The 45,416-nt window shown below is 64.1% G+C and carries 40 protein-coding genes and 5 tRNA genes; 41 read left to right on the top strand and 4 right to left on the bottom strand.

Features of this window, described 5'->3' with window-relative positions:
* A partial coding sequence (gene gltX / locus Q6E04_RS06485) for a glutamate--tRNA ligase (protein WP_303249980.1) occupies positions 1-1,422 on the bottom strand: 1,422 nt, incomplete at its 3' end.
* Positions 1,423-1,530: 108 nt separating this feature from the next.
* Positions 1,531-2,262, bottom strand: a complete 732-nt coding sequence (locus Q6E04_RS06480) for a DUF1461 domain-containing protein (protein WP_303249979.1) — start codon at positions 2,260-2,262, stop codon at positions 1,531-1,533.
* Positions 2,263-2,697: 435 nt separating this feature from the next.
* On the opposite strand from Q6E04_RS06480, the gene metK reads away from it, so the two are divergent.
* From metK to Q6E04_RS06455, 5 genes are all read left to right on the top strand, one after another.
* Entirely contained in the window at positions 2,698-3,963 is a 1,266-nt protein-coding gene (gene metK / locus Q6E04_RS06475) for a methionine adenosyltransferase (protein ID WP_303249978.1), read from the top strand.
* A 312-nt stretch (positions 3,964-4,275) separates the two neighbouring features.
* Entirely contained in the window at positions 4,276-6,459 is a 2,184-nt protein-coding gene (priA, locus tag Q6E04_RS06470; protein ID WP_303249977.1) for a primosomal protein N', read from the top strand.
* 205 nt (positions 6,460-6,664) lie between these two features.
* On the top strand, positions 6,665-7,204 hold the full coding sequence (gene def / locus Q6E04_RS06465) for a peptide deformylase (protein ID WP_303249976.1): 540 nt from the start codon (positions 6,665-6,667) through the stop codon (positions 7,202-7,204).
* A gap of 47 nt (positions 7,205-7,251) precedes the next feature.
* Positions 7,252-8,193 (top strand): methionyl-tRNA formyltransferase, encoded by a 942-nt coding sequence (gene fmt / locus Q6E04_RS06460; RefSeq protein WP_303249975.1) that lies wholly within the window; start codon positions 7,252-7,254, stop codon positions 8,191-8,193.
* A 1-nt stretch (position 8,194) separates the two neighbouring features.
* Positions 8,195-10,261 carry an RsmB/NOP family class I SAM-dependent RNA methyltransferase gene (locus Q6E04_RS06455; RefSeq protein ID WP_303249974.1) on the top strand — a complete coding sequence of 689 codons (2,067 nt, stop codon included), beginning with the start codon at positions 8,195-8,197 and terminating at the stop codon, positions 10,259-10,261.
* A 77-nt stretch (positions 10,262-10,338) separates the two neighbouring features.
* On the opposite strand, the gene Q6E04_RS06450 is transcribed toward Q6E04_RS06455, so the two are convergent.
* Positions 10,339-10,809 (bottom strand): methylated-DNA--[protein]-cysteine S-methyltransferase, encoded by a 471-nt coding sequence (locus Q6E04_RS06450; protein WP_303249973.1) that lies wholly within the window; start codon positions 10,807-10,809, stop codon positions 10,339-10,341.
* A gap of 232 nt (positions 10,810-11,041) precedes the next feature.
* Between Q6E04_RS06450 and rpe the strand changes: the two genes are divergently transcribed.
* The 32 genes from rpe (at position 11,042) to Q6E04_RS06290 (ending at position 43,564) form a co-directional block, all read left to right on the top strand.
* The gene (gene rpe / locus Q6E04_RS06445) at positions 11,042-11,743 is read left to right on the top strand and encodes a ribulose-phosphate 3-epimerase (RefSeq protein ID WP_303249972.1); all 702 of its coding nucleotides are present in this window, start codon (positions 11,042-11,044) and stop codon (positions 11,741-11,743) included.
* 4 nt (positions 11,744-11,747) lie between these two features.
* Positions 11,748-12,920: a cysteine desulfurase family protein gene (locus tag Q6E04_RS06440; RefSeq protein WP_303249971.1), complete on the top strand. Its 1,173-nt coding sequence runs from the start codon at positions 11,748-11,750 to the stop codon at positions 12,918-12,920.
* Positions 12,917-13,726 (top strand): histidinol-phosphatase HisJ family protein, encoded by an 810-nt coding sequence (locus tag Q6E04_RS06435; RefSeq protein WP_303249970.1) that lies wholly within the window; start codon positions 12,917-12,919, stop codon positions 13,724-13,726. Before Q6E04_RS06440 ends, Q6E04_RS06435 begins: the two co-directional genes overlap by 4 nt.
* Before the next feature lie 53 nt (positions 13,727-13,779).
* The gene (locus Q6E04_RS06430; RefSeq protein WP_303249969.1) at positions 13,780-14,691 is read left to right on the top strand and encodes a Nif3-like dinuclear metal center hexameric protein; all 912 of its coding nucleotides are present in this window, start codon (positions 13,780-13,782) and stop codon (positions 14,689-14,691) included.
* A gap of 1 nt (position 14,692) precedes the next feature.
* On the top strand, positions 14,693-15,427 hold the full coding sequence (locus Q6E04_RS06425; protein ID WP_303249968.1) for a zinc ribbon domain-containing protein: 735 nt from the start codon (positions 14,693-14,695) through the stop codon (positions 15,425-15,427).
* 94 nt (positions 15,428-15,521) lie between these two features.
* Positions 15,522-15,713: a 50S ribosomal protein L28 gene (gene rpmB / locus Q6E04_RS06420; protein ID WP_303249967.1), complete on the top strand. Its 192-nt coding sequence runs from the start codon at positions 15,522-15,524 to the stop codon at positions 15,711-15,713.
* A 155-nt stretch (positions 15,714-15,868) separates the two neighbouring features.
* Positions 15,869-16,216 carry an Asp23/Gls24 family envelope stress response protein gene (locus tag Q6E04_RS06415; protein ID WP_123197439.1) on the top strand — a complete coding sequence of 116 codons (348 nt, stop codon included), beginning with the start codon at positions 15,869-15,871 and terminating at the stop codon, positions 16,214-16,216.
* Between the two features lie 28 nt (positions 16,217-16,244).
* Positions 16,245-17,873, top strand: a complete 1,629-nt coding sequence (locus tag Q6E04_RS06410) for a DAK2 domain-containing protein (protein WP_303249966.1) — start codon at positions 16,245-16,247, stop codon at positions 17,871-17,873.
* Between the two features lie 17 nt (positions 17,874-17,890).
* Positions 17,891-20,107 carry an ATP-dependent DNA helicase RecG gene (locus tag Q6E04_RS06405; RefSeq protein ID WP_303249965.1) on the top strand — a complete coding sequence of 739 codons (2,217 nt, stop codon included), beginning with the start codon at positions 17,891-17,893 and terminating at the stop codon, positions 20,105-20,107.
* Between the two features lie 11 nt (positions 20,108-20,118).
* Positions 20,119-20,694 carry a 16S rRNA (guanine(966)-N(2))-methyltransferase RsmD gene (gene rsmD / locus Q6E04_RS06400; protein WP_303249964.1) on the top strand — a complete coding sequence of 192 codons (576 nt, stop codon included), beginning with the start codon at positions 20,119-20,121 and terminating at the stop codon, positions 20,692-20,694.
* Between the two features lie 30 nt (positions 20,695-20,724).
* Positions 20,725-21,204 carry a pantetheine-phosphate adenylyltransferase gene (gene coaD, locus Q6E04_RS06395; protein ID WP_303249963.1) on the top strand — a complete coding sequence of 160 codons (480 nt, stop codon included), beginning with the start codon at positions 20,725-20,727 and terminating at the stop codon, positions 21,202-21,204.
* Between the two features lie 230 nt (positions 21,205-21,434).
* Positions 21,435-21,902 (top strand): hypothetical protein, encoded by a 468-nt coding sequence (locus Q6E04_RS06390; RefSeq protein ID WP_009138920.1) that lies wholly within the window; start codon positions 21,435-21,437, stop codon positions 21,900-21,902.
* Positions 21,902-22,450: a DUF177 domain-containing protein gene (locus Q6E04_RS06385; RefSeq protein ID WP_303249962.1), complete on the top strand. Its 549-nt coding sequence runs from the start codon at positions 21,902-21,904 to the stop codon at positions 22,448-22,450. The genes Q6E04_RS06390 and Q6E04_RS06385 overlap by 1 nt, the downstream gene beginning before the upstream one ends.
* 150 nt (positions 22,451-22,600) lie before the next feature.
* Positions 22,601-22,780 carry a 50S ribosomal protein L32 gene (gene rpmF / locus Q6E04_RS06380; RefSeq protein ID WP_123197433.1) on the top strand — a complete coding sequence of 60 codons (180 nt, stop codon included), beginning with the start codon at positions 22,601-22,603 and terminating at the stop codon, positions 22,778-22,780.
* Between the two features lie 122 nt (positions 22,781-22,902).
* The gene (plsX, locus tag Q6E04_RS06375) at positions 22,903-23,898 is read left to right on the top strand and encodes a phosphate acyltransferase PlsX (RefSeq protein WP_303249961.1); all 996 of its coding nucleotides are present in this window, start codon (positions 22,903-22,905) and stop codon (positions 23,896-23,898) included.
* The gene (gene rnc / locus Q6E04_RS06370) at positions 23,899-24,675 is read left to right on the top strand and encodes a ribonuclease III (RefSeq protein ID WP_303249960.1); all 777 of its coding nucleotides are present in this window, start codon (positions 23,899-23,901) and stop codon (positions 24,673-24,675) included. It abuts the gene before it with no gap.
* 2 nt (positions 24,676-24,677) lie between these two features.
* Complete coding sequence (gene smc / locus Q6E04_RS06365; protein ID WP_303249959.1) at positions 24,678-28,208, top strand: chromosome segregation protein SMC; 3,531 nt, start codon at positions 24,678-24,680, stop codon at positions 28,206-28,208.
* A gap of 51 nt (positions 28,209-28,259) precedes the next feature.
* Positions 28,260-29,180 carry a signal recognition particle-docking protein FtsY gene (gene ftsY / locus Q6E04_RS06360; RefSeq protein WP_123197429.1) on the top strand — a complete coding sequence of 307 codons (921 nt, stop codon included), beginning with the start codon at positions 28,260-28,262 and terminating at the stop codon, positions 29,178-29,180.
* A 152-nt stretch (positions 29,181-29,332) separates the two neighbouring features.
* Positions 29,333-30,763: a signal recognition particle protein gene (gene ffh / locus Q6E04_RS06355; RefSeq protein ID WP_303249958.1), complete on the top strand. Its 1,431-nt coding sequence runs from the start codon at positions 29,333-29,335 to the stop codon at positions 30,761-30,763.
* 172 nt (positions 30,764-30,935) lie between these two features.
* Positions 30,936-31,937, top strand: coding sequence for a type I glyceraldehyde-3-phosphate dehydrogenase (gene gap, locus Q6E04_RS06350; RefSeq protein ID WP_303249957.1), 1,002 nt, complete (start codon positions 30,936-30,938; stop codon positions 31,935-31,937).
* A 147-nt stretch (positions 31,938-32,084) separates the two neighbouring features.
* On the top strand, positions 32,085-33,269 hold the full coding sequence (gene pgk / locus Q6E04_RS06345; protein WP_303249956.1) for a phosphoglycerate kinase: 1,185 nt from the start codon (positions 32,085-32,087) through the stop codon (positions 33,267-33,269).
* Positions 33,270-33,387: 118 nt separating this feature from the next.
* Positions 33,388-34,161, top strand: a complete 774-nt coding sequence (gene tpiA, locus Q6E04_RS06340) for a triose-phosphate isomerase (protein ID WP_303249955.1) — start codon at positions 33,388-33,390, stop codon at positions 34,159-34,161.
* Between the two features lie 112 nt (positions 34,162-34,273).
* A complete protein-coding gene (gpmI, locus tag Q6E04_RS06335; protein ID WP_303249954.1) occupies positions 34,274-35,821 on the top strand; it encodes a 2,3-bisphosphoglycerate-independent phosphoglycerate mutase in 1,548 nt (515 codons plus the stop codon).
* A gap of 145 nt (positions 35,822-35,966) precedes the next feature.
* The gene (gene aroF, locus Q6E04_RS06330; protein WP_303249953.1) at positions 35,967-36,986 is read left to right on the top strand and encodes a 3-deoxy-7-phosphoheptulonate synthase; all 1,020 of its coding nucleotides are present in this window, start codon (positions 35,967-35,969) and stop codon (positions 36,984-36,986) included.
* Position 36,987: 1 nt separating this feature from the next.
* A complete protein-coding gene (locus Q6E04_RS06325; protein WP_303249952.1) occupies positions 36,988-37,881 on the top strand; it encodes a prephenate dehydrogenase/arogenate dehydrogenase family protein in 894 nt (297 codons plus the stop codon).
* Positions 37,878-38,936 (top strand): 3-dehydroquinate synthase, encoded by a 1,059-nt coding sequence (gene aroB, locus Q6E04_RS06320; protein WP_303249951.1) that lies wholly within the window; start codon positions 37,878-37,880, stop codon positions 38,934-38,936. Before Q6E04_RS06325 ends, aroB begins: the two co-directional genes overlap by 4 nt.
* 57 nt (positions 38,937-38,993) lie before the next feature.
* A complete protein-coding gene (gene aroC / locus Q6E04_RS06315) occupies positions 38,994-40,085 on the top strand; it encodes a chorismate synthase (RefSeq protein WP_303249950.1) in 1,092 nt (363 codons plus the stop codon).
* The gene (locus tag Q6E04_RS06310; RefSeq protein WP_303249949.1) at positions 40,082-41,257 is read left to right on the top strand and encodes a bifunctional chorismate mutase/prephenate dehydratase; all 1,176 of its coding nucleotides are present in this window, start codon (positions 40,082-40,084) and stop codon (positions 41,255-41,257) included. The genes aroC and Q6E04_RS06310 overlap by 4 nt, the downstream gene beginning before the upstream one ends.
* Positions 41,258-41,308: 51 nt before the next feature.
* Entirely contained in the window at positions 41,309-42,616 is a 1,308-nt protein-coding gene (locus Q6E04_RS06305) for a shikimate kinase (RefSeq protein ID WP_303249948.1), read from the top strand.
* Entirely contained in the window at positions 42,606-43,097 is a 492-nt protein-coding gene (locus Q6E04_RS06300) for a type II 3-dehydroquinate dehydratase (RefSeq protein ID WP_303249947.1), read from the top strand. The genes Q6E04_RS06305 and Q6E04_RS06300 overlap by 11 nt, the downstream gene beginning before the upstream one ends.
* 47 nt (positions 43,098-43,144) lie before the next feature.
* Positions 43,145-43,399 (top strand): preprotein translocase subunit SecG, encoded by a 255-nt coding sequence (gene secG, locus Q6E04_RS06295; protein ID WP_123197418.1) that lies wholly within the window; start codon positions 43,145-43,147, stop codon positions 43,397-43,399.
* A 76-nt stretch (positions 43,400-43,475) separates the two neighbouring features.
* Positions 43,476-43,564 (top strand) — tRNA-Leu (locus tag Q6E04_RS06290).
* Here Q6E04_RS06290 and Q6E04_RS06285 read toward each other — a convergent pair.
* Positions 43,543-43,851, bottom strand: a complete 309-nt coding sequence (locus Q6E04_RS06285) for a hypothetical protein (protein ID WP_303249946.1) — start codon at positions 43,849-43,851, stop codon at positions 43,543-43,545. The genes Q6E04_RS06290 and Q6E04_RS06285 overlap by 22 nt on opposite strands.
* A 94-nt stretch (positions 43,852-43,945) precedes the next feature.
* Here Q6E04_RS06285 and Q6E04_RS06280 point away from each other — a divergent pair.
* From Q6E04_RS06280 to Q6E04_RS06265, 4 genes are all read left to right on the top strand, one after another.
* A tRNA-Leu gene (locus Q6E04_RS06280) sits at positions 43,946-44,034 on the top strand.
* A 472-nt stretch (positions 44,035-44,506) separates the two neighbouring features.
* Positions 44,507-44,581, top strand: a tRNA-Val gene (locus Q6E04_RS06275).
* Positions 44,582-44,584: 3 nt separating this feature from the next.
* Positions 44,585-44,660: transfer RNA gene (locus Q6E04_RS06270), tRNA-Gly, on the top strand.
* A gap of 624 nt (positions 44,661-45,284) precedes the next feature.
* Positions 45,285-45,359 (top strand) — tRNA-Val (locus Q6E04_RS06265).
* Positions 45,360-45,416 lie beyond the last annotated feature (57 nt).

Here is a 45,416-nt window from a genome sequence, read left to right as displayed (position 1 = left end):
AAGCTCGATGCTTTCGAACAGCGGCGGCGAAACCATGTTGCCGCACACGGCCACGCGCAGGGGCTGGAACATGTTCTTCGGCTTGATGTCCATGGGCTCGCACAGCGCACGGCAGGCTTCCTGCAGCGCGTCGCATTCCCAGGCGCGGCTCTCGTCGGCCAGGATGTCGCGGCATGCGCGCAGGGCCTCGTCGGCGCGGGCGCCTTCCTTCTTCAGGACCTTGTTGACGCTCTTCTCGTCGAGCGTGACGTTTGCGCCCCAGAACATGTAGGGCAGCTTTTCGGCGGCGTCGGTCAGGTGCGTCTCGCGCTCGGCCAGCAGCGGATGCAGCGCGGCGTACCACTCGGGGCGCGCGTCGATGTCCTCGGCGGTGGCGCCGGCTTCGATCAGCCACGGGCGGGAGGCCTCGACCCAGTCTTTCGCGTCCATGGCCTTGATGTACTGGCCGTTCATCCAGTCGAGCTTGGTCTCGTCGAACACGGCGTCTTTCTTGGTGATGCGGTCCAGACCGAACTTCTCGCACAGCGTGGCGCGGTCGATGATGGTGGTCTCGCCGTCCAGGCTCCAGCCCAGAAGCGCCAGGAAGTTCACCATGGTGTCGGACAGGTAGCCGCGCTCGGCGTATTCCTCGACGCTCGTGGCGCCGTGGCGCTTGGACAGCTTCTTGCCGTCGCCGCCCAAGATCATGGACAGGTGCGCGAAGGTGGGCGCGGGCAGGCCCAGCGCCTCGTAGATCAGGATCTGGCGCGGGGTGTTGGACAGGTGGTCGTCGCCGCGGACCACGTGGGTGATCTTCATGTTGGCGTCGTCGCACACCACGGCGAAGTTATAGGTGGGGGTGCCGTCGGTGCGCACCAAGATCATGTCGTCCATGACCTCGGCGGGGAAGCTCATATGGCCGTACACCGCGTCGTCGAATTCGATCGGGCCGTGGTTCTCGGGAACCTTCAGGCGCCACACGTGCGGCTCGCCGGCCTCGATGCGGGCCTGGGCCTCTTCGGCGGGCATGTTGCGGCAGGTGCGGTCATAGCCTGCGTAGCCGCCTTCGCTTTTCTCGGCGGCCTCGCGCTTGGCGTCGAGCTCTTCTTTCGTGCAGAAGCACGGGTACACGGCGCCGCGTTCCTTCAGCGTCTCGAGCGCGGCGGTGTAGGTGTCGAAGCGCTCGGTCTGCTTGTACGGGCCGAACTCGCCGCCGACCTCGGGACCTTCGTCCCAATCGAGGCCGAGCCAGCGCATGGCGCGCAAGATGATCTGCGTGTTCTCCTCGGTGGAACGCTCGGGGTCGGTGTCCTCGATGCGCAGGATGAACTTGCCGCCCATGGCGCGGGCGAACGCCCAGTTGTAGATGGCGGTGCGGGCGCCGCCGATATGCAGCTTGCCGGTGGGCGAAGGCGCGAAGCGGACGCGTACGGTGTCGGTCATGCCGAGTTCCTTTCTTCAGGTGCGAGAAGGTATGCGGTAGACGCGCGGGACGCTCGTCGGGAGCGCGTTTCCGCGCGGATGCGAAACGATGTTCGGTCGAGCGCGACGCTATGCGAAGCGTTTGCGCAGCAACCTCCCTATGATAAAACAAACAACGCAGGCCGCAACCGTGACGGCCAGCCACACGGCGCCCATTCCCAGCCAGAACGCAGGCGGATACATGCAGATGAGAAGCGAATCCCATGCGAAGGTCCAAGTTCCGTCGGCGAAGAACAGCGAATGGAACGCCGCGAAAAACCCGTCGAAATCCACGACGACCCAGGCGGCCAGCACGGCGAACACGGCGATCACCGCGATCGCGGCGCGGCTCAGCACCGCGCCGAATTCCTTCTTGCCGCAGCGCACGTACACGTGGGCGGCCGCCGCGATGCAGGCCGCGGCCACGGCCGCGAGCGCCCAGCGTATGCCGACCAGCACGTTGTAGACGTCGTCGAGGTGGTCGAGCGCGTCGTCGGTCAGGGTGTAGCGCTCGCCGAGCTTTTGAAGAGCCGTGGCTTTGTCGGCGCTTTGGGCCACGGCGGGCGAGACGTCGGATGCCGCCTGCGCGATCGTATCGAGCGTGGCGGCGCGGTCGGCTCCGTCCACCGTGTAGTCGCGCGTGAGCGCGGCCAGCCCCACGAGGGCCTCCTTGCCGTAGGGCGAGTCGGCGTCGTTGCTCGTGGCCTGCGCGAGGAAAAGGGTGGTGGGGCGTGCGCAGCAGGCGAAAAGCCCTGCCGTCGCCAGCAGCACGGCGAGCGTTGCCGTGGCGACGATACGGGCGATCATGTTCAATGTTTTCAAGGAATCCTCCTGTTCGGTTTCGTGCGCCTATTATGCCGCATGCGTGCCCGACGGCCGCGCCTTGCGTGCGATTCTCGCGAAAGGCGCTTGTTTTGCAGGGGTCTTCGTTTTGCGGTCGGCACGGCGCGGGCGCCGTCGTGCGCCGATGAGGGCGACCTGGGTTTTCGCGGTTTGCCGGGGGATTGAGCCGAGGACATGCGCAGTGCCGCATGACGGCGGGTGGCGATTTCATGGACGGCGTGTACCCGCTTGCCGCCGCTGCGCTTTCACGATATTATTTCGGAGTTTGAGGGCCGTGGCGAAAGCCGCGGTGCTTCATATGTAATATATGCAGCCGTTTATCCAGAGTCGGGGGAGAGGGTTGGCTTGCCGATCCCGACACCAACCTGGCGCGTCAGCCAAGGTGGTCCTGCCAACAACGATGAAGGAGGAATCGTGACCGATACCCATTCCAGCTACGTCTTCACGTCCGAGTCCGTGACCGAAGGCCATCCCGACAAGATCTGCGACCAGATTTCCGACGCCATCCTCGACGCCATCCTTTCCAAGGAAATCGCGTTGGCCGAAGAGGGCTACATCGCGCCGTCCGGCCAGCCGGCCGACCCGACCCAGCTGCGCTGCGCGTGCGAGACGCTCGTCACCACCGGCATGGTGGTCGTGGCGGGCGAGATCCGCACCCAGTCCTATGTGGACGTGCAGGAAATCGTGCGCGGCGTGCTCTCCGACATCGGATACGATCGCGCCAAGTACGGCTTCGACGCCAGCACCTGCGGCGTGATGAACGCCATCCACGAGCAGAGCTCCGACATCGCTCAGGGCGTCGACGAGTCCTGGGAGGCCCAGCACGGCGCCGACGTGGAGGCCGACCCCTACGAGAGCGTCGGCGCAGGCGACCAGGGCATGATGTTCGGATACGCGTGCAACGAGACGTCCACGCTCATGCCGATGCCGATCTATCTGGCGCATCGTCTGTCCGAGCGCCTGACCGAGGTTCGCAAGAACAAGACCCTTCCGTATCTGCGTCCCGACGGCAAGACGCAGGTGTCCGTGCGCTACGAGAACGGCGTCCCCGCCGCCGTCGAGACGGTGGTCGTTTCGACGCAGCACTCCGAAGACATCGACAACGACACGCTTCGCCGCGACGTCGTCGAACAGGTGATCAAGCCGGTCATGGAGGCCGAAGGCGTCGTGCTCGACGAAAACGCGGGCATCCACATCAATCCCACCGGCCGCTTCGTCGTGGGCGGCCCCATGGGCGACGCGGGCCTTACCGGCCGCAAGATCATCGTCGACACCTACGGCGGCATGGGCCGTCACGGCGGCGGCGCCTTCTCCGGCAAGGACTGCACGAAGGTCGACCGCTCCGGCGCCTACGCTGCGCGCTGGGTGGCCAAAAACGTCGTGGCCGCAGGCCTGGCCGACCGCTGCGAGGTTCAGATCGCCTACGCCATCGGCATGGCGCACCCCGTTTCGGTTCTGGTGGAGACCTTCGGCACCAACAAGGTGGCCATCGAAGACATCGAGCGCGCGGTCGAGGAAGTCTTCGACCTGCGTCCGGGCGCGATCATCGACGCGCTCGACCTGCGCCGCCCGATCTATCGCCTGACCAGCAATTACGGTCACTTCGGCCGCGAGCTCCCCGAATTCACGTGGGAGCGCACCGACCGTGCCGACGCCCTGCGCGCGGCCTGCGGCCTGTAAGAGGGCGAACCCCGCATTGCCGAAGCGGCGCGAACGGCCGCTTCTATGCAAGAGTATCGAGGCGTTCTTCGACGGCGACGTCGGAGGACGCCTTTATTTTGTACGTTTTTTGCAGTTGGCGGTCTTTTATGGGGCCGAAAACGGCGCATTGCGGCTCGGCGCGTCTATCGCAAATCGCGCGACCAGGCGTTTTGCTGAAGCATCGCGGACCGACGGCGCGAAATCGGCTGGAAAAAGACCGCCAACTGCAAATATCATGCAGATAATCGTTCGATCATGACGGCGGCGGCGAGGGAAGGAGCTGCAGGGCATATGCGGACCGTTGCGGTGGTGCTTGATATCCAGACCCAGGCGCTCGACACGACCTACACCTACGCCGTCCCCGACGATATGGACGGCGTGCAGGTGGGCTGCGCCGTGCTGGTCGAGTTCGGCCGCCGTCGCGCGGTGGGCTACGTCATGGCCGAAGAAGGCGACGCCGACTCCTTCTTCGACGAACCCGCCGACGCTGCCGTAAGCGTCCCCGGCCGCATGTGCTTCGTGGACGACATACGCGGCGAAGGAGCTCCTCGCGAAAAGAAACAGGAGCTCAAAGCCGTTTTGGCCGTGTTGTCCGCGCCGTATTTCGACGAAGACGGAGCGGCGCTTATCGAATACATCGCCCATGCCTATCTGGCGCCGCTGAGCTCGTGCGTGCATCTTCTGACGCCCGCGGGCCGCACGCCGAAGGTGGTCAAGCGCGAAGACGGCTGGGAGCTGCAAAAGCCGGCCCGCCGCCGCAAGGCGAAAAACGCCGATGCGGATGCGCCTCTTGCGACCGACGCCGAGCTTGCCCGCCGTGCGCACGCCCTCGAAACGTTCGAACTGACCGAAGGGCAGCGCCGCGCCTTCGATGCGGTGCGCGCCTGCGTCGAGCGCAGCTGCGGCGACGTCGTGGTGATCGACGGCGTGACGGGCTCGGGCAAGACCGAGGTGTATCTGCGCGCCATCCGGCGCAGTCTCGAACTGGGGCGCGGCGCCATCGTGCTCGTGCCCGAAATCGCGCTCACGCCGCAGACGGTTTCGCGCTTCGAAAGCCGCTTCGGCGCCACGGTCGCCGTCATGCATTCCCGTATGACGCAGGCCGAGCGCTTCGACCAGTGGGAGGCCGTGCGCCGCGGCGAGAAGCGCGTCGTGGTGGGCGCGCGCAGCGCCCTGTTCTGCCCGATGCCTTCGCTGGGCGTCGTCGTGATCGACGAGGAGCACGAAAGCACGTACAAGCAGGAAAGCGCCCCGCGCTACCATGCGCGCGATGTGGCCGCCTGGATGGCGAAGCGCCACGGCGCCGCGCTCGTGCTGGGCAGCGCGACCCCGTCGATCGAGACGCTGTGCCGCTGCAAGGCCGATCCGTCCTGGCATCGCGTGGCGCTTCCCGAACGCGCCAACGGCAAGCCCATGCCCGAGGTGCGCGTGATCGACATGGCGTGCGAATTCGGCAGCGGCTCGCGCTCGATGTTCGCGCGTGAGCTGGTGTCCGACCTGCACGCCGCGCTCGATGCGGGCCGCAAGGCGGTGCTGCTTTTGAACCAGCGCGGCTTCGCGAGCTTCGTGCTCTGCCGCGATTGCGGCTTCGTGCCCGAATGCCCCACCTGTTCGGTGTCTTTGACCTACCACGAGCGCGGCAACATGCTGGCGTGCCATCATTGCGGCCGCCGCATGCCCGCCCCGCCGGTGTGTCCCGCCTGCGGGAGCCCGTACCTGAAGAAGTTCGGCGCCGGCACCCAGCGCGTCGAAGCGGAGCTGCGCAATCTGCTGGCCGACCGCCCCGAGGTGAGGATCGTGCGCATGGACGCCGACACCACGTCGACGCGCGACGCCCATGCGCGCCTGCTCGACGAGTTCGCGCGCCCGGGCGCGGCGGTCCTGCTGGGCACGCAGATGATCGCGAAGGGCCTCGATTTCGACGACGTGGTGCTGGTGGGCGTGATCGATGCCGACACCCAGCTGCGCCTGCCCGACTTCCGCAGCGCCGAGCGCACGTTCGACCTGGTCGAACAGGTGGCGGGCCGCGCCGGACGCGGCGCGTTCGAAGGCCGCGTGCTCGTGCAGACCTACATGCCCGAAAGCTGCGCGATCCAGGCGGCGGCGGCATACGACCGCAGGCGCTTTCTCGCCGACGAGTTGCCCAAGCGCAAGCTGCTGGGCTATCCGCCCTACGTGCGTCTGGTCAACATCTTGGTCTGGGGCGATAAGGTCGAAGAGGTGCGCGAGGTCGCGATCGGGCTGTCCGAGCAGGTCGAGAAGATGATCCGCGACGTGGCGGGCGAGGGCTGGACGAGCCTCGGCGCCGCGCCCTGCGCGATCGACAAGCTGCGCGGCAGCCATCGCTGGCATATTCTGATCAAAGCGCCCGTCGACGCCGACATCGCCGCGGCCATCGCTCCGGCGATCAGGGGGAGGCGCGCGCACAAGCGCGTCAACGTGGCCTGCGACGTCGATCCCCTCAGTTTGCTGTAGAAGGGCTGCGGCCCGCGTTCGCGCGTCTGTTTTCGGGCGCATGCGGTGCGTCGCGTCCGTTCGGCGCCCCGTTGTGTGGAGCAATTTCGGTTTTGCGACCCGCGCGGCCCCTGATGGGGCCGCCGGCGGGCATGGGGCGGCATGCTTTCCGGTATACTCGCGGCTGAAAAATTGCGGTTTGACAATACGGATAGAGGTTTGAATCATGGCATTCGATACGCTCAAGGTGGTCACGTATCCCGACACCACGCTGCGCCAGGTGTGCGAGGTGTGCGACCCCAACGACAAAACGCTCAAAAAGCTTGCTCGCCAGATGGCGAAAACCATGTATAAGAACAACGGCTGCGGCCTCGCGGCTCCTCAGGTCGGCGTGCTCAAGCGCATTATCGTGGTCGATTGCGACCAGGAAGACGGCGAGCAGAATCCCATCGTCATGGTGAACCCGGTGCTGGTGGAGACTCGCGGCCGCGAAGTGGTCGACGAGGAAGGCTGCCTTTCGTGCCCCGGCATCTCGGTGCCTATCCGTCGCAAAGAATACGCGGTCGTGCGCTATCTCGACCTCGACGGCGAAGAATGGATGATCGAGGGCGACGGCCTTTTGGGTCGCTGCCTGCAGCATGAGATCGACCACCTCGACGGCAAGACCCTCTTCGAATCCTGCGACCTTTCCGCACGCATCCAGGCGCTGCACGATTACGAGGAGGCCAAGGCCGCGGGCGCCAAGCCGGGCGAGACCCGCATCTAGCAGTCGAGTCGGCGCTGATTTCGCATCAGGCCGGAAAGGTGATGCGCATGCGTATCGTTTTCATGGGAACGCCCGATTTCGCGGCGAATATCCTACGTGAATTGAAAGAACAGCACGACATCGCGGCCGTCTACACGCGTCCCGACGCCGTGCGCGGCCGCGGCAAGGCGCTCGAGCCTTCGCCCGTCAAGAAGGTCGCGCTCGAGGCGGGCATCCCCGTGTTCGAGCCGCGCACCCTGCGTGACGAAGACGAGCTTTCTCGCCTGCGCGACCTCGCCCCCGACGCGATCTGCGTCGCGGCGTACGGCAAGATTTTGCCTCAGGAGGTGCTCGACATTCCCGAGCATGGCTGCCTGAACGTGCACGCCTCGCTTCTGCCGAAGTATCGCGGCGCCGCTCCGATCGAGCGCGCGATCCTCGCAGGCGAGCGCGAAGCCGGCGTGTGCATCATGTGCATGGAGGCGGGCCTCGACACCGGCGACTACTGCGTCAGCAGGTCGTGCGAAATCGGCGACATGAACTGCGCGGCCTTGACCGCCGAGCTGGCCGATCTGGGCGCTCGCGCCCTGCTTTCGGCGCTTTATGCGATCGAGGAAGGCGCGGTGCGTTGGACGGTGCAAGACGACGCCGAGGCCACGTACGCCGAAAAGATCGGCAAGGGCGAACTCAACATCGACCCCGCCGACACGGTCGACGTCAACCTGCGTCGCGTGCGCGCGTCGAGCGCCGCGCATCCGTGCCGCTGCACGGTGGCGGGCAAAAACGTCACGGTTCTCGAGGCCGAGCGTCCCCAGGACGAGGAGGGCGAGGCCCTTGCGGCCCCCGGCGCGGTCGCGTTTCGCGCCAAGCGCCTGTTCGTCGGCTGTGCGGACGGAGCGCTGGAAATCGTCTCGGTGAAACCGGACGGCAAGAAGGAAATGAACGCGGCGGCATTCGCCAGCGGCGTGCAGAATATCAAATCAGGCACTATGGTATGGGAGCGTATATAACATGACCGACCAGCATCAAGGCGGGTATCGAGGAGCAGCGGGACGCGGCGGCAACGGCGGCGGCCCTCGTCGTGGCGGCGCAGGCAGGCCTGCGGGCGGCCGCGGCGACGGACGTTCTTCCGGCGGCTATAAGAAATACGACGGCAAGAAGCCTTCGGGCGATTCGCGCGGCGGATACCGCGGCGGAAAGCCCGGCGAGGGCGGCTATCGCGGCGGCAAGCCCAACGGCGGCGGATACCGCGGCGGCAAGCCGGGCGAGGGCAAATCGTACGGTTCCGGCAAGCCCTCGTACAACGGGCGTCGCGACGACCGCGATTTCCGCAACGGCGATTCTCGCGGCGGCAAGCCGTACAAGAAGTACGACGGCCAGAAATCCGATCGCCAGGGCGGCTATCGCGGCAAGCCGGGCGATAAGCCCTTCGACAACAAGCGCCAGGGCGGCTACCGCGGTCCCAAGGACGGCGCGCGCGGCGGCCAGCGCGGCCCGAAGAAGTTCGATCGTCGTGACGACCGCCGCGACGACGAGCGTCGCACGCAGGTCGCTCCCGAGCGTCCCGTGATGACGAGCCCCCGCGCCTCTTCGCGCTTCGGCGCGTCCGAGGCCGCGGTCGAAAAAGACGTCCGCCCCGTGCGCGACGAGCGCGAGCAGCGTCCTCGTCGCAACGACCGTCCCCAGGGCGACGCTCGCCGCGGTTCGCGCGACGGCGGTTCCCGCGGCGCACGCGGCGGCCGTCCTCAGCCCGTGAAGCTTTCGCCGGGCCGTGCGGCGGCGTGCGAGATCGGACGCATCGTGCGCGAGCGCGAGGCCTTCGTCTCCGAAGTGACCCCTTCGGTCATCGCCAAGCATGAGGGCATCTCGCCCGAGGATGCGGCGTTCGCCACCAAGATCGCCCGCGGCGTCACCTCGACGCTCGGCACGCTCGACGAGTTCATCGACCGCAACCTGCGTTCGCCCGAAGACATCCAGGACGACGTGCGCGACGCGCTGCGCGTGAGCGCCTATGAGCTGCTCTTCCTGGGCAAGGACGCCTACGCCGCGGTCGACCAGGGCGTCGAGCTGGTGCGTTCGGTCCAGCCCAAGGCATCCGGCCTGGCCAATTCGGTCCTGCGCAAGATGTCGACGAGCGCGAAGAAGTTCCCTTACGGCAACCCCGACCTGAGCCTTCAGGTGCTTGCCCGCTCCCAGGCGTTCCCGCTGTGGTTCGCCAAGCGCCTCATGAACGAGATGGGCCTCAAGCAGGCCACCGAATTCATGCGCGCGAGCAATGCCGACGCGCCGGTCTTTATCGCCGTCAACCCGATCAAGGCCGACGAGTCCGAGGTCGTCGAAGTGTTCGACCAGGCGGGAAGCCTGATGGAGCCCTCCGCGACCGTTCCGGGATGCTATCTGGTGAAAGACGCCCGCGTTCTGCGCAAGCCCGCCGTGCGCGCGCTGTTCGAGAACGGCAGCGTCTGCGTGTCCGACGAGTCCGCCCAGGCCATTGCGGCTCTGGCGTGCCCCGAAGGCGACGTCGAGGCGTTCTTGGAAATCGGCGCGGGCCGCGGCACCAAGACGATCCTCGTGCAGGGTAACGCGGTGCGCAAGTTCGGCCGTACCATTCCCATGGTGTCGGTCGACGACCACGCGTTCAAGGGCGAGCTTCTGGCCAAGCGCGCGGCGGCCTACGGAATCGAGTCGGTGCGCCCGCTGACGGCGGACGCCCGCAAGCTGTCCGAGAAGCTTCCCGAGGCTTCCTTCGACGTCGTCCTGGTGGACGCTCCCTGCTCGGGTGCGGGCACCATGCGCCGCCACCCCGAGATCCGCTGGCGCCTGACGGCCGAGCAGATCGAAGAGATGGCCGCGATCGAATACGACCTGCTCGCCGAAGCGGCGAAGATGGTCAAGCCCGGCGGCACGCTGACGTATGCCACCTGCACGGTGTTCGAGGCTGAAAACGCCCAGGTGGTCGACCGCTTCTGTCGCACGAAGTTCGGCGAGGCATTCGAAATCGAAGAGACGATCGCCACCACGCTGAGCGCTTCGGGCGCCGACGCCCATTACGCGGTTCGCATGAAGCGCGTTCGTTAAAGGCGTTTTCCACGCAATGAATAAGGCCGGAAAGGGTTGCCCTTTCCGGCCTTTCGTTTTGCGCGGAGGCGTTTCGGTTAATGCAGCGAAGACGGGTCGACGCCTTCCAATTCCAGCAGGTAGCGCTTGATCTTCGGCCCCGCCGCATAGCCCATGAGCTTGCCGCCCGTGCCGATCACGCGATGGCAGGGCACGATGATGGGGACGGGGTTTTTGTTGTTGGCCATGCCGACGGCGCGAAAGGCGCGCGGCTTGCCGATTTCTTCGGCGATGTCGGCATAGGTGCGGGTCTGTCCGTAGGGGATGGCGCGCAGGGCGTTCCATACTTCGAGCTGGAACGGCGTTCCCTGCAGGTCGACGGGCACGTCGAAGGCGCGCCGCCTGCCCGCGAAGTATTCCTGAAGCTGGGTGGCCGCCGTGTTGGTGAGGGCGCTCGGTCGGCGCGGCGCGTCGAAGGGGACGTCGCCGAAAGCGATGCGCGCGATGCCGTAGTCGCTGGCGACGATGGTGAGCCTGCCCGGAGGCATCGCGTAGACGAAGTGGTTCATGGCCGCCTTTCTTCCGGGACGTGCGCATGCATCCGTGCGCGCATGCGTAAGCTCCATTATGACACGAGCCGCGCGGCTACGGAGCGGACTCGTCGGTCGGACGCGTCGGCGAACGGCATGTGCCGGTCTGAGAGAAACTACGCAGGATTCGTGCAGCCTTTCGGGCAGCGTCCGGCGCTTGCGTTAGAATTGAGGCATCCAGCAGACCTTGTATGCCCACGAAAGGAATCCGATGTTCACCCAACCCCGCATCGCACCGTCCATCCTGTCGGCCGACTTCATGAATATGGAGCGCGACATCCGCGTGATCGAGGAAGGGGGAGCGGGCTTCGTCCACGTGGATGTCATGGACGGCCATTTCGTTCCCAACCTGACGCTCGGCGTTCCCTTCGTCAAGCAGCTCAAGCGCATCACCGACCTGCCGCTCGACGTGCATCTGATGATCTCGAACCCGCTCAATCAGCTGCCGTGGTTCCTCGAGCACGAGCCCGCGATCGTGTCGGTGCATGCCGAGGCCCTCGACGAACCCACCGGCGAATTCGACCGCGCGATCGACATGATCCACGAAGCGGGCGCCAAGGCGTGCCTCGCTTTGAAGCCCGACATGCGCGCCAGCGTGGTCGAGCCCTGCATCGATAAGCTCGATATGGTGCTTGTCATGAGCGTCTATCCCGGCTTCTCCGGCCAGAAATACATCGAAGGCACCGAGAAGAAGGTGGCCCGCGTGGTCGAAATCGCCCGTGCGGCCCAGGCGAGCCCCCTGATCGAGGTCGACGGCGGCCTGGGCGCCAATGACGCCACGCGCGCCGTAGCCGCTGCGGGCGCCGACGTGTTCGTCGCCGGCAACGCCGTGTTCGGCACGGCCGATCGCGCCGCGGCCATCGCCGCCATGGTGCAGACCGCCGACGAGGCCCGCACCGCCGCGATCGCGTAGCGTCATGGAGCGCATCTATCTCGACAACGCCGCCACCACGCCTTTGTCCGCCTGTGCGGCGCAGGCCATGGCTCCGTATCTGCAGGCGGGCGTCCAGGCGCCGTTCGGCAACGCGAATTCGGTCCATAGCGTGGGCCGCGAGGCGTTCGCGGCGCTCGAGGACGCACGCATGCGCACCTCCCGCGCGCTCGGCGCGAGCCGCCCCGACGAGGTGATCTTCACGTCGGGCGCCACCGAGGCCGATAATGCCGCCTTGCTGGGCATGGCCCTCGGCCAGCGCGAGCGTCGCAGGCTGAAGGGCGGCGCGGGCGGCCACGTGGTCATCTCGCGCGTCGAACACGACGCGGTATTGCAGTGCGCTTCCGCCCTCAAGCGCCTCGGGTTCGAGGCCTCCTTCGCCGAAAACGACGCAGCGGGCCGCGTGTCGCCCGATTCGCTCGAGGCGGCCATGCGCGACGACACGGTTCTCGTGAGCATCATGGCGGTCAACAACGAAGTGGGCACCGTGATGGATACCGCGGCCTTGGCGGCCGTGGCGCACAAGCACGGCGCGCTGTTCCATGTCGACGCCGTCCAGGCGCTCGGCAAGATAGCCTTCGACGTGCGCGCGCTCGGCGTGGATGCGGCGTCGTTTTCGGCGCATAAGGTGGGCGGCCCCAAGGGCGTCGGCGTTTTGTACCTGAAGACGCGCACGCCTTTCGAGCCCCTGCTCGTGGGCGGCGGTCAGGAACGCGGCCTGCGCAGCGGCACTCAGAATGTCGCTGGCATCGTGGGATGCGCCGCCGCGATGGAGCATGCCGTGCGCGAGCAGGCCGCGTTCGCGCAGCGTACGCGCGCATGGCGCGACGAGCTCTACGAGAAGCTCTGCATGCATCCGTCCGTGCGCGCGGCGGTCGGCGTCGCCCCTGGCGACGAGACGTTCGCCCCGCATATCGTGAGCATCTGCGTGCGCGGCATGGAAAGCCAGACCGCCATCTTGCAGCTCGACCTGCGCGGCGTGTGCGTTTCGGGAGGATCGGCATGCTCGTCGAATTCGCTCGACCCCTCGCACGTGCTTGCCGCGATCGGCGTGCCTCGCAATCTGGCCCAGGGGCTTTTGCGCATCTCGTTCGGCGAATATACCGAACGTGGCCATATCGATGCGTTCATCTCGGCGTTCGAGGAGGTTGTCTCATGACCGATCTTGTGACGATGCATACCCATTCGACGTTTTGCGGCCATGCGAAAGACGCGCTGTCCGACGTGGTGGATGCCGCTCGCGAGGCGGGCGTGCGCGTGGTGGCCGCTACCGAGCATTACCCGGTGGGCGACAAGATCGACCCCACGGGCCATTCGAGCATGCGCGCCGAGCTTCTGGAAGACTACTGCGCCGCCGTGCTCGCCGAGCGCGATCGCGTGCCCGATATGGAGGTCCTTCTGGGCTGCGAGCTCGATTGGCTCGGCGACGACGAAGAGCGCGACCTGCGCTGCGAGGATTTCGACCGCTTCGATATCGTGCTCGGATCGGTCCACTTCGTCGACGGATGGCTCATCAACGGCAGCCGCCATGCGCAGCGCTGGGAAAGCGCCGATGTGGACGCGGCGTGGTTGCGCTACATCGAGCTGTGGTGCGACGCCGCGACGAGCGACGCTCCCTTCACCGTGATGTCGCATCCCGACGTGGTGAAGAAGTTCGCGCATTATCCGTCGTTCGACCTTGCTCCGCATTACGAGCGCATGGCCGAGGCCGCGGCGGCGGGCGGGCGCATGATCGAGGTCAACACCTCGGGCCTGTTCGCGCCCTGCGCGCAGATGTATCCCGCCCCCGACCTTCTGAGCGCGTTCGCCCGCGTGGGCGTGCCGTGCACGGTGGGAACCGACGCGCATAAGGCCGACCATGCTGCGCGCGGCGTGCGCGAGGCGTACGACCTCATGCGCGCTGCGGGATATCGCAAGCTCGCCGTGCCGGGGTACGGCCGCGGGGTGCGTTTCTGGGATTTGTAGGCGGCCTGTGCCGCATGGCTGCGCGCAAGCGCGGCCGACCGAAGGAGGTTTTCATGGACGAGCCGTTCCAGGAGGGCGCGCAGGCGTCCGAATCGCAGTTGAGAGCCGTCGCGAGCGGGCCTTTGGCCTCGCAGCGCGCCGAGCGTCCCGAAACGGTCGGGCAGCTCGTGCAGGGGCTTTCGGCGCTTTTCCCTCCGTCCGACGCGGAGCCGTGGGACAGGACGGGCCTTTCGGTGGGCGATGCGTCCACGACGCTTCGCGGCGTCGCCACGGCGCTCGACCCGACGGTCGACGCCATCCGTCGCGCCCAGGCGGCGGGTGCGAACGTGCTGTTGACGCATCATCCCGCATATCTCGAGCCGCCCGCGCCGATCGGACCGCGCGCGAGCGGGGCGAACGCGGCGGGGCAGGCGGTCTATGAGGCCGCGGTCCGCGGCGTCGCCTTGGTGAACTACCATACCGCGCTCGATGTGAGCGCCGCCGCGCAGGGGATGCTTCCCGGCATGCTCTCGCTCGAGCGCACGGGCGTGCTCGATCCGCTTGCGCGCGATGCGCGCCTCGGATACGGCCAGGTGTGCGTGCCGCGGGCTTCCGACGGCGCTTTGACGCTCGAGGCGCTCGCGCTGCGCTGCACCGCGGTGTTCGGCCGTGCTCCGCGCATGTGGGGCGATCCCGACATGCCGGTCGAAACCGTCGCCACGTGGACGGGTTCGGCGGGCCCTGCCGCCGACTTGTGCATCGAACAGGGAATCGACGTGCTCGTCTGCGGCGAAGTGAAGTATCATACGGCCCTCGACGCGGCATCGGCGGGACTCGCTCTGATCGAGCTCGGCCACGACGTGTCGGAACTGCCGTTCGCGGCGGTTCTCGCCGAGGCGGCGGCAAGCCTCGGCGTGCCGCGCGAATCGATAACCTGCCTCGCGCAGGATCGCAACTGGAGCAACCCCGAAAGCAGGAGGGTATAGCATGCAAGCCACATCGGACCAGATCATCGGCCTTACGAAGCTGCAGCACGTCGACCTGTCGATCGCGCAGCTCGAGTGCCGCATCGACGCGCTGCCGCAGAAGCAGGGCATCGCCGAGGCGCGCGAGAAGCGCTCCGCCATCCAGCAGAAGCGCCGTGCTCTGCTGGGTGCGCGCAAAGACGCCGAAACCCAGATAGCGTCGCTGCGCGAGCAGGAACAGGCCCAGGTCGAAAAGCTCGAGGCCGCCCAGCGCGCCATCGAGGAGGCGGCGGGCGACTACCGCGTCGCGACGGCCCGTAGCGCTGAGCTCGAAGAGATTTCGCAGGTCCAGGCCGAAATCGCGGAGCAGATCGCGTCGATCGCGGCGCGCCTGGCCGATATCGAAGGCATGGAGCCGCAGATCGACGCCATGCTCTCCCGCCTCGACCAGCGCGAGTTCGCGCTGGTCGAGGAATACCGCCGCGAAGGGGGAGCGCTTCTGGCCAAGATCGGCGAGCTCAAAGGCGAGCGCGCGCAGCTCGTCGAGGCCGTCGGCGCCGATATCATGGCCGTCTACGACCGCATCGCCCGCGCCAAGCAGGGCGTGGCCCTGGCGCATCTGGTCGACGGCGCGTGCAATACGTGCAGGACGAAAATCGACCCGAGCAAGGTCTTGGTGCTGCGCAGCGAATACCCGCTGTCCCAGTGCCCGCACTGCGGTCGCCTCATGGTAGTCGACAAGCGCTATGCGGGGTAAAAAAGAGTATTGTCACAGGTATTTCTGCATGCTATAGTAGACAAGCTTTACGCTTGCATCCAGATGAAATCTGATAGTAATGGAGTGAATGATTATGTCTAAGGTTTGCGAAATTTGCGGTAAGGCCCCTCAGGCGGGTCGTTCCATCAGCCACTCTCACCGCGTCACCAACCGTAAGTTCCGCCCGAACATCCAGAATGTGACCGTCGTCGAGAAGAACGGCACGGTGCACAAGAAGAACGTTTGCACCAAATGCATGAAGGCCGGCAAGGTTACCCGCGCGTAAATAAGCCACGCTATGTGCAAAAGCCCGCATATGCGGGCTTTTTTGTGTTCGTTTTCGCATAGAACCGCTGGAAAAGGGCGGTATCGCGGTCGGGTGTCCTTCGCAAGGGCTATACTTTACGGTTGCATTAGCAGTCGTGAGAAAGGAATGAGTTCATGACGCAGCAGGTTTCCGGCAATCTTCACGTTTCCAACGACGTTCTCGCCGATCTGGCCGGCAACGCCGCCCTCGGCTGCTACGGCATCGTGGGCATGGCGGCTCCTACCGTTTCCGACGGCATCGCGAACATTCTGCCCGTCAATCGTCTTCGTCGCGGCGTCGTCGTCGCGGCCAAAGAGGATGGCGTGCATGTCGATCTGTACGTGGTGGTGGAGTACGGCACCAACATCAACGCCGTGTCCCAGAATCTCATCGACAACGTCACCTATATGCTGACCGAGCATGCCCAGGTGCCCGTCGCACGCGTCGAAGTGCACGTTCAGGGCATCAAGGTGCGCAAGTAGCGCAGGTTCCAAGGAGATATAGACATCTATGAGCAAGCATACGACCAACGACGTCCTCAATGCCGTTGCGGCCGCCACCAAGGCGCTGTCCGAACGCAAAGAGGAAGTGAATCGCCTCAACGTGTTCCCCGTCCCTGACGGAGACACGGGCACCAATATGTCTTTGACCATGCAGATGGTGGTCGACAACCTCGCCAAGCTCGAAATCGGCGCCACCAACGTCGAAATCCGCAAGGCCATCACCACCGGTGCGCTCATGGGCGCCCGCGGCAATTCGGGCGTCATCACCTCCCAGATCCTGCGCGGTCTGTGCGAGGGCTATGAGGGCCACGAAGAATTCGACACCGCCGCACTCGACTCTTGCTTCGCTCGTGCGGTCGAGGTCGCATTCCAAGCCGTGCGCAAGCCGGTCAAGGGCACGATTCTCACGGTCGTCGAAGACGCCGCCGCCGCGGCGAAGAAGGCTCGCAAGAAGAAGCTCTCCCTCGAGGAGGCCCTCGACGCCGTAGTGGCCGAGGCCTACGCTTCCGTGCAGCGCACCCCCGATTACCTTCCCGTCCTCAAAGAAAATAACGTCGTCGATGCCGGCGGTTTCGGCCTGGCCATCCTGATCGACGCCTTCGCCGCGTCTTTGACCGGCAAGGACGGCTTCGTGGGCGACGCCATGGCGTTCGCGCGCCCGGCTCCCAAGGTCGAAATCGAGCAGATCAACGACTGGGAGGGCTCCGCGTATCGTTACTGCACCGAGTTCCTCGTCCATTCCGACTCGATCGACGTCGACGAGGCGAAGGACTTCCTGCCCACGATGGGCGATTGCGACCTTATGGTGGGCATGCACCCCAACTTCAAGGTACATGTGCACTCCAACCGTCCCGACCAGGTTCTGGGGTGGTTCCTGACGCATGACGCGCAGATTTCCGAGGTGCATATCCACAACATGCAGCTCCAGAGCGAGGAGCGCACCGAGAAGCTCGAAAGCGAGAAGGCCGAGGCCCGCAAGCCTCTAGGCGTGGTCGCGGTGGCTCCCGGCGCCGGCAATGCCAAGATCCTCGAGTCGCTCGGCGTCGACGTGGTCGTCTCCGGCGGCCAGACCATGAATCCCTCTACGGCGGACATCCTGGAGGCGGTCAACAAGGTCAACGCCGATGCGGTGCTGATCCTGCCCAACAACAAAAACATCATCATGGCCTCTCAGGCCTGCGTCGACGTGTCCGAGAAGCCCTGCGCCGTGGTTCCCACCAAGAGCGTTCCGCAGGCGTTCTCCGCGCTGTTCGGCTTCGACCCCGAGGCTTCTCTCGAAGACAACGTCGAGTCCATGACCGACTCCTTCTCCGAGGTGAAGACCGGCGAGGTCACGCGCGCCATCAAGGACGCTAAAGACGCCCACGGCAACCCGATCAAGGACGGCGACGTCATCGGTATCGCCGACGGCTCCATCGAAAGCGTCGGCAGCGATGTCGCCGACGTGGTCATGGCGCTGCTCGAGGTCATGGGCGCCGACGAGGCCGACACCATGACCGTTCTCGCAGGCGAGCAGATGAGCGACGAAGAGCTCGACGCCCTGGTTGCGCGCATCGAAGAAGCCTACGAGGATATCGAGGTCGACCCGCATCGCGGCGATCAGGCGCTCTATCCCGTGGTGTTCTCCCTCGAATAACGACAGGCCGCATCGATATGATCGACCGACTCGCCGCCGCTCTGCGGCCTGATTCTCCCGTGACGCAGCTCGCGGGCATCAGCGCCGCCAGGGCGGCGGCGCTTTCGCGTTTGGGCGTGCAAACCGTGCGCGACCTGCTGACGTATTTCCCTCGTCGCTATATAGACATGTCGCGGCTGCAGACCATCGCTTCGGCGCCCATCGGGCAGCCTGCGACGGTGGTGGCGCGCGTGCACGAAGTGAAGATCAAGCGTCCCAAGCCCCGCTTCGAATTGGCCGAGGTGACGCTCGTCGACGGCACGGGCGCCATGATCGTCACGTTCTTCAGACAGCCGTGGCTTGCGAAGTCGCTTCCTGCGGGCACGCGGGTGAGCGTCGCGGGCACGATGGAGTTCAACTATGGCTTCAAGCGTATGACCTCGCCGTTTCTCGACAAGCTCGACGCCGACGACGATCCGTCCGCGGGCAGGATCGTGCCCGTCTATGGGGCGACGGAGGGGTTGCCGGGCGCAACGATACGTCGCCTGGCCGCGGCCGCTTTGGACTCGTGCGCCTGTATGCACGACCCTCTGCCGCACGAGCTGCGCGTGCGATACCGGCTCATGTCGCGTCATTGCGCCCTGCGCGCCGTGCATTTCCCCTCGTCGATGGCCGAGCGCGCCCAGGCGCGGCGCCGTCTTGCCTACGAAGAGGTGCTGCTGCTCGAGGTGCAGCTGATGCGCCGTCAGAAGCAGGCGTTCGAGGGGCGTACGCCGTTCGCGCACCGCGTCGACGGGTCGTGCTTCGGTCGCCTGTTCGGCGTGCTGCCCTTCGAGCTCACGAGCGATCAGATGCTTGCCGTCGAAGAGGTCAGATGCGACATGGCCTCGCCCGAGCGCATGAATAGGATGCTGCTCGGCGACGTCGGCACGGGCAAGACCATGGTCGCCGCGTTCGCCTTGGCGGTGGCCGCCGACAGCGGCACGCAGGCGCTCATGATGGCGCCGACCGACGTCTTGGCCCGCCAGCACGCCGCAAAGCTCGGGCCCTTGCTCGACGCGGCGGGCATACGCTGGGAACTTCTGACCGGTTCGAGCTCGGCGTGCGAGCGTTCCCGCGTTCTGGAGGGTCTCGCTTCGGGCGAGGTGTCGGCGGCGTTCGGCACGCATGCCCTGCTCGAAGACGACGTCGTGTGCAAGCGATGCACGCTCGTCATCGTCGACGAGGAGCAGCGCTTCGGCGTCGGCCAGCGCGACAAGCTCGTCTCCAAAGGCGAGGCGCCCGATTTCCTTTCCATGACCGCCACGCCCATTCCGCGTACGCTCGCGCTTGCTCTGCACGGCACGATGTCGTTGAGCTATCTGCGCGAAGCGCCCGCGAACGCTGCGGGCCGCAGGACCGAGGTGGTCGGTTTCAGGGAGCGCGGCCGGGCCTACGACGCGGCGCTTGCCGCCTGCGCGCGCGGCGAGCAGGTCTATGTGGTGTGTCCGCTGGTGGGTAGGAAGAAGCCTTCCGATGCCGAAGAGCCGCGGCAGGGTCGCGGGAAGGATCGCGTCGATGCGGCCGAAGACGGTCCGTCGTATATCGAATCCGACGACGACATGCGCGGCGACGATCCGAAGGCCGCCGAGGCCGAAGCGGCGTTCTTGCAAGCCAAGACCTTTGCGGCCTATAAAGTAGGTTTGCTGCACGGCCGCATGAAACCCGCCGAGAAGCGCGCCGTCATGGACAGCTTCGCCGCGGGCGAGATCGACGTGCTGGTGAGCACCACGGTGATCGAGGTTGGCATCGACGTCGCCAACGCCACGGTGATGATCGTCGAAGATGCCGAGCGCTTCGGCCTCGCGCAGCTGCATCAGCTGCGCGGGCGCGTGGGACGCGCGAGCCTGCCGGGCGAGGTGTATTTGGTGGCGGCAACGTCGGATGCCGTCGCGACCGAGCGCCTGACGGCGATGGAGCGTACCGACGACGGCTTCGAGTTGGCGGAATACGACCTGTCGCAGCGCCGTGAGGGCGATATTCTCGGCAATAGGCAGCATGGCGCGGGCATGCTCAAGCTGGTCGACATGGCGCGCGACGCCGCGCTTATCGAGGCTGCCCATGCCGATGCTCGCCGTCTGGTCGAATCCGAGGCGCGCGACGGGGCGAGCAACGAATTGAAACTGCTGTACCGCGAGGCCGAGGCGGCCTTCGTGCGGCAAGACGAGGGGCGGGGGAGCCCTTCGGGGAAAACCCAGGCGCGTTCGCGCCGATAGGAGGATGCACGATGCGCGTTATCGCTGGTTTGTACAAAGGAAGGCCGCTTGCGGCCCCGAAGGGCTCGTCCACGCGCCCGACGACCGACCGCGTTAAGGAATCCCTGATAAGCACGATCGTCTCGGCTTACGGGCCGCTCGAGGGCGCCCGCGTCCTCGACGCGTTTGCGGGAAGCGGCGCCTTGGGCATCGAGTGCCTGTCGCGCGGCGCGGCGTCGGCCCATTTCTTCGAGCGCGATAAGGCCGCCTTGGCGGCGCTGCGCTCTAATGTCGACATGCTGGGGCTTCCCGTCGATCGCGCGCGGATTTTTCGCGCCGACGTGATGAAGAATCCGCCTCTTGCCGGCGGATCCGCCTATGACATCGTGTTTCTCGATCCTCCGTACGCGTTTTCGGCCGACGAGGTGTATGGTCTGGTGGCCGCCCTGCGCGACGGCGGGCGCTTGTCCGACGACGCCGTCATCAGCTACGAGCACGACGCGTCGTGCGACCTGGGCGCGTTTTTCGCCGACAAGGGCGTGCGAGCGGATATACTTGCCAGCAAACGATTCTCGAAAACGGTCATCGACCTTTTCCGCCTCTCGTAAATTCCCACGGTTCGCAAGGAGGACCATCTCATGAAGAAAGCTCTCGTGCCAGGCACGTTCGACCCGATTACCAACGGGCACCTCGACGTCATCGGCCGCGCGTCCCAGATGTTCGACGAAATCGTCGTGGGCGTCGCCGCTTCCGCGAAGAAGGGCCCGCTGTTCTCGCTCGACGAGCGCGTCGCGTTCGCCCGCGAGGCCACGGCTGCGCTCGGCAACGTCACGGTCGAGCCGTTCGACGACCTGCTCGTGCATTTCGCCGCCGAAATCAACGCCAACGTGGTGGTGAAGGGCTTGCGCGCCATCACCGACTTCGAATATGAGTTCCAGATGACGGCCGCGAACTATCGCTTGAACAGGGATATCGAGACCATGTTCATCATGTCTCCTCCGCAGTACATGTATCTTTCCAGCTCGATCGTGCGCGAGGTCGCCTCGTTCAACGGCGAGGTCGGCGAGCTCGTGCCGCCGTGTGTCGAAGCCGCGCTGCGTGCCCGTTTCGCCCACTAAGGGGCGTTCGAACGCATTCCGGGTCCGCTCGGCCGCATGCGCGCGACCGAGCGAAACGGCACGTGCGAAGGGGCATGCGGTGTGGAGATAGCATCGATGCCGCTTTTTCGTGCTAAAATAACCCGATATTGCACACGGGTCGTCTCTTCGTCCCGTCATCTTGGCAAAAAACCAGGGCCTCGCCCTGTAACAACGCAGCTTCAACGCAGCACGCACGAAAGGGACTACTCATGGACGAAACAGGAGTTCTTGGACTTATCGAGGAGCTTTCCATTCTCCTCGAGGACTCCAAGCCGGTTTTCGGCAAAGGAAATCTTCGTCAGGTCGATATCGCAGCGGCTTTTGAAATCATGGACGAGATTCGCGACACGTTCCCGGGCGAGTTCGCCCAGGCCCGCCAGATCGTCCGCGAGCGCCAGAGCCTCATCGACGACGCCGAGGCCGAAAGCGCCCGCCTGATCGAAGACGCCCGCAGCCAGGCTATGACCATCGCTTCCGAACAGGAAATCGTTCGCATTGCCCAGCAGCAGGCCGACACGATCATGGCCGATGCCCGCGAGCTTGAGCGCCAGACGCGCGCAGGCGCCGAGGATTACGCCGACGAGGTCTTCGGCCACGTCGAGCAGAGCCTCGACACGCTCATCACGAGCGTGCGCCGTTGCCGCGACCGCCTCAACAACCAGGGCATCGGACGCTAATGGAACGTCTTATCATCGAAGTTCCTGCAGAGCTTTTCTCGCCTGCGGAAAGCACGGTGCGCGAAGGCGTTTTCGATCCGGGTCCGTTCTCGTGCGGTCCGGACGAATTCGTCGCATGCGCGCCGTTTTCCTACAGCGTCGTGCTGTCCAACGTCGGCGGTGCGATTCTGGTGACGGGAACGGTCACGGGCGAGGCGAGCACCTCGTGCGCCCGCTGCCTCGACGATATGACGGTCTCGATCTCGGGCGAGGTCGAGGGCTACTTCATCATCGAAGGGGAGGGGCAGGCTCCCGAAGACATGGACGAGGACGAATTCGACGTCCTGCCCGAGTCGCATGAAATCGATTTGGAAACGCTGCTTATGGCGGCCATCCTGGTCGATCTGCCGCTCGTTCCCCTGTGCGACGAGGACTGCAAAGGAATCTGCGCGCAGTGCGGGGCGAACCTCAACGAGGGTGCGTGCGATTGTTCCGCTTCCGTCGAAGAGGACGATTGCGTGGGTAAGAACAACCCGTTCGCCGCGCTTAAGGATCTTTCGTTCGATTAAACGGCTCGAATCGTACGTTTTTCTTTGTGAGCCCGAATTCGAGTATTGCGCAAACAAGGTTGGTTTGCTATTATCTCGTTTCGTCTGATTTTATAGATATGACCGTTTCGATCGAAGGTATCGGTCGAGGGGATAAGGAGATGGAAAACCATGGCAGTGCCTAAGCAAAAGACTGGTCGTGCTCGTACCCACTCTCGTCGCAGCGCCAACAGCGTTCTCGCTATGCCCGCTCGTTCTACGTGCCCGCAGTGCGGCGAGGTCAAGCTGCCCCACCGCGTGTGCGGCAACTGCGGCTACTACGGTAAGCGCGAGGTCCTCGAGACCGAGTAACAGGAGCATCACAAGTTCCACTATTAACACTATTGCCGGCTCACGAGTCGGCAATTCGTGTATAAAGGGTTCTATACGGCTCGCTTTTCGCGGGCATTAAAGCAAGAATCGAAAGGAATCTCATGTCGTTTGACGATACCGTGACCATCGCCGTAGATGCTATGGGCGGCGACCATGCTCCCGGCGTCGTGCTTGAAGGCGTGGCTTCTGCTCTCGAGAAGGACGAGAGGCTCGAAGTCATTCTGGTCGGCCCTGCGGATGTCGTAGAGCCGTTCGCAAGCGCCCATGCGCGTTGCGTTGCCCAGCCCGCTTCCGAGATTATCGCGATGGACGAGCATCCGGCGCAGGCCGTTCGCAAAAAGAAAGACTCTTCGATCGTGGTGGGCTGTCGTGCCGTCAAGGAGGGTCGAGCCCAGGGTTTTTTCTCTGCGGGTTCCACGGGAGCCTGTCTAGCGGGAGCGACGCTCGGCATCGGTCGCATCAAGGGGGTCCAGCGCCCTGCGCTGTGCAGCGTGATTCCTTCCCCCATCGCGCCTGTGGTTATGACGGACATCGGGGCGAATGCGGATTGCAAGCCCGAATACCTGGTGCAATTCGCTCGGATGGCCGCCATCTATGCCGAGAAGATCGTCGGAATCAAGAATCCGCGCATCGCGCTTCTCAATATCGGTGAAGAGGACACCAAAGGTTCGCAGTTCGCCCAGCAGGCGTTCTCCCTTATGAAGGAGAACGTGCCTGGCTTCGTGGGCAATGCCGAAGGCAACGATATCATCGATGCTGCTTATGATGTCATCGTGACCGACGGCTTCACAGGCAACGTCACCCTCAAGACCATCGAGGGAACCTCCAAGGCGCTTTTCAGCGCGCTCAAGGGGGTCATGACGTCGTCTTTGAAGGCCAAGATGGGCGGTTTGGCCCTCAAAAACGACCTCAAAGAGCTTAAGGACAGCATTAGCGCCGACACTTACGGCGGCGCACCGCTGCTCGGCGTCGCGGGTATCTGCTTGGTCGGTCATGGTTCCAGCAATGCGACCGCCATCGAGAACGGCGTGCTTGCGTCGGCCGACATGGTGCGCAAAGACGTCGCAGGCCTTATCGCCGAGGCGGTGGGCAAGTAGATGACGCATACCGAAGAGCAACAGAACAAGATCGAGGCCGCGCAGCGCATCGTCGGATACGAGTTCCGCGACCCCGCCATCCTTCTTGCCGCCATCACCCATCCTTCCGCTACCGAAGGCATGCCTGTCAAATTCAGCTACGAGCGCCTCGAGTTCCTCGGCGACAGCATCCTGGGAGCCATCGTCGCCAATGCGGCGTTTCACGAGTATCCCGACCTCGATGAGGGCGGCTTGACGCGCATCAAGGTGGCGCTCGTTTCGGGTGCCAGCCTGTCGTCGGTCGCCGAGAAGCTCGGCTTCGCCGACGTCATCGTGTTCGGTTCCTCGGAGCGCGGCACGGGCCGTCGCGGCCTGCATTCGGCTCTCGAGAACGTCTATGAGGCCATCGTGGCCGCGCTGTTCCTAGATGCCGGCATCGAAGGCGCTCAGGAATTCGTGGGCCGTACGCTCATTCCGCGCATGTCGATCGACATGGCGCGCGAGCCGGAGAATCCGAAGAGCGCCTTGCAGGAGAAGCTGCAGGAAGAGGGCATCACGCCCACGTACAAGCTTGTGGAAACGCAAGGCCCGCCGCACGACCGCACGTTCGTGTCCCAGGTCTTCGCCGGCATGAAAGCGCTTGCGAGCGGCATGGGCCGCACGAAGAAAGAAGCCGAGAGCCAGGCTGCCAAGACCGCGCTCGATTCGCTCGGCTTCGGCAAGACGTCGAAGGCCGATAAGGCGAAAGCCAAGCAGGAGAAGAAACAGGCTCGCGCCGAGAAAAAGATCAAAGGCTAGGAATGCACCTCAAGTCGCTTGTCCTCAAGGGGTTCAAATCGTTTGCCGACCGCTCCGCGATATCGCTCGAACCGGGCATCACGGCGGTGGTCGGCCCGAACGGATCGGGAAAATCGAATATCTCCGATGCGGTGCTTTGGGTCCTCGGCGAACGTAATGCGAAGAACCTGCGCGGCCAGGCGATGGAGGACGTCATCTTCGCGGGGTCTTCGGCGCGCAAGAGCGTCGGCGTGGCCGAGGTCGACCTGGTGCTCGACAACGCCGACGGCACGTTGCCGGTCGATTTCTCCGAAGTGTCGCTGACGCGGCGCATGTATCGCAGCGGCGAAAGCGAATATCTGATCAACGGATCGCCGGCGCGGCGCATGGACTTCATGGACATCCTGCACGATACGGGCCTAGGAACGGGTGCGCATTCGATCATCGGGCAGGGCAACCTCGACGCGATTTTGGCGAGCAGGCCCGAAGACCGACGCGCCTTGATCGAAGAGGCCGCGGGCGTCCTCAAGCATAAGCAGCGCAAGGAGCGCTCCGAGCGCAAGCTCGCGGCGATGGACGCCCATCTGGCGCGCGTCAAAGACGTTGCCGCCGAAGTCGAGCGCCAACTCAAGCCGCTCGCCCGCAAGGCCGCCCGCGTGCAGGCCTACGAATCCGTTTCCGAGGAACTCGCCGAACTCGAGTTGATGCTCGCCGTGGACGACCTGCGCGTCTTGCAAGCTCGCTGGGACGACATATTGCTGCGCGAGCGCGAGGCGGCCGCAGCGATCGACGTGGCGCGCATTTCCGCCGACGAGGCCGCGGCGAAGCTTGAAAAACTCCAGGCGCTTCTGCAGGAGAAAGGCCTCTATGTGGGCGATTTGACTGCGCAGCGCGGCCGTTTTCATATGGCGCTCGAGCGTCTCGAGTCGAACGACGCGCTCCTTCGCGAAAAGGCGCGCGGAATCCGCGAACGCCTCGCCTCGGCGCGTGAGACGTTCGCAGGCGGCGCGCGGCGCATCGAGCGCTTCGAGCGCGAAGTGTCCGAGCTTCGCGAGAAGGCGGGCGATGTCGCGGCGCGCCGCGACGCGCTGGCGTCGGCGATCGACGAGCTCGCGTGCGATTGTGCGCAGGCGGGCGCCGAGCGCTCTTGTGCGGATGAGCTCCTTTCCGAAATCCAGGCCGCCATGCGTGTCTGCGAACGCGAGCTCGATGCCGCCCTTGCGCGTAGGGCCGAGCTGCAAGACGGCCTTGCCGGACGTCTGTCTTCCAAGGAATTGCTCGAATCGAAAAAAGCGGAGCTGTCCGCCGAGCTCGAATCGGCGCGTGCCGAGGCTCGGCGCCTCGAACGCGATGCGGCCTGCGCCGCGGCGCACTCGAGCGAGCTGAAGGGCGAAAGCGAGGCCGCTGTCGCCGCGGTCGGCGAGGCCGCTGCCCGCGCCTCTACCGCGCGCGATGCGTGCGAGAGCGCGCGCCGCGCCGTGCAGAAGACCGAGGGGCGTATCGCGGCGCTCGTCGAGCTGCGCCGAAGCCTTGCGGGCCGCGACGAGGCTTCGGCCTGGATGCGCGCCCACGCGAAGGATTTCGATGCGCAGGCGTTCGCCGTATCGTCGTGCATCAAAGTTCCGCAGGATCTCGAGGCGCTCGTCGAGCAGCTCCTCTCCGATGACCTTGCCGCTTTGTGCGCGACCGATTCCGAGCGCGCCTGTGCGATCGCTGCGGCGCTTTCGGGCGCCCGTGTCGAAGGCGCCGCCAGCGTGCTGATCGCATCCGACGCCTGCGAGCGGCCGGCCGTGGACGGACGCCTGCTCGACCGGATCGAATATCCTGCGACGCTTTCCGCGGCGATGGAGTCGCTGCTTGGAGACGTGGTGCTGGTCTCGTCGTTCGACGAGGCGGCGGCCCATGCCGCGCAAGGCGATTCGAAGCTTCGCTTCGCCACATCCGACGGATTTGTCGTTCGCCCGGGCGTAAAGGTGTCGTTCGGCTCGGGGGCCGATGCTCGTACGGGCTTGCTCGCCCGCGAGCGTGAGCTCGCCGCGCTGCAGTCTGCTCTGGACGAGGAGAGAGGCATCCTGAACGCAGCCGAAAACGACCTTGCCGGGGCCGAGCGCGCACTCGAGTCGGCGAAGGCCGAAAGTCACGAGCTTTCCCAGGCATACGCCCGAAGCGAAGGCGAGGCCGAAAGCGTCCGGGCCGACCTCGGCCGCGCGAGGGCGCGCATCGTGTCGAACGAGTCCGCGTTGCGCGCGGTCGCGGCCGATCTGTCCGACGCGCTCGAGAAGCTTGCAGCCGTTCGGCCCGAAATGGACCGGTTGGCCGATGCGGCGCAGGCGTGCCGCGAACGGCGCGTGCAGCTCGAGGAGCGCAGGGCCGACGCTTCGGCCGCTCGCGAGGCGGCCTTTCAGAACGAAAGCCGCCTGCAGGCGGAGCTTTCGGAGGCCCGGCTCGAGCACGCCACCGCCGTCGAGCGTTCGAAATCGCTCGAACGCGAATGCCGCGAGCGCCAGGCCGACCTCGACCGCGCGTCGAAGGCGCGCGAGCGGGCGGCCGGTCAGATACGCGTGCTCGAGCGCGCCGAGCGCCGCATCGACCCTCTGCATGGCGTATTCGCCGCATTGCGTGAAAGCGCGCAGGCGCGCCTCGACGACCTCGCGGGCAAGGCCGCCATCGCCCAGAGCAGTTCGAGAGAGCTGTCGGACGCGATCGGGGCCGCTCGCGAAGCTTCCGGCCAAGCCCAGGAGCGTCTTGAAGCGTCGCGCCTCGCGCTAAGCGAGGTGCGCATCGGCAAAGGCAAGCTCGAAGTGCAGGTCGAGGCGGCCGTTTCCGCGATCGTGCACGATCGCGGCGTTCCGATCGAGACGGCGATAGAAATCGCTCCTCCCGACGACCGCGTCGCCGCTGAAGAGCGGGTCGTCAAGCTGGCCAAGCGTCTGAAATCCATCGGTTCGATCGATCCGTCTGTCGCCGAGGAATACGAAGCGGCCAAAGATCGTTATGATTTCCTTTCGTCGCAAATCGAAGACGTCGAAGCGGCCCGTCGTGCATTGCGGCGCATCGTATCTGCGATCGACGCGCGCATGAAAGAGCAGTTCGACGTCACGTTCGAGCGCGTCGATGCGAACTTCAGGCGCATCTTCGCGCAGTTGTTCCCGGGCGGTTCGGGCTCGCTCGAGCTGGTTGCGCTCGACGACGCAGGCCGCCTCGGCGTCGAGGTCCATGCGCAGCCGCGCGGCAAGAAGATCGCCAAGATGACGCTTATGAGCGGCGGAGAGAAATCGCTCGTCGCCATCGCGCTGCTCTTCGCGGTATACAGCATCAGGCACACGCCCTTCTATATCCTCGACGAGGTGGAGGCGGCGCTCGATGACAGCAACCTGCGGCGCCTGCTCGCGTATCTCGATACGCTGCGTCACGAGACGCAGCTGATCATGATCACGCATCAGCGGCGCACGATGGAGATGGCGGATGTGCTCTATGGCGTCTCCATGCAGGCCGACGGCGTGACCAAGGTGGTCTCGCAGCGCCTTGACAAGGCGTCTCGCACGAAACGATAGGGGCGGCGCGCCTGCGCCTCCCCTCTAACGGATATTGGAAAGGAGACCCTCATGGGATTCTTCAGCCGCATCAGCGAAGGATTGGCGCGTTCGCGCGAAAAGTTCACCGAGCAGATGAACGTCTTGCTCGACCGCGGTCCCGATCTTGACGAGGAGTTCTGGGAGGGCCTCGAAGAGACGCTCATCCTGGCCGACATCGGCGGCGCCGCCGCCAGCGATATCGTCGAGGATCTGCGCGACAAGGCGACACGCAAGGCTTTGCCCGATGCCTACGCCGTGCTCGACATGCTCAACGACCGCATGGCCGAGGCATTCTGCGCCGGCGGCGAAGAGGTCTTCGGCGGGGAACCCGCTTGCGTGCTTTTCGTCGGTATCAACGGCGCCGGCAAAACCACGACGGTCGGCAAGCTGGCCAAGGAGGCTACCGACGCGGGCCGCACCGTCTTGTTGGGCAGCGCCGACACGTTCCGCGCCGCCGCGATCGAGCAGCTCGAGGAGTGGGCTCGCCGTGCCGATGTGGAAATCTGCACGCGAGAGCGCGGCAGCGACCCCGCCAGCGTGTGCTACGACACGATCGAGCGCGCCGAGCAGAAAAACGCCGACCTGGTGTTAATCGACACGGCTGGTCGCCTGCATACGTCGGCCGACCTGATGCGCGAGCTCGAAAAGGTCGTCAACGTGGTGCGCAAGCGCTCCAAGCTTCCCGTGTATACGGTGCTCGTGATCGATGCCACCACCGGCCAGAACGGCCTGGCCCAGGCGCGCGAGTTCGATCGCGCCCTCAAGCTCGACGGCGTGATCGTGACCAAGCTCGACGGCACGGCCAAGGGCGGCATCGCGTTGGCCGTCAGCCACGAGCTCGAATTGCCCGTGCTCAAAATCGGCGTGGGCGAAGGCCTGGGCGATCTCAAAGATTTCGACGCGCATGATTTCGCCCGTGCGTTCGTGGGCGATTTCGACGAGCGTTCCTAGGGCTTTTTCGCTCACATTCGGCCGTCTGGTCCCGCAGTCCCGGATTCATCGCGTAATCCGGGACTTTTTTTCTTCTAGCGGGGCAGGGTGCTGCATAATGAATAGGATTCACGTAAACAAGCCTGCTCGATGTCTCAAAGGAGCTCTTTTCCATGTTCGATAATCTTTCCGACCGCTTGCAGGGGATCTTCTCGGGCCTGCGCTCGAAGGGCCGCCTGACCGAGGACGATATCAATGCGGCCATGCGCGAGATCCGTATGGCGTTGCTCGAGGCCGACGTCAACTTCAAGGTTGTCAAGGAATTCGTCGCGTCCACCAAGGCGCGCTGTCTCGAGGCCGAGATCCTCGATTCGCTCACGCCCGCGCAAAACGTGGTGAAGGTGGTTCTCGACGAGCTCACTGCGCTGCTCGGCCAGTCCGATTCGAAGCTCGTGCTTACCAGCCGCATTCCCAACGTCATCATGCTCGTCGGCCTGCAGGGTTCGGGTAAGACCACCGCGTCGGCCAAGCTGGCCTATCTGCTGAAGAGCAAGGGCCACAGCCCGCTTCTCGTGGCGTGCGACGTGTATCGTCCCGCCGCCGCCGACCAGTTGCAGACGCTCGGCGACGAGATGGGCGTGAAGGTGTATCGCGGCGACGGTCAGGATCCGGTGCGCATTGCCGAGGAAGGCGTGCGTTTCGCGATCGACAACCTACGCGACGTGGTTGTCGTCGACACTGCAGGCCGCCTGCATGTCGACGACGCCATGATGGACGAGGCCGCTGCGATCAAGGCGGCAGTCAAGCCCGACCAGATTCTCATGGTCGTCGACGCCATGACCGGCCAGGACGTGGTCAACGTCGCCCAGGCCTTTGCCGAGAAGGTCGAATTCGACGGCGTGATCATGTCCAAGATGGACGGCGACGCCCGCGGCGGCGGCGCGCTTTCGCTCAAGCAGGTCACGGGCAAGCCGATTAAATTCATCAGCGCGGGCGAAAAGCCCGACAGCCTCGAGGAATTCCATCCCGACCGCATGGCCAAGCGCATTCTGGGCATGGGCGATGTCGTCTCGCTGATCGAGCACGCCTCGAAGGTGCAAGCCGAAGAAATAGAGGCCGAGACCACGGCTCGCATGGCCAAGGCCCAGATCAATCTCAACGACTTCCTCGAAATCAAGAAGCAGGTCAAAAAGATGGGCGGTATCAGCAAGCTGGTCAGCGCCCTGCCGGGCGGCGATAAGGCCATGGCTTCCGGCCAGGTCGACGAGGGCGCCCTCGACCGCATGGAGACGGTGATCTTCTCCATGACGAAGCACGAGCGCGAGCACCCCGAAGTGCTCAACGGCAGCCGCCGCGCCCGCATCGCCGCAGGCTCCGGCACCACGGTGCAGGAAGTCAACCAGGTGATGAAGCAGTTTCACGAGACTCGCAAGATGCTCAAGAAGGCCATGCCCGCCGCCGAGGCCATGCAGAACGGCCGCGGCAAGAAGGGCAAGAAAGGCAAGAAGGGCCGCAAGCCGCGTTTGGGCATTCCCGGCATGGGCGGTATGAAGATGTCGGATTTGAAGAAGCTTCAGGACATGATGGGCAATATGGACCTCTAGGTCGAATTCGTCGGCCCCGCGTTCCCGCGGGGCCGACGTGCGAGCGGCTTCGTCGGACGGATGGATGGCGGCAACCGTGTGCATTCGACCGCATGCCGACGTCGCGTCTTGCACCTCAGGCCCTCCTCCGTATAATCGATGAGGTATGGAAAAACCTAGAAAGGGGTTTGCAATGGCAATCAAGGTCGGCATCAACGGTTTCGGTCGCATCGGCCGTCTCGTGTACCGTGCAATGGCGAACGATCCCGAGCTCGACGTCGTGGCCGTCAACGACCTGGGCGATATTCCCACCATGGCCCATCTTCTGAAGTACGACTCCGTGCACGGCCGTGCATTCGATAAGGTCGAGGTGGTCGAGGACGGCTTCATCGCCGACGGCCACAAGACCAAGGTGCTCTGCGAGCGCGAACCCTCCAACCTGCCCTGGGGCGAGCTCGGCGTCGACGTCGTCGTCGAGTCTACGGGAATCTTCAAGACCGGCGAGCTTGCTTCCAAGCACATCGAGGCAGGCGCCAAGAAGGTCATCATCAGCTGCCCTGCCAAGGGCGAGGACATCACGATCGTGATGGGCGTCAACGATGGCGACTATGACAAAGAGAAGCATCGCATCATCTCCAACGCTTCCTGCACCACCAACTGCCTCGCTCCCTTCGCGAAGGTCCTGATGGAGAACTTCGGCATCAAGCGCGGTTACATGAACACCATCCACGCATACACCAACGACCAGAAGATCTTGGACCTGCCCCATAAGGACCTGCGCCGCGCCCGCGCCGCAGCCCTGTCCATGATTCCGACCACCACGGGCGCGGCTCGTGCGGTTTCCCTGGTGCTGCCTGAACTCAAGGGGAAACTCGATGGCTTTGCCACGCGCGTTCCTACCCCCGATGGATCCATGGTCGATCTCACCGTCCAGCTTGAGCGCGAGGTGACCAAGGAAGAAATCAACGCCGCCATGAAGGCCGCCGCCGAGGGCCCCCTCAAGGGCATTCTCGAGTACACCGAGGATCCGATCGTCTCGATCGACATCGTGGGCAATTCCCACTCCTCGATTTTCGACAGCCAGCTCACTATGGTCATGGGCGAGAAGAGCGACATGGTGAAGTGCATCTCCTGGTATGACAACGAGTGGGGCTACTCCAATCGCGTCAAAGATCTTGCGAAGATCCTTCTTTAATATTCGCATGCGCCGCTCCTCGGGGCGGCGCATTGCTTGACCTCGCAGAAGCCGAACCTTGCGTTCGGCTTTTTATGCATTCGCCGTGGCCGAAGGCGTGCCGAACGGTTCGCGGCGATTCGACGAAGCATCCCGAAGGAGGACCGAATGTCCGATATCAAGACCATCGAAGGCGTCGACGTGCGCGGCAAGCGCGTCATCGTCCGCGTCGATTTCAACGTTCCTATCAAAGACGGCGTGGTCGGCGACGATACGCGCATCCGCGCAGCGCTGCCCACGATCGAATATCTCGTGAACGGCGGTGCGAAGGTCATCCTGATGAGCCATCTGGGCCGTCCTGCCGGCGAGGGCTTCGAGGAGAAGTTCACGCTTGAGCCCGCCGCCGCCCGTCTCGCCGAGCTGATCGACGCCCCCGTGGCCTTTGCCTCCGACACTGTGGGCGACGACGCGCGCGCCAAGGCGGCCGAGCTGGCCGACGGGTCGGTTCTCGTGCTCGAGAACCTGCGATTCGACAAGCGCGAGAAGAAAAACGATTTCGCATTTTGCGAGGAGCTCGCGTCCCTCGCCGAGTTTTACGTCAACGACGCGTTCGGCACCGCGCATCGCGCGCACGCCTCGACTGCGGGCATCGCTTCGCTACTGCCCGCATACGCCGGTTTTCTTTTGGCGGGCGAGGTCGAGACCCTTTCGGGCATGCTCGACGCGCCGAAACGTCCCTTCGTCGCCATTCTCGGCGGCTCCAAGGTGTCTGACAAGGTGGGTGTGATCGACGCCTTGATCGACAAGGCCGACACGATCATCATCGGCGGCGGCATGTGCTTCACCTTCCTGCTCGCGCAGGGCAAGGCCGTGGGCACCTCGCTCAAGGAAGAGGATTGGGTCGAGCGTGCCGGCGACATGATCGAGAAGGCGCAGGCCGCAGGTGTGAAGCTGCTGCTTCCCGTCGACGTGGTGGCCGCCGACGCCTTCGCCGAGGATGCCAACGCGCTGACCTGCTCGGTCGATGCCATCCCGGCCGACATGATGGGCCTCGATATCGGACCCGAGACCGAGAAGCTCTACGCTGCAGCCATTGCCGAGGGTTCGACGGTGTTTTGGAACGGCCCGATGGGCGTGTTCGAGATGAAGGCTTTCGAGCACGGCACCCGTGCGGTCGCCGAGGCGGTCGCGGCCAGCAAGGACGCCGCCACGATCATCGGCGGCGGCGACAGCGTCGCTGCGGTGAACAAATTCTCGCTCGCCGACGAGATGACGTTCATCTCTACGGGCGGCGGGGCGTCCATGGAGCTTGTCGAGGGCAAGACGCTTCCCGGCGTCGCGGCGCTTCGATAGAAGGTGCATTCGCGCCGCGTCGGATCGTTCGGCGCGGCGTTTTACGTCGGCGCCTCTCGCCGGTGCGGCAGGGGCGGAAGGCCGACGCATACGTCAACCGCATGCAAAGGAGGCTTGTATGATGCGCAAACCCATCATCGCAGGCAACTGGAAAATGAACATGACGCCGGCGGAAAGCGTGGTGCTTTCCCAGGGCATATCGAATCGCTATGCCCGTGGTTGGGACAAGGTGGACGTGGTGCTGTGTCCGCCCTCGATCGACCTGCGTTCCGTGGTCACGGTGCTCGATTTCGATAAGTCGAACATCGATGTGGGCGCGCAGAACGTGCATTGGGAGCCTTCTGGAGCTTTCACGGGTGAAATCAGCATTCCCATGCTCAAGGATGTGGGATGCACGTGGTGCATCGTCGGCCATTCCGAGCGTCGCGAGATGTTCGCCGAGACCGACGTGCAGGTCAATCGCAAGGTGCGCGCCCTCGTCGAGGCCGGCTTGAAGCCGATCGTCTGCGTGGGCGAGAGCCTGTCCGTACGCGAGGCCGACCAGGCCGAATCGTTCGTTTGCGACCAGGTGCGCGCCGCTTTGGCGGGGTTGGAGCCCGAAGAGGCGGCCGTGTGCTGCATCGCTTACGAGCCCATCTGGGCGATCGGCACGGGACGCACGGCCACGCCCGAGCAGGCCGAGGCTATGGCGGCCGCGATTCGCACCACGGTACGTGAGCTTTCAGGCGACGAGACGGCCGATGGCATGCGCATCCTGTACGGCGGCTCGATGAAGCCTGCCAATGCCGAGACGTTCCTCGCGTGCGAGAACGTCGACGGCGGCTTGATCGGCGGCGCGGCGCTCGACGCCGATGATTTCGCCGACTTGGTGAAGATGGCGGCCGCCCGCTAAGGCTATCCGTCGTCGCGTATCGAAGGAATGAAGGGGGAGCGCGCGGCGTGGGCCGGACGACCGCGCGCTACGTCGGTCCCGACGGGGCCTTGACGACCGGCCAGGAGGAATCATGAATTCGAAGCTTCGTCTTCCCGCCCTGCTCGTCATCATGGACGGATTCGGGCTCGACGCCCCTTCCGACGGCAACGCCATCTCGCTGGCGGACACGCCGCGTCTCGACGACCTGTTCGAGAGCAGGCCTTTCGTCGCGTTGGAGGCGTCTGGAGAGGCCGTGGGCCTGCCTGCCGGCCAGATGGGCAATTCCGAGGTGGGACACCTCAATATCGGCGCCGGCCGCGTGGTCTATCAGGAGCTCACGCGCATCGACAAGGCGTGTCGCGAAGGCGCGATCCGCGATAACGACGCTATCAACGAGGCGATCGACGCCGCGACCGCAGCGGGCGGCGCTCTGCACCTGATGGGCCTTCTTTCCGACGGCGGCGTGCATTCGAGCAACGAGCATCTTTACGCGCTGGTTCGACACGCCGTGGCGCGCGGCTCGAACGACGTTCGCATCCATTGCTTCATGGACGGCCGCGATGTCTCTCCGCGCAGCGGCGCGGGCTTTATCGAAGAGCTCGAGTCGGTGCTTGCGGGCGACGATATCGCAGGCAAAGCTCGTATCGCCAGTGTGAGCGGCCGCTATTACGCGATGGACCGTGACAAGCGCTGGGACCGCGTGCAGCGCGCCTATGAGGCCGTGGCCTGCGGAATCCCGCATCGCGACGTTTCGGCGAAAGAGGCGATCGAGGCTTCGTATGCGGCGGAGGTCACCGACGAGTTCGTCGAGCCCGTGTCTTTGGACGGTCGCGGCATGCGCGACGGCGATGCGGCGATCTTCTTCAATTTCCGCCCCGATCGCGCCCGCGAGCTTACACGCGCGCTGGTCGACGTCGATTTCGACGGCTTCGAGCGCTGCGTCAGGCCCGCCGTGAAGCTCGTGTGTCTGACCGAATACGATGCGACGATCGACGCGCCCGTGGCGTTTCCGAAGGAGTTCCCCGAAAACGTGCTGGCCGACGTCTTGGCGGCGGCGCAGCTGCGTCAGTACCACATCGCCGAAACCGAGAAATACGCCCATGTGACGTTCTTCTTCAACGGCGGCGTCGAGGCGTGCAAGGAGGGCGAGAGCCGCTCGCTCGTGGCAAGTCCCAAAGTGGCTACCTACGATTTGCAGCCCGAGATGAGCGAGCCCGAAGTCGCCGATACGCTGGCCGCGGCCATCGCGGCCGATGAAGCCGATGTCTACATCGTGAATTTCGCGAATTGCGACATGGTGGGCCACACGGGCGTTATTCCCGCGGCGAAGGCTGCCGTAGAGGCGGTGGACGCGGGTGTGGGCAAGGTGGTCGACGCGGTGCTCGCCAAGGGCGGCTTCGCTTTGGTGACCGCTGACCACGGCAACGCCGACAAGATGATCGCCGAAGACGGTTCTCCCTACACCGCGCATACCTCGGCGCCCGTTCCGCTCGCGCTCGTCGACGACGTCGACGAAGCGGCGCTCGGCACCCCCGAAGGCCGTGCGGCGGCTCTGTGCGATATCGCGCCGACGCTGCTCGATGCGATAGGCCTTGCGGCGCCTGAGGAAATGACGGGCGCGAGCCTGCTTCGCCGTTAAGATTGCGTGTCTGTGAATTCGTCTCTTCTATCCCGAACGCTTTAGCGTGCAATAGTGGTAGTATAGCCTCCACAATATGCTCGACCGTGGCGAACGCGCCGGAGCCGGCTCCGGCGCGTTCGCCGTCTCATAGGAGGTAGCGCCCATGATCGTTATCGTTCGCGAAGCCGTCGCACCCGAAGGGCTTGATGAGCTGTGCGGCTATCTTCGGTCCCAGAACGTTCAGCCGCATGTCATCATCGGTGAAAAACAGACCGTCGTCGGATTGATCGGCGACACGACATCGATCGATATCCATCATCTCGAATCGATGGATCAGGTGGCGGCGGTGCGTCGCGTTTCCGAGCCGTTCAAGAAGGCGAATAGGAAATTCCATCCTGACGATACTGTGATCGAGGTGGGCGGCGTCAAGTTCGGCGGCGGGAATTTCGGCGTCATGGCCGGCCCTTGTTCTGTCGAAAGCGAAGAGCAGTGCATGACCATCGCCGAATCCGTTAAAAAGGCCGGCGCAACGGTATTTCGCGGAGGGGCGTTCAAGCCTCGCACGTCTCCGTATGCGTTCCAGGGCATGGGCGAAGAGGGCCTGGCTATCCTTTCGAAGGTCAAGCGCGAATTCGGCATGCCGATCGTTTCCGAAATCATGGACGCGCGCGACCTGCCGCTGTTCGACGACATCGATATCCTGCAAGTCGGTGCGCGCAACATGCAGAATTTCACCTTGCTTAAAGAGCTCGGCAAGACCGACAAGCCGATCCTGCTCAAGCGCGGCCTCGCGGCGACTATCGACGAGCTTCTGATGGCGGCCGAGTACATCATGGCGGGCGGCAATGAGCGCGTCATGCTGTGCGAGCGCGGCATCAGGTCGTACGACACGCGAACGCGCAATGTGTTCGACGTCTCCGCCGTTCCCGTATTGAGGGACCTGACGCATCTTCCGATCATCGCCGACCCGAGCCATGCGACGGGCTATACGCGCCTTGTGCCGCCCGTTGCCTATGCCGCGACGGCCGCCGGGGCCGACGGCCTCGAGGTCGAGGTCCATCACGATCCCGCACATGCGGCTTCCGATGGCGCTCAGGCCCTTTTGCCCGAGCAGTTCGACGAGATGATGCGCCGCCTGTCGTCGATCAGGGCGGCTGTCGTCGATCCGCTGACGGAGTCCTAGGATGGATTCGGTAGAAGAGTCCTTTGCCATGCCGCACCGCGTAGGCGTTGTCGGACTCGGTCTGATCGGCGGGTCTTTCGCGAAGGCGTACGCCGATGCCGGCGTGACCGTTTTCGGCACCGATGCCGACGAGCGCAGTCTTGCGGCGGCTATGGCCGAAGGCTGCGTTGCGGATGTGCTCGACGAGTCGACGGTTGCTGAATGCGATTTGATAGTGGTCGCGCTGTATCCGCAGGACACGATAGACTGGGTGCGCTCCATGGCGTCGTATATCGGAGAGGACGCGCTGGTGGTCGATTGCGGCGGCGTGAAGCGGCCGATTTGCGAGGCGTGCTTCGAAGCGGCCGAACGCTCGGGCTTCGTGTTTCTTGGCGGACATCCCATGGCAGGCACCCATAAAAGCGGATTCCGTGCCGCGCGCGCCGACTTGTTCGCCGGCCAGCCCATGGTGCTCGTCGCTCCGCCGATCTACGATCCTGCGCTTATCGTCCGCGCTCGGCAGGCTCTCATCCCTGCGGGCTTCGGCTCGTTTTCGGTCACCACGCCTGAGATGCACGACCGCCTGATCGCCTACACGTCCCAGCTTGCGCATGTGGTCAGCTCGGCGTTCGTGAAAAGCCCGACGGCCCAGAAACACCGCGGGTTCTCGGCGGGAAGCTACAAAGACCTCACGCGCGTCGCCGAAATGAACGCGGCCATGTGGACCGAGCTGTTCCTCGACAACGCCGACAACCTCGTCGTCGAGCTCGATTGCGTGATGGCGGAACTGGCCCGTTATCGCGAAGCGCTGGTCGAAGCCGACGCCGGAGTCCTGCATGACTTGCTTGAAGAAGGGTCGCAGGCCAAGCTGCGTGCCGACGGCCGCTATGCCGACGCGAAGGTGGCGACGCTATGAGTACGGTAAGAGTGGAGGCATCGAGGCCTTACGACGTTGCGATCGACGAATGCTCGATCGACGAGGCGGGCGTGCTCGCCGCTTCGATCGGCGGCGATGCGGCGTTCGTGGTAAGCGACAGCAACGTGGCGCCGTTGTATCTCGAGCGCGTGATGCGTTCGCTTTCCGCGGCAGGGTTCGCCGTGTCGGAATTCGTCTTCGCGGCAGGCGAGGCATCCAAAAATCTTTCGACCTATGGGTCGTGCCTGCAGGCGATGGCCAAGGCGGGTTCGACCAGGTCTTCTTTGGTTGTGGCCCTCGGCGGCGGCGTGGTGGGCGATATGGCCGGGTTCGCGGCGGCCACGTACATGCGCGGTTGTCGCTGCATACAGATTCCAACGTCGCTTCTGGCCTGCATCGATTCGTCGGTAGGCGGCAAGACCGCGGTCGATCTTCCTCAGGGAAAGAATCTGGTCGGCGCATTCTTCCAGCCGTCCGCCGTATTGATCGACACGACGGTGCTCGCCACGCTTTCGCCGCATTTTTTCACGGATGGTTGCGCCGAAGCCGTTAAATACGGAGTCATCGCCGACGCCGGCTTATTCTCGCTGCTCGAGACTCCGCTTGTGCCAGGGGATGCTCGTCTTGCCGACGTCATCGCCCGCTGCGTGGCGATCAAACGCGATATCGTGCAGGCCGATGAATGCGAGCATGGAGTGCGCATGCTGCTGAATTTCGGCCATACGTTGGGCCATGCGATAGAGAAAGCGTCGGAATTCCGAATCACGCACGGTTTCGCGGTGGCGAGCGGCATGGCCATGGCGGCGCGCGCCTGCGCGGCGCGCGGCCTGTGCGACGTCGCCGATGCGCAGCGCGTCGCGTCGGTCGTCGAGGCCTACGGCATGTCTGCACGCGCTCCGTTTTCTCCGGAGCTGCTTTACGAGGCAGCGCTTTCCGATAAGAAGCGCACGGGCGGCGTGATGAACGTGGCGGCTATGGAGGGCATCGGCCGCGCGCGAGTGCTGCCGCTCGATTTGCAGGATTTCAGACGTTTCGTGTATGAGGCGTGTTCGTAGGGTTCGTGCGTCGTTTTCGACGGCTGCGGACGCAATGAAAGGAAGGCGAGGGTAGCGATGGCATCTCGCATCGGCGCTCATTTCTGCGTCACGATATTCGGGCAGAGCCATTCGGCGGGTATCGGCTGCGTCATAGAGGGCGTCCCTGCGGGCAAGGCGGTCGATCTCGACGAGTTGCAGGCGTTTCTCGCGCGTCGCGCTCCAGGCGGCATGCCATGGTCGACGCCGCGCAAAGAAGCCGACCTGCCTGAGTTTTTGAGCGGCTTGGTCGACGGCGTGACCTGCGGCGCCCCGCTCGCCGCCGTTATCCGCAACACTAACACGCGAAGCGGCGATTACGAGGCGTTGCGGCGTACGCCGCGCCCGGGCCATGCCGACTATGTGGCAGAGGTGAAATTCGGCGGCGCGCAGGACGTGGCGGGCGGCGGACATTTTTCGGGCCGGCTGACCGCCCCGTTATGCATTGCGGGCGGCATCGCCAAACAGCTTCTTGCCGAGCAGGGGGTCTTCGTGGGCGCGCATCTGGCGCGTGCGGCGGGCATCGACGATGCGGCGTGGCCGTCGCAGGGTATCGATTGCGACGACGTTTCGGCTCCCGGTCTCAAGGAGTTCCCCGTCATCGACGATGCGGCGGGCGACGCCATGAAGGCCGCGATCGCCTCCGCGCGTGCGAGCAGAGACAGCGTCGGAGGCGTGGTGGAATGCGCCGTCGTCGGGCTGCCGGTCGGCATCGGCGAGCCTATGTTCGACGGGTTGGAAAACGCCATCGCGCGCATCGTGTTCGGCATCCCCGCCGTCAAGGGCGTCGAATTCGGCAAGGGCTTCGCTGCCGCCGATATGCGCGGCTCGCAGCACAACGACCCGTATCGCATGGACGCGGGCGCGGTGGCGTTCGAATCGAATAACGCGGGCGGCATTCTGGGCGGCATTTCGACGGGAGAGCCGCTGATCATGCGCGCCGCGTTCAAGCCCACGTCGTCGATCTTCATCGAGCAGCACAGCGTCGATTTGCAAGAAGGGCGCGATGTCGATTTCGCGTTGAAGGGCCGTCACGACCCCTGCGTCGCCGTGCGCGCCGTTCCCGTGGTGGAAGCCGCATGCGCCGTGGCAGTGTACGACTTGATGCTGGAAGCGAGGCTGGACCGATGAGCCGAAAGACCGATACGGATATCCGCGCGGCCGAGCCTGTCGATTTGGCGGTATCGCGCGAAAGAATCGATGCGATCGACGGGCGCATCGTCGAGCTTTTCGAGGAGAGGATGCGCGTTGCGGCCGACGTGGCCGCATACAAGCGTGCGAAGGGCCTCGCCGTACTCGACCGCGAACGCGAGGCGCGCAAGGTCGAATCCGTGCAACAGGCCGCGTCGGACGAATTCAAACAGTACATGGCTCCGCTGTTCGACTTCATCATGGAAATGAGCAGGGCGTATCAGCATGGGCTTTTGGAAGACGACCCCGCGTCGCCCGCCGAGCCTGCGCGAATCGGCGCCCTTCCCGCCGCGCCGCGCGCCGCGTGCCAGGGCGTGGCGGGAGCGTATTCCCACGCGGCGGCGCGGGCGCTGTTCCCCGAAGGCGACGTCGCGTTCTGCGACAGCTGGGCGCGCGCCTGCGACGAGGTGTGCCGAGGTACGGCCGATTATGCCGTGCTGCCGCTCGAGAACTCGACCGCCGGAACGGTGAACCGCGTCTACGATCTGCTGGTGCAGCGTGGATTGTTCATCGTGTCGTCTCTTTCATTGAGAATCGAACATGCACTGCTGGCCAAGGAAGGCTGCCGGATCGATGAAATACGCGAAGTCTTCTCGCATGAGCAGGCGCTCCGTCAATGCGACGGCTTCATTGCAAGTCTTGCCGGCGACGTGCGTGCAACAGTGTGCGAAAACACCGCCACGGCCGCCCGCACGGTGGCAGACGATCCGCGTCGCGACGTGGCTGCGATCGCCTCGCCTGCTTGCGCCGATTTGTACGGATTGTCGGTCTTGGCCGATGCGGTTCAGGACGAATCGGACAATTTCACCCGCTTCATCTGCGTGGCGCGCACGCCCCAGATGACGGCCGATGCCGATCGAAGCTCGTTTCTGCTCGTGCTTGCGCATGAGCCGGGCTCGCTTCATCGCGTGCTCGCGCGGATCGCGGCGCTCGGGGCGAATCTGCTCAAGCTGGAAAGCAGGCCCATTCCTGGCAAGCGGTTCGATTTCATGTTCTACGTCGACGTCGCTTCGGTTCCCTCCGACGGTATGTTCGACGACCTGGTCGCCCAGGTTTCGCCATTATGCGAGAGCTTCTCCTATCTGGGCAGCTATCGCGAGCAGGCACGTTAAGGCTGCATTCGTTTTCATCCGTAGGAATCGTGAAGAAGGGAGGCTCTGGCTATGAGGAACTGCGACGACGCGCCCGTGTACGGGCTTCTGGGGAGAACCCTCGGTCACAGCTACTCGCCGAAGATCCATGCCTTGCTGGGCTCGTACGAATACCGTCTGTTCGAAGTGGAGCCCGAGGATGTCGAGGAATTCGTGCTGCATGGCCGCTATGACGGGATCAACGTGACCATCCCGTATAAAGAGACGGTCATGTCGTTGTGCGACGAGCTGTCCGACGCCGCGCGCGCCATCGGATGCGTCAATACGATCGTGCGCAGGCCGGGCGGCACGCTTTACGGCGATAACACCGATTACTACGGCTTTTCGTACTTGGTCGACCGCGCAGGGGTCGATCCCGCGGGGCGCAAGGCGCTCGTGCTCGGTGCGGGCGGAGCGTCGAAGACCGTCTGCGCGGTGCTGCGCGACCGCGGAGCGCGCGAGGTCGCCGTGGTCTCGCGTAATCTTCCCGGAGCGGGCTTCAACACGATCGCCGACCATTACGACGCCGATATCCTGGTGAACACGACGCCTGTCGGCATGTATCCGAATTGCCCGGAGTCGATTGTGGACTTGGAGCCGTTCACTCGAACGGGGGAGATGCGCGCCGGATACCGCGACGGTCTGAACGCCGTGGTCGATGTGGTCTACAATCCGGCGCTCACAGGGATTCTTCTGCAGGCCGAAAAGCTCGGCATCACGTGCGCGAACGGCCTTTCCATGTTGGTGGCGCAAGCCAAGCGTGCTAGCGAGGTATTTCGCGGCGTGTCGATCGACGATTCCTTGATGGAGCATGCGATCGCTCACGTAGCGGCCGAGATGCGCTCGGTCGTGCTCATCGGCATGCCAGGCGGCGGGAAGAGCACGATCGGCGCCCTTCTGGCCGAGCGGATCGGGCGTCCGTTCGTCGATGTCGACGACCGTATCGCACAGATGGCGGGCGTGTCGATCCCCGATATATTCGAGCAGCAGGGCGAAGCGGCGTTTCGCCGGTACGAGACCGACGCAACGCAGGAGGTCTGCAAGGCGTCAGGGCTTGTGCTCGCTTGCGGCGGCGGCGTGGTGACGCAGCCGCGCAACTACGACCTTCTCCATCAGAACGCGGTCATCGTGCTGCTGCGCAGGCCGCTTGAGCTTCTAGAATGCGGCGGGCGTCCGGTGAGCATGGCGATGGGGGTGGCAGAGCTCGCACGGCGGCGCGGCAGGCTGTATGAAGCGTGGGCCGACGTGGCGATCGATAACGACGCGGCTCCCGAGGTCGTGGTCGACCGCATCGCCGCGGCGTTGCAGGCAGATGGAAGGACGGTGTGCGATGGGCGATGACCGTCGCTGCGCAGGGGCCGTGTCGGCTCCGGCGTTTCTGGTCCTCAACGGACCCAATATCAATATGCTCGGGCTGCGTGAACCCGACATTTACGGCAAAGAGGATTACCAGGCGCTTCTCGATCTTGTCGAGCGCACTGCCGAAGAAGAGGGGTTCACTGCGGCATGCTATCAGAGCAACCATGAAGGCGACCTGGTGGATGCGATTCAGCAGGCCTACGGCGTCTATGACGGAATCGCAATCAACCCCGCAGCGTACACGCATACATCCGTCGCTATCCTCGACGCGCTGAAAGCCGTCGGCATCCCGTTCGTCGAGGTGCATATTTCCGCGGTGGAGAAGCGCGAAGACTTCCGTCAGGTTTCGTATGTGCGCCAGGCGGCGCTGCATACGATTACAGGCCGCGGCATCGGAGGCTATCGGGACGCTCTTCTGTTTTTGCGTGATTTCCTTGCGAAAAGCCGCGCTGAGCGTCTATAATTCATGGCTTGTATATTTATCTCGCACAATCGGTAAGGAGAAGTAACGTGAATCCGTTGCTCATCGCTGTTCTCGTCGTCTGGGCCCTGTCGGGCATCGGACTCATCGTGTTCGTTCTGCTTCACTCGGGCAAAGGCACGGGTGTTTCCGATATGATCGCCAGCTCGCTGTATTCCACGCAGACCGGCACCAATATCATCGAGAAGAATCTCGACCGTATCACGATTATCTTCGCGGTCGTTTTCATGGTGTCGCTGCTGGTTCTTATGGTCATCTACCCCCAGGGCCATATCGCGCAGTAAAACTTTTTTAAATTTCTTCTTGCCTTTAGCGTGACGTTGGGCGAGAATACTAACTCGCAGCCGATAAGGCTGACACGTCGGAGTGGTGGAACGGCAGACACGCTAGCTTGAGGTGCTAGTGCCCATTTACCGGGTGTGCGGGTTCAAATCCCGCCTCCGACACCATCGAAACCGAAAGGCGACCGCAAGGTCGCCTTTTTTGTTTCAACAGCAAAGCCTGCTTTGCATTCGTTCTGGAAAACGCCGCGAAGCGGCGCTGTTTCCCTGCGATTCTCTTTTGAGTCGGAGGGAAGTGGAAAGCGATGCACCTTGGCTCCCGATGCCGCCTTTGCGACGGACGCCGGGATCGAGCTGAATGGCGCGATGCCGATGGGGAGGTTGATGATGCGTCCGCCGGCGACATAGCGTCCGTTTCTGCGTCGACTGTGCTGCTCGGCGCTTTGCTTCGGCATTCGCAAGCGCTGTCGGGGATTTTTTCAAAATTACCTCTTGCCATCGCGTGCAGTCTGCCATAAAATACTAACTCGCAGCCGATAAGGCTGACACGTCGGAGTGGTGGAACGGCAGACACGCTAGCTTGAGGTGCTAGTGCCCATTTACCGGGTGTGCGGGTTCAAATCCCGCCTTCGACACCATCGAAACCGAAAGGCGACCGCAAGGTCGCCTTTTTTGTTCCTCAGGACTTTTATGCGTGTCGCGATGTGTCGGTCGGGCATATACGACGAGCTTTTGCATGGTCGATCTTCTCATCAGGGCGGTGCATTTTATTTCGTGCGCTGCTTGGATCGAAGCATGTAGCCCGCTTGGGTCATGCCGTCTGAAAATAGGGCGCATCATGCGGCGTCATTTTCTGTGCATGCTTGCCGAATGGCAGAGGGGTGCTCTGCTTTCTCGTCGTCATCTTTTTGTGCAAGGGAAAATCCGATTTCGAATCGATTGGCTATTTCCCTAGGTGAAACAAGCTATTCGCATATATCGATCGGGGAATCGAGCAAGAAACCGAGCCGATTCGGAAAGAAATTTAAAAAAAGTGCTTGCGCTTAGTCGGAGCAAGGGATAATATATCAACTCGTCGGTTCGAGCGGTTCGCTTCGAACCACAGCGAATGGGCGGTTAGCTCAGGGGGAGAGCACTACCTTGACACGGTAGGGGTCACAAGTTCAAATCTTGTATCGCCCACCATTTGCGGACATGGCTCAGTTGGTAGAGCACAACCTTGCCAAGGTTGGGGTCGCGGGTTCGAGCCCCGTTGTCCGCTCCAGATTACGCAGGCCTCGCAAAAGCGAGGCCTTTTCTTTTTCAAATCATTTTCGTATTCGATCGGTCGCTCGCACTTTAGAGCGAAAAACGTATTCCAAATCGCTGTGTTTGCCGAGGGTATCGAGCTCGATGCCCGTGGGCTTCCGTTAAGCAGGCGTGCGTGGCGCTCGGTTTTGCGCCCGATCGCCATTGTTCGCATGCGCTCGCGTGGGCCAAGGGGATGGTCGCGATGCGTTTCCTGGGGCCGTTGGCAGGTGGGGTAGGACTTCGGGCTTTCGCCGCGATGGTGCAAAAGCTGTCGCGGGGAAGCCCGACGCGTTTTCTGCGCGCTTGCGGATTCCGATTCGTATAGGCAATGGGCGTGCAGCGGCCGTATGCGCTGTCGTCAGGCGGCGTACGACCTTTTTGCCGCGAAGATGGCACGGACTTCCCCGTTGCGGTTCCAGGCCATCGTGAGAGGTCGTCGTGCTGTCGAGCTGCCATCGAGGGCATGTTCGTTGACGATCGTGTATTGCCTTTCCGTCCCCTCGGAAAACTTTTTCAAAAAAGTACTTGCATCAAGGACAGGCAAGGGATAATATATCAACTCGTCGGTTCGAGCGGTTCGCTTCGAACCACAGCGAATGGGCGGTTAGCTCAGGGGGAGAGCACTACCTTGACACGGTAGGGGTCACAAGTTCAAATCTTGTATCGCCCACCATTTGCGGACATGGCTCAGTTGGTAGAGCACAACCTTGCCAAGGTTGGGGTCGCGGGT

This window comes from uncultured Slackia sp. (assembly GCF_959608125.1).
GTDB lineage: Bacteria > Actinomycetota > Coriobacteriia > Coriobacteriales > Eggerthellaceae > Slackia.
This window is presented reverse-complemented; position numbering and strand designations above follow the sequence as displayed.

Excerpts from the sequence above, each read along its gene's own strand:
- priA (WP_303249977.1), top strand. The coding sequence starts at position 4,276 with ATGCGGACCGTTGCGGTGGTGCTTGATATCCAGACCCAGGCGCTCGAC.
- def (WP_303249976.1), top strand. The coding sequence starts at position 6,665 with ATGGCATTCGATACGCTCAAGGTGGTCACGTATCCCGACACCACGCTG.
- fmt (WP_303249975.1), top strand. The coding sequence starts at position 7,252 with ATGCGTATCGTTTTCATGGGAACGCCCGATTTCGCGGCGAATATCCTA.
- Q6E04_RS06455 (WP_303249974.1), top strand. The coding sequence starts at position 8,195 with ATGACCGACCAGCATCAAGGCGGGTATCGAGGAGCAGCGGGACGCGGC.
- Q6E04_RS06450 (WP_303249973.1), bottom strand. The coding sequence starts at position 10,809 with ATGAACCACTTCGTCTACGCGATGCCTCCGGGCAGGCTCACCATCGTC.
- rpe (WP_303249972.1), top strand. The coding sequence starts at position 11,042 with ATGTTCACCCAACCCCGCATCGCACCGTCCATCCTGTCGGCCGACTTC.
- Q6E04_RS06440 (WP_303249971.1), top strand. The coding sequence starts at position 11,748 with ATGGAGCGCATCTATCTCGACAACGCCGCCACCACGCCTTTGTCCGCC.
- Q6E04_RS06435 (WP_303249970.1), top strand. The coding sequence starts at position 12,917 with ATGACCGATCTTGTGACGATGCATACCCATTCGACGTTTTGCGGCCAT.
- Q6E04_RS06430 (WP_303249969.1), top strand. The coding sequence starts at position 13,780 with ATGGACGAGCCGTTCCAGGAGGGCGCGCAGGCGTCCGAATCGCAGTTG.
- Q6E04_RS06425 (WP_303249968.1), top strand. The coding sequence starts at position 14,693 with ATGCAAGCCACATCGGACCAGATCATCGGCCTTACGAAGCTGCAGCAC.
- rpmB (WP_303249967.1), top strand. The coding sequence starts at position 15,522 with ATGTCTAAGGTTTGCGAAATTTGCGGTAAGGCCCCTCAGGCGGGTCGT.
- Q6E04_RS06415 (WP_123197439.1), top strand. The coding sequence starts at position 15,869 with ATGACGCAGCAGGTTTCCGGCAATCTTCACGTTTCCAACGACGTTCTC.
- Q6E04_RS06410 (WP_303249966.1), top strand. The coding sequence starts at position 16,245 with ATGAGCAAGCATACGACCAACGACGTCCTCAATGCCGTTGCGGCCGCC.
- Q6E04_RS06405 (WP_303249965.1), top strand. The coding sequence starts at position 17,891 with ATGATCGACCGACTCGCCGCCGCTCTGCGGCCTGATTCTCCCGTGACG.
- rsmD (WP_303249964.1), top strand. The coding sequence starts at position 20,119 with ATGCGCGTTATCGCTGGTTTGTACAAAGGAAGGCCGCTTGCGGCCCCG.
- coaD (WP_303249963.1), top strand. The coding sequence starts at position 20,725 with ATGAAGAAAGCTCTCGTGCCAGGCACGTTCGACCCGATTACCAACGGG.
- Q6E04_RS06390 (WP_009138920.1), top strand. The coding sequence starts at position 21,435 with ATGGACGAAACAGGAGTTCTTGGACTTATCGAGGAGCTTTCCATTCTC.
- Q6E04_RS06385 (WP_303249962.1), top strand. The coding sequence starts at position 21,902 with ATGGAACGTCTTATCATCGAAGTTCCTGCAGAGCTTTTCTCGCCTGCG.
- rpmF (WP_123197433.1), top strand. The coding sequence starts at position 22,601 with ATGGCAGTGCCTAAGCAAAAGACTGGTCGTGCTCGTACCCACTCTCGT.
- plsX (WP_303249961.1), top strand. The coding sequence starts at position 22,903 with ATGTCGTTTGACGATACCGTGACCATCGCCGTAGATGCTATGGGCGGC.
- rnc (WP_303249960.1), top strand. The coding sequence starts at position 23,899 with ATGACGCATACCGAAGAGCAACAGAACAAGATCGAGGCCGCGCAGCGC.
- smc (WP_303249959.1), top strand. The coding sequence starts at position 24,678 with ATGCACCTCAAGTCGCTTGTCCTCAAGGGGTTCAAATCGTTTGCCGAC.
- ftsY (WP_123197429.1), top strand. The coding sequence starts at position 28,260 with ATGGGATTCTTCAGCCGCATCAGCGAAGGATTGGCGCGTTCGCGCGAA.
- ffh (WP_303249958.1), top strand. The coding sequence starts at position 29,333 with ATGTTCGATAATCTTTCCGACCGCTTGCAGGGGATCTTCTCGGGCCTG.
- gap (WP_303249957.1), top strand. The coding sequence starts at position 30,936 with ATGGCAATCAAGGTCGGCATCAACGGTTTCGGTCGCATCGGCCGTCTC.
- pgk (WP_303249956.1), top strand. The coding sequence starts at position 32,085 with ATGTCCGATATCAAGACCATCGAAGGCGTCGACGTGCGCGGCAAGCGC.
- tpiA (WP_303249955.1), top strand. The coding sequence starts at position 33,388 with ATGATGCGCAAACCCATCATCGCAGGCAACTGGAAAATGAACATGACG.
- gpmI (WP_303249954.1), top strand. The coding sequence starts at position 34,274 with ATGAATTCGAAGCTTCGTCTTCCCGCCCTGCTCGTCATCATGGACGGA.
- aroF (WP_303249953.1), top strand. The coding sequence starts at position 35,967 with ATGATCGTTATCGTTCGCGAAGCCGTCGCACCCGAAGGGCTTGATGAG.
- Q6E04_RS06325 (WP_303249952.1), top strand. The coding sequence starts at position 36,988 with ATGGATTCGGTAGAAGAGTCCTTTGCCATGCCGCACCGCGTAGGCGTT.
- aroB (WP_303249951.1), top strand. The coding sequence starts at position 37,878 with ATGAGTACGGTAAGAGTGGAGGCATCGAGGCCTTACGACGTTGCGATC.
- aroC (WP_303249950.1), top strand. The coding sequence starts at position 38,994 with ATGGCATCTCGCATCGGCGCTCATTTCTGCGTCACGATATTCGGGCAG.
- Q6E04_RS06310 (WP_303249949.1), top strand. The coding sequence starts at position 40,082 with ATGAGCCGAAAGACCGATACGGATATCCGCGCGGCCGAGCCTGTCGAT.
- Q6E04_RS06305 (WP_303249948.1), top strand. The coding sequence starts at position 41,309 with ATGAGGAACTGCGACGACGCGCCCGTGTACGGGCTTCTGGGGAGAACC.
- Q6E04_RS06300 (WP_303249947.1), top strand. The coding sequence starts at position 42,606 with ATGGGCGATGACCGTCGCTGCGCAGGGGCCGTGTCGGCTCCGGCGTTT.
- Q6E04_RS06285 (WP_303249946.1), bottom strand. The coding sequence starts at position 43,851 with ATGCCGAAGCAAAGCGCCGAGCAGCACAGTCGACGCAGAAACGGACGC.